46 protein-coding genes, 1 pseudogene and 1 CRISPR repeat array (1 of these 48 running past the window's edge) are annotated in these 57,671 nt (G+C 40.6%); of the genes and pseudogenes, 12 read left to right on the forward strand and 35 right to left on the reverse strand.

Annotated features, from left to right (window positions below; genetic code table 11):
- Positions 1-892, forward strand: a pseudogene (locus E3K36_06465) (IS4 family transposase).
- A gap of 195 nt (positions 893-1,087) precedes the next feature.
- Positions 1,088-3,188: a CRISPR direct-repeat array (repeat unit 29 nt; unit sequence GTTTCAATTCCTTATAGGTTCAATGAAAG).
- 316 nt (positions 3,189-3,504) lie between these two features.
- On the opposite strand, the gene cas2 reads toward E3K36_06465, so the two are convergent.
- The 13 genes from cas2 to cas6 form a co-directional block, all read right to left on the reverse strand.
- Positions 3,505-3,771 (reverse strand): CRISPR-associated endonuclease Cas2, encoded by a 267-nt coding sequence (gene cas2, locus E3K36_06470; protein ID MCF6154886.1) that lies wholly within the window; start codon positions 3,769-3,771, stop codon positions 3,505-3,507.
- A 150-nt stretch (positions 3,772-3,921) separates the two neighbouring features.
- Positions 3,922-4,914 (reverse strand): type I-B CRISPR-associated endonuclease Cas1, encoded by a 993-nt coding sequence (gene cas1b, locus E3K36_06475; protein MCF6154887.1) that lies wholly within the window; start codon positions 4,912-4,914, stop codon positions 3,922-3,924.
- A gap of 130 nt (positions 4,915-5,044) precedes the next feature.
- Positions 5,045-5,407, reverse strand: coding sequence for a GxxExxY protein (locus E3K36_06480; protein ID MCF6154888.1), 363 nt, complete (start codon positions 5,405-5,407; stop codon positions 5,045-5,047).
- A gap of 126 nt (positions 5,408-5,533) precedes the next feature.
- On the reverse strand, positions 5,534-6,043 hold the full coding sequence (gene cas4, locus E3K36_06485) for a CRISPR-associated protein Cas4 (protein ID MCF6154889.1): 510 nt from the start codon (positions 6,041-6,043) through the stop codon (positions 5,534-5,536).
- Positions 6,044-6,257: 214 nt separating this feature from the next.
- The gene (locus tag E3K36_06490) at positions 6,258-7,556 is read right to left on the reverse strand and encodes a hypothetical protein (GenBank protein MCF6154890.1); all 1,299 of its coding nucleotides are present in this window, start codon (positions 7,554-7,556) and stop codon (positions 6,258-6,260) included.
- A 400-nt stretch (positions 7,557-7,956) separates the two neighbouring features.
- Entirely contained in the window at positions 7,957-8,724 is a 768-nt protein-coding gene (locus tag E3K36_06495) for a hypothetical protein (GenBank protein MCF6154891.1), read from the reverse strand.
- Positions 8,725-8,729: 5 nt separating this feature from the next.
- Complete coding sequence (locus E3K36_06500; GenBank protein MCF6154892.1) at positions 8,730-9,761, reverse strand: DevR family CRISPR-associated autoregulator; 1,032 nt, start codon at positions 9,759-9,761, stop codon at positions 8,730-8,732.
- Entirely contained in the window at positions 9,758-11,203 is a 1,446-nt protein-coding gene (locus E3K36_06505) for a hypothetical protein (protein ID MCF6154893.1), read from the reverse strand. The genes E3K36_06500 and E3K36_06505 overlap by 4 nt, the downstream gene beginning before the upstream one ends.
- Positions 11,200-13,608, reverse strand: coding sequence for a CRISPR-associated helicase Cas3' (cas3, locus tag E3K36_06510; GenBank protein MCF6154894.1), 2,409 nt, complete (start codon positions 13,606-13,608; stop codon positions 11,200-11,202). The genes E3K36_06505 and cas3 overlap by 4 nt, the downstream gene beginning before the upstream one ends.
- Before the next feature lie 152 nt (positions 13,609-13,760).
- Entirely contained in the window at positions 13,761-14,216 is a 456-nt protein-coding gene (locus E3K36_06515) for a four helix bundle protein (protein MCF6154895.1), read from the reverse strand.
- A gap of 706 nt (positions 14,217-14,922) precedes the next feature.
- Entirely contained in the window at positions 14,923-15,486 is a 564-nt protein-coding gene (locus E3K36_06520; protein MCF6154896.1) for a hypothetical protein, read from the reverse strand.
- A complete protein-coding gene (locus E3K36_06525; protein ID MCF6154897.1) occupies positions 15,473-15,730 on the reverse strand; it encodes a hypothetical protein in 258 nt (85 codons plus the stop codon). Before E3K36_06525 ends, E3K36_06520 begins: the two co-directional genes overlap by 14 nt.
- A 132-nt stretch (positions 15,731-15,862) precedes the next feature.
- Positions 15,863-16,894: a CRISPR-associated endoribonuclease Cas6 gene (gene cas6, locus E3K36_06530; protein ID MCF6154898.1), complete on the reverse strand. Its 1,032-nt coding sequence runs from the start codon at positions 16,892-16,894 to the stop codon at positions 15,863-15,865.
- Positions 16,895-17,213: 319 nt separating this feature from the next.
- Here cas6 and E3K36_06535 point away from each other — a divergent pair, with 319 nt between their 5' ends.
- The 6 genes from E3K36_06535 to E3K36_06560 all read left to right on the forward strand — a co-directional run bounded on the left by E3K36_06535 (position 17,214) and on the right by E3K36_06560 (position 22,511).
- Positions 17,214-18,500 carry a phosphopyruvate hydratase gene (locus E3K36_06535; protein ID MCF6154899.1) on the forward strand — a complete coding sequence of 429 codons (1,287 nt, stop codon included), beginning with the start codon at positions 17,214-17,216 and terminating at the stop codon, positions 18,498-18,500.
- A complete protein-coding gene (locus E3K36_06540; GenBank protein ID MCF6154900.1) occupies positions 18,482-19,054 on the forward strand; it encodes a septum formation initiator family protein in 573 nt (190 codons plus the stop codon). Before E3K36_06535 ends, E3K36_06540 begins: the two co-directional genes overlap by 19 nt.
- Positions 19,020-20,276 (forward strand): glutamate-5-semialdehyde dehydrogenase, encoded by a 1,257-nt coding sequence (locus tag E3K36_06545; GenBank protein ID MCF6154901.1) that lies wholly within the window; start codon positions 19,020-19,022, stop codon positions 20,274-20,276. The genes E3K36_06540 and E3K36_06545 overlap by 35 nt, the downstream gene beginning before the upstream one ends.
- 351 nt (positions 20,277-20,627) lie before the next feature.
- Positions 20,628-21,674: an aldo/keto reductase gene (locus E3K36_06550; protein ID MCF6154902.1), complete on the forward strand. Its 1,047-nt coding sequence runs from the start codon at positions 20,628-20,630 to the stop codon at positions 21,672-21,674.
- 9 nt (positions 21,675-21,683) lie between these two features.
- Complete coding sequence (locus tag E3K36_06555; GenBank protein ID MCF6154903.1) at positions 21,684-21,911, forward strand: hypothetical protein; 228 nt, start codon at positions 21,684-21,686, stop codon at positions 21,909-21,911.
- Positions 21,912-22,052: 141 nt separating this feature from the next.
- Positions 22,053-22,511, forward strand: a complete 459-nt coding sequence (locus E3K36_06560; GenBank protein ID MCF6154904.1) for a YbhB/YbcL family Raf kinase inhibitor-like protein — start codon at positions 22,053-22,055, stop codon at positions 22,509-22,511.
- Positions 22,512-22,619: 108 nt separating this feature from the next.
- On the opposite strand, the gene E3K36_06565 is transcribed toward E3K36_06560, so the two are convergent.
- The 9 genes from E3K36_06565 to E3K36_06605 all read right to left on the reverse strand — a co-directional run bounded on the left by E3K36_06565 (position 22,620) and on the right by E3K36_06605 (position 34,921).
- Positions 22,620-22,832, reverse strand: coding sequence for a hypothetical protein (locus E3K36_06565; GenBank protein ID MCF6154905.1), 213 nt, complete (start codon positions 22,830-22,832; stop codon positions 22,620-22,622).
- Between the two features lie 140 nt (positions 22,833-22,972).
- A complete protein-coding gene (locus tag E3K36_06570) occupies positions 22,973-25,573 on the reverse strand; it encodes a PAS domain-containing protein (protein MCF6154906.1) in 2,601 nt (866 codons plus the stop codon).
- Between the two features lie 12 nt (positions 25,574-25,585).
- Entirely contained in the window at positions 25,586-26,830 is a 1,245-nt protein-coding gene (locus tag E3K36_06575) for a beta-ketoacyl-ACP synthase II (GenBank protein MCF6154907.1), read from the reverse strand.
- A complete protein-coding gene (locus E3K36_06580; protein MCF6154908.1) occupies positions 26,827-28,650 on the reverse strand; it encodes a radical SAM protein in 1,824 nt (607 codons plus the stop codon). The genes E3K36_06575 and E3K36_06580 overlap by 4 nt, the downstream gene beginning before the upstream one ends.
- Before the next feature lie 52 nt (positions 28,651-28,702).
- Positions 28,703-29,056: an acyl carrier protein gene (locus E3K36_06585; GenBank protein MCF6154909.1), complete on the reverse strand. Its 354-nt coding sequence runs from the start codon at positions 29,054-29,056 to the stop codon at positions 28,703-28,705.
- 159 nt (positions 29,057-29,215) lie between these two features.
- On the reverse strand, positions 29,216-30,454 hold the full coding sequence (fabF, locus tag E3K36_06590) for a beta-ketoacyl-[acyl-carrier-protein] synthase II (protein ID MCF6154910.1): 1,239 nt from the start codon (positions 30,452-30,454) through the stop codon (positions 29,216-29,218).
- Positions 30,455-30,563: 109 nt separating this feature from the next.
- The gene (locus E3K36_06595) at positions 30,564-31,826 is read right to left on the reverse strand and encodes a beta-ketoacyl-[acyl-carrier-protein] synthase family protein (protein ID MCF6154911.1); all 1,263 of its coding nucleotides are present in this window, start codon (positions 31,824-31,826) and stop codon (positions 30,564-30,566) included.
- Positions 31,801-33,177, reverse strand: a complete 1,377-nt coding sequence (locus E3K36_06600) for a sigma-54-dependent Fis family transcriptional regulator (protein MCF6154912.1) — start codon at positions 33,175-33,177, stop codon at positions 31,801-31,803. Before E3K36_06600 ends, E3K36_06595 begins: the two co-directional genes overlap by 26 nt.
- Positions 33,178-33,466: 289 nt before the next feature.
- The gene (locus E3K36_06605) at positions 33,467-34,921 is read right to left on the reverse strand and encodes a response regulator (GenBank protein MCF6154913.1); all 1,455 of its coding nucleotides are present in this window, start codon (positions 34,919-34,921) and stop codon (positions 33,467-33,469) included.
- 576 nt (positions 34,922-35,497) lie between these two features.
- Here E3K36_06605 and E3K36_06610 point away from each other — a divergent pair.
- Together E3K36_06610 and E3K36_06615 are read left to right on the forward strand one after the other, a co-directional pair.
- Complete coding sequence (locus tag E3K36_06610) at positions 35,498-36,523, forward strand: response regulator (GenBank protein MCF6154914.1); 1,026 nt, start codon at positions 35,498-35,500, stop codon at positions 36,521-36,523.
- 54 nt (positions 36,524-36,577) lie between these two features.
- Complete coding sequence (locus tag E3K36_06615; protein ID MCF6154915.1) at positions 36,578-37,843, forward strand: transporter; 1,266 nt, start codon at positions 36,578-36,580, stop codon at positions 37,841-37,843.
- Here the strand turns inward: E3K36_06615 and E3K36_06620 are convergent.
- Both E3K36_06620 and uvrC read right to left on the reverse strand, forming a co-directional pair.
- Positions 37,840-39,132, reverse strand: a complete 1,293-nt coding sequence (locus E3K36_06620; GenBank protein ID MCF6154916.1) for a competence/damage-inducible protein A — start codon at positions 39,130-39,132, stop codon at positions 37,840-37,842. The genes E3K36_06615 and E3K36_06620 overlap by 4 nt on opposite strands.
- 8 nt (positions 39,133-39,140) lie before the next feature.
- On the reverse strand, positions 39,141-41,000 hold the full coding sequence (uvrC, locus tag E3K36_06625) for an excinuclease ABC subunit UvrC (GenBank protein MCF6154917.1): 1,860 nt from the start codon (positions 40,998-41,000) through the stop codon (positions 39,141-39,143).
- 80 nt (positions 41,001-41,080) lie between these two features.
- Here uvrC and murQ point away from each other — a divergent pair, with 80 nt between their 5' ends.
- Positions 41,081-41,980 carry an N-acetylmuramic acid 6-phosphate etherase gene (gene murQ, locus E3K36_06630; protein MCF6154918.1) on the forward strand — a complete coding sequence of 300 codons (900 nt, stop codon included), beginning with the start codon at positions 41,081-41,083 and terminating at the stop codon, positions 41,978-41,980.
- Positions 41,981-42,435: 455 nt separating this feature from the next.
- Here the strand turns inward: murQ and E3K36_06635 are convergent, their stop codons facing one another.
- The 3 genes from E3K36_06635 to E3K36_06645 all read right to left on the reverse strand — a co-directional run bounded on the left by E3K36_06635 (position 42,436) and on the right by E3K36_06645 (position 44,105).
- Positions 42,436-42,819: a DUF393 domain-containing protein gene (locus E3K36_06635; protein MCF6154919.1), complete on the reverse strand. Its 384-nt coding sequence runs from the start codon at positions 42,817-42,819 to the stop codon at positions 42,436-42,438.
- Between the two features lie 124 nt (positions 42,820-42,943).
- On the reverse strand, positions 42,944-43,459 hold the full coding sequence (locus tag E3K36_06640; GenBank protein ID MCF6154920.1) for a hypothetical protein: 516 nt from the start codon (positions 43,457-43,459) through the stop codon (positions 42,944-42,946).
- A 4-nt stretch (positions 43,460-43,463) separates the two neighbouring features.
- Complete coding sequence (locus tag E3K36_06645) at positions 43,464-44,105, reverse strand: nicotinate-nucleotide adenylyltransferase (protein MCF6154921.1); 642 nt, start codon at positions 44,103-44,105, stop codon at positions 43,464-43,466.
- Between the two features lie 205 nt (positions 44,106-44,310).
- Between E3K36_06645 and larC the strand changes: the two genes are divergently transcribed.
- Complete coding sequence (larC, locus tag E3K36_06650) at positions 44,311-45,513, forward strand: nickel pincer cofactor biosynthesis protein LarC (protein ID MCF6154922.1); 1,203 nt, start codon at positions 44,311-44,313, stop codon at positions 45,511-45,513.
- Positions 45,514-45,605: 92 nt separating this feature from the next.
- Positions 45,606-47,558 (forward strand): tetratricopeptide repeat protein, encoded by a 1,953-nt coding sequence (locus E3K36_06655; protein ID MCF6154923.1) that lies wholly within the window; start codon positions 45,606-45,608, stop codon positions 47,556-47,558.
- 23 nt (positions 47,559-47,581) lie between these two features.
- Here the strand turns inward: E3K36_06655 and E3K36_06660 are convergent, their stop codons facing one another.
- From E3K36_06660 to E3K36_06695, 8 genes are all read right to left on the reverse strand, one after another.
- Positions 47,582-48,067: a YajQ family cyclic di-GMP-binding protein gene (locus E3K36_06660; protein ID MCF6154924.1), complete on the reverse strand. Its 486-nt coding sequence runs from the start codon at positions 48,065-48,067 to the stop codon at positions 47,582-47,584.
- A 105-nt stretch (positions 48,068-48,172) separates the two neighbouring features.
- Entirely contained in the window at positions 48,173-48,904 is a 732-nt protein-coding gene (locus E3K36_06665; protein ID MCF6154925.1) for a metallopeptidase family protein, read from the reverse strand.
- A 17-nt stretch (positions 48,905-48,921) separates the two neighbouring features.
- Entirely contained in the window at positions 48,922-50,100 is a 1,179-nt protein-coding gene (locus tag E3K36_06670; protein ID MCF6154926.1) for a DUF481 domain-containing protein, read from the reverse strand.
- Complete coding sequence (locus E3K36_06675; GenBank protein ID MCF6154927.1) at positions 50,088-53,819, reverse strand: mechanosensitive ion channel; 3,732 nt, start codon at positions 53,817-53,819, stop codon at positions 50,088-50,090. The genes E3K36_06670 and E3K36_06675 overlap by 13 nt, the downstream gene beginning before the upstream one ends.
- 66 nt (positions 53,820-53,885) lie before the next feature.
- Positions 53,886-54,476 carry a TetR/AcrR family transcriptional regulator gene (locus E3K36_06680; protein MCF6154928.1) on the reverse strand — a complete coding sequence of 197 codons (591 nt, stop codon included), beginning with the start codon at positions 54,474-54,476 and terminating at the stop codon, positions 53,886-53,888.
- 757 nt (positions 54,477-55,233) lie between these two features.
- Positions 55,234-56,448, reverse strand: coding sequence for a NarK/NasA family nitrate transporter (locus E3K36_06685; GenBank protein MCF6154929.1), 1,215 nt, complete (start codon positions 56,446-56,448; stop codon positions 55,234-55,236).
- 93 nt (positions 56,449-56,541) lie between these two features.
- A complete protein-coding gene (locus tag E3K36_06690) occupies positions 56,542-56,934 on the reverse strand; it encodes a PAS domain-containing protein (protein MCF6154930.1) in 393 nt (130 codons plus the stop codon).
- Positions 56,935-56,962: 28 nt separating this feature from the next.
- A protein-coding gene (locus E3K36_06695; GenBank protein ID MCF6154931.1) for a hypothetical protein crosses the window boundary here: on the reverse strand, positions 56,963-57,671 show its 3' portion. 704 nt of this gene lie beyond the right edge of the window; only the last 709 of its 1,413 coding nucleotides appear in the window; its start codon lies off the right edge, out of view; the stop codon is at positions 56,963-56,965.

A 57,671-nucleotide genomic window follows, 5' to 3' on the forward strand; every position in this document is an offset into this window, starting at 1 on the left:
GATTAAAAAAGAGCAAAGAATGGTTATATAAATTGTGTTTATCTTTATTCCGTGAGCGTGGCCTCCAAATTGATGAACGGAAAAATTTCCATCTTCGCTTATTTGATGCAACAACAGTAAAGGAACCAGGGAAAACAGGAAGTCTTTGGCGCATTCATTATAGTATTGTGATTCCTTCGTTATCTTGCGATTTCTTTAAACTTACGGAAACTGAAGGAGAAGGTACAGGAGAATCTTTTTTTCAGTTTCCGATAAAAAAAGATGATTATATTATAGCTGACAGAGGCTACTGTACTGGTCAAGGAATTCATTATGCCACAAGGAAAGGCGCTTATCTTAGTGTTAGAGTTAATTCGCAGTCTATACGAATACTCGACGAAAAAAAAATCCCTTTCCTTTATTGAAAGAAATTCACCATCTAAAAAGACCCCTTGCTATAAAATCATGGAACGTTTTTATTCCAAACCTCGATAATACCGAATATGTCAAAGGTCGACTTTGTGTAATACGCAAAACAGAAGAAGCCATTAAAATAGCCTATAAAAAACTTAAAAGGCATGCAAGCAAAAAGGGCATTGAACTGAAACCAGAGACCCTTATTTATGCCAAGTATGTAATTGTATTCACAACGTTTCCTGAAAATCAATTTACCGCTTTTGATATCTTAGAATGGTATCGAATTCGATGGCAAATTGAACTGGTCTTTAAAAGATTTAAACAAATAGCACAATTTGGACACTTACCTAAATACGATGATGATAGTTCAAAAGCTTGGCTTTATGGCAAATTATTCGTTGTTCTTTTAACAGAAAAACTAATAGATTTTGCCAAGTCTTTTTCCCCCTGGGGATACAGCATGTTCCAGCCAGAAGACTCAAAGCCAATGGCGTAAATTTGCTTTTATGCTTCATCAAGTAAAACGGGCTATAGAACCAGCGTTATTATTACAGGAAGTTCTTAAGTACTGGAACGATATTGCTTGCTCTTTAGCGGAAAACCCAAGAACCCGAAAGATGCAAATCTCAAAATACTTCGAGTCCACTTAAAACAAGTTAGCGCTTATGGGGCTTGCCCCATTCCATTGTAAGTTTCAATTCCTTATAGGTTCAATGAAAGTTCTTAAACGGCATGTGAAATTTCTTGGGAAAAAAGTTTCAATTCCTTATAGGTTCAATGAAAGCCATCGTTTGACGCCGATTTTCTTGAGCACAAAAGGGTTTCAATTCCTTATAGGTTCAATGAAAGTTTTTCCCACTCCTTTCAGCCCGGATTACCGGCACCGTTTCAATTCCTTATAGGTTCAATGAAAGGAAGCAGATATATTGTTGTCGGCAGATATTTTCAGGTTTCAATTCCTTATAGGTTCAATGAAAGCACGCAGGTCAGCACAATACTTAACGACATTGCATTAGTTTCAATTCCTTATAGGTTCAATGAAAGTATTGCACGAATAACCATAAAAGGATAATCCTGTCGTTTCAATTCCTTATAGGTTCAATGAAAGGACGCCGCTGGATGATCTCATAAATGCCCTGGAAAAGTTTCAATTCCTTATAGGTTCAATGAAAGTTGCTATTTTGCGAGGAAAAAATAAGATAAATATCAGTTTCAATTCCTTATAGGTTCAATGAAAGCCCTCCTGGGATGCGCCATCGGAAACCAGATGATACCGTTTCAATTCCTTATAGGTTCAATGAAAGTTCACCCAGAAGGCGCCGCTGCAATGGTCGGTCATCGTTTCAATTCCTTATAGGTTCAATGAAAGCTTTTCTCCCCGAATCGAATCCATATGCCTTTGCCAGTTTCAATTCCTTATAGGTTCAATGAAAGCGCCAACGGTCTTATGACGCAGACAGCTCCATCGTCGTTTCAATTCCTTATAGGTTCAATGAAAGCGCAAAATGCGGGTAGCTGCGCTCAAGGAACTCAAAGTTTCAATTCCTTATAGGTTCAATGAAAGGGGAGTTGCCAGGGTATTTGAGATATCTCAAAAGGCGTTTCAATTCCTTATAGGTTCAATGAAAGACTATGACTACGCCGCAGGCACACGGAAAAAGATCAGTTTCAATTCCTTATAGGTTCAATGAAAGGCTGTACTGAAAGATGCCGAGGGCGATCTTTCGCGTTTCAATTCCTTATAGGTTCAATGAAAGTCCGAAATCCAAAACTTGTCCCCGAATGTTTTGGTGTTTCAATTCCTTATAGGTTCAATGAAAGCGTCTCGTATCTGCCATAGACCTTCCAACCACCCACGTTTCAATTCCTTATAGGTTCAATGAAAGAGTACAATACCGCAGGTGTTGGCATCGCCCTTTCGCGTTTCAATTCCTTATAGGTTCAATGAAAGGAGCGGCAAACGGGTGCTGGACAAGAGGCTGGTCAGTTTCAATTCCTTATAGGTTCAATGAAAGTTTTCACCTCATGCCGTGTCATTAATTCTCCCTCACAGTTTCAATTCCTTATAGGTTCAATGAAAGGGGATGATGGCGCCGCTGATGACCGTTGCGCCCGGGTTTCAATTCCTTATAGGTTCAATGAAAGGCGGCATTTGTCGGACTGCGCAAGCAGGAAAGTTCCGTTTCAATTCCTTATAGGTTCAATGAAAGTTATCTTTATTGGCGAGCTTCTTATTCCAGGTTTCAGTTTCAATTCCTTATAGGTTCAATGAAAGAGTGCAAGGGTATGGAAACAATGTGCGCAAAACCAGTTTCAATTCCTTATAGGTTCAATGAAAGCCTGTCGCAGGATGATATTGAGAGTGAGGGGTTGAGTTTCAATTCCTTATAGGTTCAATGAAAGGAAACCCGGCGGGGGTAATATCAGGAGAAAAGAGAGTTTCAATTCCTTATAGGTTCAATGAAAGACGGGCAATATGTCAGCTGCCGGTGGTTGGGTAGTAGTTTCAATTCCTTATAGGTTCAATGAAAGGAAAATACCAATTCAGACGGCCAATGGTTTAGATCCCGTTTCAATTCCTTATAGGTTCAATGAAAGATTATTGATCAAGGATATGGATCGTTTACTCTCCCGTTTCAATTCCTTATAGGTTCAATGAAAGCGCATACCGGAGGTAAGCACGCGTGGTTGTGGTACCGTTTCAATTCCTTATAGGTTCAATGAAAGATTTCAGGGCATCGCCCATATCGCGTAATTCCTTCAGTTTCAATTCCTTATAGGTTCAATGAAAGCCGTTTTACCGATACAGTAAATACAAGGGTTTTCGGGCCTGTTTGAGGTTAAAAACGACCACTTTTCTCGTCGACCTTCAGTTATGTAAAAAAACCGATAGGTTGACATGATGAATACAAATTGTTGTTTCTTAATGGGTTAATCCTCATACTACACCTGCCGATTAAATCTGGCATGGGTTATATTACCCTATTTGTCGTGGGTTGACAAATTCACTTGGAATACTTTTGCCGCGAATGAATGCCAATTGCTCAAATGATCAGGGCCATTTTACAGGGACACGGCACACCGTGTCCCTACGATAACATTCCGTAATCACAGTATGTTATCCACTGGCCTTTTTTCTGCCCCGACAATTTCCTTATCCAGCCATTTTTCATTCCTTGATTTGAATATAATAAGCGAATCCTCATCCTCTTCGTTCATTATTTTTTTCGCCCTGATCTTCAACTCTTCCAGTCGTGCCTCCGTAATCTCCCCTTCAAAAACCGAATTCTGGATATGATGGAGATAACTCCTGCAAAGTTTCAGCATCTTCCCGCATCTTTTCTGATCCACATCATACACAACAATAACGTACATAGTAATTCAAACAGGGATATACAAGATGAACTGGATATTTTTTTAATATCTTTTTATCCTGCATATTCTGTTTATCCCTTTAAAAAAATAAACTGTCTTTATCCTGTCTATCCTGTCTATCCTGTCTATCCTGTCAATCCCTGTTTAAAGTCACCACCATATCTTAAACCCTTCGTACTCCTGCTCGCCGATCAGGTGCTTCACCAATTTGTAACATTCTAATCGAATAAGATACCGGTAAGAAACCTGTCTTTCAAGTTTTTTATGGGTAATAATGGTCTTTAGCCTATCGTCATATTCCTGGGTAACAGTCTTTCTGCCCTTTTCGTTGAGGTAACAGAGGTTTACCTCCGTCATGAAATCATTTTCAGTGATCTGCTGGCGATTGAGCAGGGTAAATATGGTCCTGTCACTGAAGATGGGCTTAAATATCTCTGCCATGTCCAGGCTCAGGGAAAACCGCCGTTCCCCTGGCTCATGGAGATACGAGATAAGCGGGTTTAGCTGTGTATGGTATATCTCGCCAAGGCAGGTTGTATAGACCATAGAATTGAGATAGGAAATCAGGGCATTGACCATATTGTCTGGCGGCTGCTTGACCCTGCGTTCAAATTCTATCTCCTGGTCGATAATGGCGGGCCATGCCTTGTAATAGGTATTCCGGATATTCCCTTCGAGCCCCATCAACTCCTCTACGGCATCAATTTTTCCTATCTGTGCCCTGAATCCTTCGATAGTATTGATAAACTCGTCCAACCCTTTGCCTCTGTTGCTGTAATATCTCAGATTCTTCAGGATGTTGAAACTGGCCGCATCGACAAACGCCCTTGCCAGTGCAATCCTCTTCTGGCGGTTCGTATAGTGGTTTACCTGTTTCACGAGGAGCTGCCCTGAGTTTAAGTATTCTCTTGGATAATAAGTGCCTGAATAATAACCATAGTAATTGAAGACATGAACAGGTATGCCCTTCTGTGCCAGGTAATTAAAGAGTTTGGTATTGAAATCGATCTCCCCGAAGGCATACAGGGCCTCGGTGTTCTCAATAGGTATAATGGACCTGGTGCCATCCTCCTTTTCCAGGAAGATGGTGTTTTCCTGCCTTTTCAGGCGGCCGTTTTTAAAGATGTAATAATTCTGTTTCATAGGAATAAACAGGGATATACAGGATAAACAGGATTCTTCTGCCTCATGAACAGGGATACACAGGATGGACAAGATATGTATCTTTTTTTATAATTACCTTTTTTATCCTGTCCATCACTGTTTATTCTCTCTATTTATGCAATCGCCTGTATTCGAGTTTGGGATTCCCAAAATTAATCAACAGACCAACTTCTACCCCCGTTGCCTTAAGATAATTGATCACTTGTGCCTTATGCTCTGGCGCTAATTTCGTAACTGCTTTCAGTTCTAAAATAACCGTATTCTCAACCAATATATCAGCAAAATACTCTCCTACTTCCACCCCACGAAATTCAACATTAAGAGGAAATTGAGATTTTGTATTCAATCCCTTATCTTTTAAAGCAATAAGCAACGCCTTCTCATATACAGATTCTAAGAACCCAGCGCCAAGTTCATTACTCACTTCAAAACATGCCTCAAGTATCTTTGCTGTTAATTCCTCATGAATCATGGCCATTATTACACCTCCTTAATTGTAATCATTTCCATATCCCGTTCATCCTGTCCATCCCTGTCAATTTTTCAGAGAATCTTTCCATGACTTTATCCTGTTTATCCTGTGAATCCCTGTTTTAAATTAAACCCAGCAAATATCCCCATAACTGCACTTTTTGCACATCTTCATCCTTTGTATAGGGGGAGGCAATTCAGCTTCCACAATTCCTTTGATATCGTTTAATATTGCCTGAACCTTCTCATCATCTCCCGGTTCTAAAAACACGTCCAGGGTCTTTCTGAGCTTTGGGTAATTAATTTTACCCGTAATTCCTTCTACGCCTTTCTGTTTCAGATACCAGAGGTAATACTTCAGTTGCCAGATATGTGGTTCTTCAACCTTGTCTGACTTCTTTACCTCGTGGATGACCCTGTCCTTCCCGATGAAGTCTATCTTAATCGTGCCGTCAATTTCGATCTCCTTCTTTTCCCGTTCATAGGACGTCTCATGGATCAGTTTGCCGAGGTAAACTGCATCGCTCGTCTGCTCCATCTCAATATTTTTGGTAAAATACCAGAGCTTCTTTTTACAGAGGAAGTAGTAGTTTATCTGGGTGCCGGTGAAGCGAATGCTATTTAGAGCACTATTCATATTCTGCATCCGCTACGAATTTTCACAAACTCCCTCGAATTACCTTCGAAGAGGATGGGAAAAAGCAAGAATCCAGAAGTCAGAAGACAGAATAAAAACATTTTTTTCCCTTTTTGAAGATAGAAGGAAAAGTCTCGAAAACCCAATCTACATAAGTTATACTTTATAGCCGTTTTAAACTGCTCAAACCGTTTAATCAGTTCCATGAGTGGATTTAAGCTATCTTCTCAATCTGCTTTTTGATACTTCTTGCTTCTGCAGCAAGATGATAAAGATGTTCCGGGGAGAATCTTTCTACGGCTTCAGCAATCCGTTCCAGGCATTCCATGGCGAACAGATAAACACCTTTCCTCGGCGCTTCGTGTCCGACGTTTTCAACCCATACTCCACACGAGGATATTCGTACCTGTGCCTTGAGGGCAAGAATTATTACATAATGCTCCAGAGGCGAACGCATCTCAGTTTCTTCGCTTTTGCTTTTTTTATCCCGACGGAGATTGTCCTGTTTCAGACTTTCAAAAAGGTTAAGCACAAAAGGATTAAGCAGAAGGTATACCGGATCATCTTCAAAATCCTGACGGAATAATTCCGAATCGTCAAAGGATGATTTTTGGGTAATTTTATTCCAATCGCTAAGTTCTGGCAGGGAACTTGCCCAGGGTTCAGGTGGTTCTTCTTCCTCTTCCTCGTAATGGAGGTCTATAGCCCTGACTTCATAATCATCATCGTCCTCGTCTTTTATATCCGGAATCTCTGAAAGGTCTAAGAACCCTTCCGGATATTCCGCGCTAAAGGCTGCATCCCTGTTTCTCATCAGTTTATACGTGATTAACTGTCTTTCCATCATCTTATCCCTTTGTGCGCTTTCTTCCATCATCCGCTTCATACCTTTTTCAAGGCTTGCCACAGAGAGTCCTTCGGCATCAACCATGGCGATGAGGGGTTCTTCAAGTCGGGCTTGTTCCCTGTAATAATCCAACCAGCATTCAGGCGACCACGATGTATTGTCTTCCGGTTCCCTGGGTCTTATTCGTCTGTTTTCCCGGAATCCTTCAAACATATCAAGAATAATCTGAAAGTCCGGCGCAATTCTCGTTATGTCGCGAAGGAAACGGATGCCGGATTGGGATTTTTTACCGGAAAGCTTGTCTACCTTTGACAGGGCATCCCTGAGTAAATTGAGCGCGCCGTCGACATCATCCTGGAGATAATAGACCAATACACTCTTTATGCCTTCTTTTATTGCATGCAGACCTTCTATGATTGATGCAACATTTTCACCTTCTTTATTCTTAGATATATCTTCCTCAAGGCGGTTGATTATACAGGGTATGAGGGACATCAATCGGTCAAGACCGGGGAGGCGGCCGATTCCTTCCCGCGGGTCGTCCGGGTCATGGGAAATATTTTCATCTGACTTGCGGAAAAAATCATCCAGTTCGGCAAAAACATCCCTGGTTTTGGATATCTCCGCGAGAACCTGTTTGTGACCTGCTGTGTTTTGTCTCTTCATTATATCAAAGTCAATAAACTCGTACAACTTTTTAAAGAAGTACAGTCTTTCCTATTTTTAACAGGGATTAAGGGGATAAATAGGATGTTTTCAGGATATTTTCTTATCCTGTTCATCCTGTCCATCCCTGATAATGAAAATCGTCTTCATCGCTGTCCACCTTGCCCTTTTCCCTTCTATTAAGAAGGAATTTCGAACCTCCCCTCTATCAAGAGGGGTTAGGGGTGTGTTCTTCATGCCTGCCTTGAACCATGCTATTTATCATACAGGTTCAATTATAATTTTACTCACGTTTCTGAAATCCTTATCGATGGCATATACCAATTACCCGTATAAAACCAAGGATTCATGTTACAAACCTGATAACTCCATCAAATGATTAAATTGTCGATTTATCCTTTTAATCTTTCCGATAAATTTTACCTCTACTTGTTCCTTCAAATCTTCCCTTGATAAGATATGGAACCTGTTCTGTATTATCTCCGCCAGCCATCCACCAATGCGGCAAAGTCGGTTCAATAGCTGCATTCTTAAACCGTGAAAGAGTCACAGCCGTGCAACCTGATTGTATATTGGTTTTCCACTGTTCCGGCGGCATGTAAACCACATATTTCGGTTCAGAACAGTTTTCTACGCTACCGACCAGTGAACACATGGAATCATGTGTTCCCAAATGCCCCAAATTTGTAAGAGCCAATGTTGCCGCTTCACAATGTTCTTCAGGGATTCCCCCATAAATGGTAGTATGCCCTTCAACCAAGCCGTATTCACGAGTTCCCTGGTTAATGTTGGTCAGACCAATTCTGGCATTTGGCTTAAATTTTTCTTTGCTCGTTTTCATTGCTCCCGTCTCATATCGCCTTAATTGATGGAACGCCCTAAAAAATATGATTCCATCAGGCGCATCCACCACAACACTGCAATGGTGAACAGCACTGAGAAAAGACTTTGCCTCGCTTTCTTTTCCTAATGAAAATAGAGTTGAAGCAATCCCAAGCAAGACGGTTGTTGGAGAAACAACCGGCGAACCCATTGCCGATGCAGAGGCAGAGCGTGGGTCACGATAGGCATAGGTATGGAACTTATATGCTGCCTTTAACCAGACTAACGGGGGGATTGGCGGAGGTATGACTGATTTTGAATCCGCTTTAATCTTTTTTTTCGGCATGGTTACTAACCCTCTAATTTGGCTTTTATCTGTGATATTTTTTCAAGAAGTTCTTTGACATTGTTGAATTTCCATACCCATGTATCAGTATTATTATTAAGGTCTTCCATTGTCTTTGCATAACTTGAATCTGCCTGCACCGGTGTATCTTTTTTAGTTAAATCCACTTTTATTGGAGAAGCAAACGGCGCTGTTCTGGCTGATGTGAGGAGAATTGCGCCTTCTGTTAGAAATACATGGGGTGCCCATCCTGCCGTCTTTGCTCCAGTCGGTGAAGCAATGAAATTTATTATCGCCTCAATAAGGGCTACTTGGCGTTTTTTTTGCTCCTCAGGGGTAATAGCCAACCGATTTTGTCCATTCTGCAAATACCAGTAATCATCAGTTCCAATACGGTGCAGATCAGCCCGAATGACGCCACCATAGGTGTTGGAGCGCATAGACTGAGCATATCTGCTGTTCATTGAAGCGGTGTCACGAAATGCCGAATGCTGTGTAACTGTCAAATCTTGAGGATTTTCGCTAATTAACCATGCCACATCAAAACAAGATTCTCTTTTTACAGGATCAACACCTCCGATCGTGGCGCAACACCGGTTGATGTAATCGCTTTCTGCAATATAATTGCCTGCATTGGCGCCACCTTGCGCATCTTTCCATGCGGCAAGAAATCCACCAGCGTCAAGGACTGCACATTTTTCAATTGCCGCTCGAACGCTTGGAAAAAGATTGCTTGCGTCGAGCGTGACAGCACTGGCGTCATTATTTCTTGCAGCCGCACGAATTCCAATTGGTCCTCTATCTGGATGCAAACCTTCGCTTAATGGCAGCATTGCAATTGTTTGGCTCCGGCAAACATCAACAAAATTTTCCAAAATATGCCGCCTGACAATTTCTCCACTTATTCCATCATAAGTTACACTGCCAACATCAATACGGCGTGGCTGCATTAAATTACTTCCGTCAGACCCCTCATTATTTAAGGCATGAAAACCAAGACCCAAACGATAGGCAAATGAAATGCTCCACAGTTTCATTGTAATTCCTCCTCTGTATTTGAATTATTAACCTCAGAAATATCTCTATCAGGCACATCTACCGTCTCTTTTGCTTTATAAGTACTTTCCTGAATCAGATACATCCTGAACAGATCACGGAAAGTCTCAAAGTCACGTCCCTCTCCAATGCTTGCCAATAACGCCGAAGGATTGTAGTCTTCGTTTCTGTGAACTGTTCCGATTTGTCCGTGCTCACGATGCCCCTGTTCAAGAAGGATTAAAGCCCTTTCCCGGAAGGCTCTTGCGGAAGGTGCAGAACGAAGCATAACGACTTCGTCATACCACGCCTTCCCCTTTTCACCTTCACCAGCTTTGCTCTGTCGGGCAAAATAGATGGCTGATGCCACGGCTTTTGCAAACTTGCGTACTGCCTCATGATCCCCTTTCCAATCCCCATAGCTCATGCTAAACACCTCCTTTACATATACCTGTTTTATAAAAATGTGTGAATATCCTTTAGCCTTCATTCGTTCCTGTGATGTAATCATTGACGATAGATGCTTCCCTACCGGTTGCATGAGCCAATAAGCCATTGCAAGGGTATCAGAAGCAAATTCTGTAGCCTTATAATCTCTTCCCTTCTTGCTCCACCCCTTGCTCACTAAATTTCTGAAGATGCGATATACATGAGATGTGAAATCAGCAGTCCCAATTTTATCTATGGCTGTTGATTTTATTGAAATCAGGCCAGAATAGTTGTCGCTTCGCTGACTTCCCAAGTTAGTGTTAAAAACGACCGCAGATAACTTTTTTTCGTAGCCCTCCGAAAAAAGCGAGGATTTAAGGGACAACAAAGCTAATGCCTGCGAGCAGATGACATTTGGCAATCCAAGCCAGGCACGCAAAGGGCTTACAACTTTGGATAGATCAATCCGTCCTTCAAACACGGGTAAAAATAAAATATTTCCTAAACTTTCCGTTCTCTTCCTCCCTGCATAGGCGAGCAATCCTTGCCCTAATGGAATGTCAGCTTTGCACTCCGCTTTGGATGTTTGACCCGTTTGCAAGGTTTCGTAACTGCAAGCTGATATACCCCTGATTCCAGTCTGTAATGCTGCATCGTATTTCTTTTCTCCTTCTACGGAATAACTCTCGGAAATGATTTGTCCCTTGAATAAATATGGTTGCAGGTGGTTACTGCAATACTCATTTGCTTCCGGTCGTCTCTTGCCCCACACTTGTTTAAAGGCAGCCTCATCACGACCGTCCAAATAGGCTCGTCTCCTTCCAGTTATTTCCCACTCATTCCCCTTATCACAGATTTCTACATCTTCCCGTAGTCCAATATATAAATCAATCGCTCCATAAAGCTGCAACACATCAAAAAATAGCAAACCGGTTTTTGGGACAAATAATGTAACCGCTTCTCCTCCAAAGTCCTTCAGCGTTGACGACGCCTTTGACCAGTCAAAAGTCATCATTGTTCTGTCCTCCACATCTCCAATTCCTCCCCTGCTGCGTCCTCCCTGTCTGCCATTAGAATCGCACGACCAACAAGGGCATAGATGGGGAAGAGGTCTACATTCGGCAATAACAACGGCACATCTTCCTTTGAAGGCGTTTTCTTGGCTGCTTCAAGGATTTCACCGGATTGATTTAATATTGCTTCAGGGGCGGAAATGTTTTTTAAGACTGCTTTTATAAAGTCATCTGTTAGCGGATGAGGTTCAAAATGATGCTTTACCAGAGACGGATTCAAAAAGCTTGAATGGTGGCGGGCTGCTGACAAAGCAACGGAACGGATTAGATATTCGGATGAACCAAGAGAGCCGATCAATAAAACAGAGGCTTTTATCATGGCGTTATATCCAGGCGGTGTATGCGGAACACCTATAGAATCTCCTGTTTTTGAAGTGCGACCAATAAATTCCGAAATGGGTTCACCCTGAATTTTTGCAGCTTTCTCCTGCCATCTCTTGTCCGCCTTTCCCAAGTCGTGAAAGCCGGCAGCAAGCATACTCAACATTGCAACGAGATCCATAAGGCTGTCAGCATCTTTATCAGGCTCAAGAAATTGAAGAATCTTTTTAAGTGTTTTACGATACATGCCATCTTCCGTAAAACGCTGATGAACTTTTTCCATAACACCTGATGTGTGGCCCCAAAGGGTTTGCAGCTTTCTGCCTTCTTTCTTAAAAGATTCTTCTGATCTTCCTTTCTTTTCCAGCCAGTTGCTGTTCAGAATTGCGTCTTGTATTTCAATTCCATCTTTGGCAAAGCACAGTCCTTTAGTTCTGTGCAGATAGGCTACAGATGATGGAACAATCAAGATATCACTGGGTCTGACAGAATCTGTCGGTGTGATAATCAATTCCCCATCTTCGTTATACTGGACTACAGCGCACTTGCCCGGCGCTTTCTTTATTAACCCCCATGCGCTGCCAAGAGAAATAGAAGATGTCTCAGGGTATTGACCTTGCATAAGCATGTTTTGCAGGTCTCGCTGCGCCAAGTCGTCTATGTGAACCGAATCGCCCTCTTCGACAGCAACTTCCACAGATAAAATCTCCCTGAATACGCTTGCAATCTCGCCGGGTTTCTGCTCTTGTGCGGCACGGTCGAAAAGGTTTAAGGCAAAGGTTGTTTCATTCAGCGATTTTTCTACTGATTCAACAGCTTTTTTAGAATCGCCGCCCCAAGCTTGATTTATCCATGATTGCTCAGTTGTCCAAGTAAGTAGTTGATCTGCGGGAAGAGATTCTAAAGCGGCCATGACTAACGCTAATGGCTTATAAGGCAAGGATAATTTTTCTATTTCCGTTTTAGGCGCCTTTAAAACAATGAATTGTCCCTTGGCTTCACCGTTCCTGAACCATCTGCCACATCGTCCAGCCCTTTGCACCAGTGTATCCACAGGCGCGGGATCAGAGATGACTAATGGAGCAGAAATATCAAGACCTGCTTCCGCAACCTGATTTGTCAGTAAAATCCAATCACCATTCAGCGATTCTTTCCCAAAACAAGCATAGGCCTTCTGCTCTGCATCAGCCCTCCATGAACGAGGCATACGGTTGTGGAGAACGATGATTTTGTCAGCGCTTACATTGGCCTTTATCAATCGGTCATAGGTTTCTTGTAGTCGTTCAACAGTATTAGCAAAGTATATCCGCTTGTCCTGAGTATTTTTCAATCTATCATCAAGTTGCTGCCAGTCAAGCTTCTTATCCTCACCCTTTCCCTTGTTTTTCAGTTCAAGCATTGAGATAGTCACTTTTCTGTTTTTTTCTCGGAGTTGCAGCCCTTTATCCTCTGCAACCTCTTCTTCACCCACGATAACCAATTCCAAGCCCAATCGGCCGGAAATGATCTCTGCTACTTTTTTTGGCAGGGTGGCTGTCAGCACAACGGTTTGCAAACCAAGTTTTTGTCTAAAATCTATAATTGCCAGCAAAATTGACAATGCCTTTTCAGAGATACTCCAAGCCAAATGAGTTTCATCTAGGATCAGACGCGACATCAGCAATGCCCCTGCTATGGCATGCCCTGCCTTGAGAGGCAGACTGAGCGGCAAGCCGGGGACAGCACAGACAACCTGGTCATAGGTTGTTATAACAACTTCTTCACCGAACAACTTGCTTTCTTGAACATCCCCATGATGGATAACGGCTGGTATTTGCTTACCATTTCGGTTCAGGGTGGAAATCTCTTTTTGAATTCCATTGCCAAGCGACCTTAACGGGACGGCATAAACCATTTTACAAAACCTATCCTGAATATCTCCCGTGACGGCAAGAGTTTTCCCTAAGCCAGTTGGAGCAACAAGAAGCAGCGACTTACCATCTTTCAATTTGTTAATTACATGCTTCTGAAATTGCGTAAATTCCATATCTTATTCCCCCTCGCATCCACCACCCACGGATTCCCGTCCGATTGAATAATGGCATGGTCAATTCCTTATAAAAGTGTTCAAGCAGTTTAAACCGTACAAGCTGTTCAAGCCGAATAAACTGTTTAAACCGTTTAAACGGCTTAAGCGGATTAATCGGTTTTATCGTTCTTTACATTTATTTTCCTCATCATTTCATCTAACGTTTCTTTCATACTCTTTCGCTTTGGCATCTTGTACTTTGAGCCTTTGTAACCGCTACCTTTTAGATGCTCCATAAAGTTGTTAATCATTATTGACAGTTTTTTAAAGGCATCGAGTAATCGCTTACATTCATTCTCATCAACATAGCCTTGATCCAAAGCAACGTATATCTGACTGCGGACTTCTCCGCTTGACCCTTTTGCTATTGACAAAAACTGGATAAGTTCCTGATTGCCTCCTCTTTCGTATCCTTCGGCTATGTTTGACATGACAGAGACCGAGGCACGTCTTATTTGGCTTCTAAGATCAAAGTCTTTTGAAAAAGAACCATTACTTGTAATTTTGTAAATTTTGTTTGTTAATTCTCTTGCTGCCTTCCACACTTCTAAATCTTCGAAGTACATGGTTATCTCCTTTATAAAAAAACTGTTCAGGCAGATTAAGCCGTTTAAACAGTTCAAGCTGATTAAGCGGTTTAAGCCGTGAATAAAATGGTCAAAGCCTATACAACGCTAATTTTTTCATAACCGTTTTATAGACTTTGCTTGGGCTAAGTTTTGTTGTATCAATTCTAATATCTGCGGGTATCTTCCTGAATTCTTTGAATAACTTTCTTACGAACTCGTATTTATCCCGGTAATTTTTGCTAAACAACCACTCGCCGCCTTGCTCGTCTTTCTTTTTCTTCTGAATCCTTTCATAGACTCTTTTACCGTATTACCTTTTGTGTAAATATTCCATATACAAAAACATACTTTGAATTACATAAAAGGGTATCATATTTCAACGACCTTTTCGCTATTGCTAAAAGATCCAAAATAATCCAAATTCATTATCCTTGGTCGCCTGGAGACATAGGCCAAGCGGGCCAGACATGAAGTCATGCCATTTGCCCGTGTGTCGAAAGTAGGCGAGGCTGTAGTCGTCTCCTCCAATTCTTCCAAATATGCCTGAAGGCCATCCCCTTTTAGTTTACAGTTATCTTTAGCCCACCCCCCTTTTATCCTTGCTTCAACGCTGTCTCTGCAGAATTATCCTGTTTATCCTGTGCATCCCTGTTCCCAATTACGTCGTTTAAAAAATTCACTCGTATTTGTAACACTAGCTACCTTATTCCTCCAACCGCCTTAATACTGCATCCCAGATTTCACGAGTGCCCAATCTGTCTGCCCATTGGGTGACGTAGTCTCTGTCGATGATGTCACCTGATATTTTGAGGATTCCGGTAATATCTCTCAGGTGTTTTTCAGAAGCACCTTCTTTATACAATTCCATCTTCTTTATGATAACGTCTTCCGGGGATGAGAAGTTTGCCTGGTATGTTTCAGCTGGATAGATGCGATGTATCCGTTTAAACCGGCACTCGTCAAATGGTGTATTTTTCTTTATGATTACATCTATCTTAAAACCTGATACCGGATGTATTATGTTGAACTGTCCTTTACAACGAATTGCATTCCTTATCATTTCTTCACTAATATAGAATTCCTGAATAGGAAAGGCATTGAGCAAGCCGGGAATATGTTCTTCTTTTATATCTGCTATAATGTCAATGTCATTCGTTAATCGTGACTCTCCATATGCCATAGCAGCGACAGACCCGGTTACCAGATAAGGAATCCGAAGTCGTTCAAGGATTTCAACAATCTTTTGTAGCAGTTCAAACGGCCCCATGCGTAAGCCTCCTGGCCACTTCCTGGGCAAGTCTTTTGGCATCCCATTCAGGATGAGTTTTTTTCAGGTAAGTCATGAGCATATTACGCGCTGATATCCACATGTTAAAACCAATGCGGATCCTTTCTGCCGGTGTTTTGTGGCATAGCACTTCCGCCATAGCATCGTCCACAACTTCAATCTGCCCTTTATCCAGTCTCATAATATCTAACCCGAACATGTCGGAAGAGATTATCAATACCATGAACTTTTATCGTCTTATAATAAATCAACTTTCCGGCATTTAAAAAAAATACGAACTTCTATGAATTGGCTTGGAAGTCTTGTATTATTTGACAACAATTCTGACTCCCATTCATTATCATTCCTACCCCGCCTATCTCTGTTTCAAAGATGCAAGATATTGCGTCTCTACAAATTTATCCTGCCTATCCTGTCCATCCCTGTTCATTTCCACATATCCGCATCCCATGCTGTTGTTTTGCCCAAAGCCGCACTCAAGGCCGATCCTGATCAATTCTTCCGCCCCCGTTACGGTGAACGGCTGCAGTGTTCCTTTTATGTTAACGGGCTTTTTGCTGCCGTCTGATCCCTTTTTAAATATAGTAAACTGCTTCACAGACTTTCCATTGATTGTGTGAAAATCAAATTTCAGAGGTTCGCCACCAAAAAGCTTACCATGAAGGGTCTCGTATTTGTGCAAAAGATTCTGATTGAGGAATTCTGCATACCCTTCGTCCCCTGGGAATAAGAAGATGTCCTGCCGGCCGGGCGGCATGGGCTTTTTGATGAAGATGGGAGATTCAAGCGGTTTCAGTAAGATTTCGGATTTTGGATTTTGGATTTCGGAATTAAAAGCAACAGGATCCGGAAGGGTTTCTATTCTATAAATTGTTATTTTTTGTCGTCCCAGGGTTATTTCATTCCCTTCCCGGAATATGCCATCTATGAGGTGTTGAATGAATTTATCAACCGGCGATGCGATCTGAAAGGAGAAGGTGAAGGGATGGGTTTGAGAAGCTTTGAATGAAAAGCCAGTAGATATGGTTAAACTGTTTGGTGGTTGCTTAACGCCCAGAGTGATACCAAGGGATTTTGACCACCCCCTATCCCCCTCCTTCGCAAGGCGGGGAGATTCTTCCATGTTATATTGGTTAGCTACATTATTTGAATGGTTTGTGTTATTTAAACGGATTATTTTGATCGGGCCGTCGAATATTATGCCGGAAAAGACAAAGAGCTTGAACCGCTTGTCTTTTTTGTAAATAAAACCCTGCTGGTGAAGCCATTGGGCATAGTCGGGATTTGACCTGGACAGGAAACCATAGATGATGGCCTGGATCTGGTGCTGGTAGTTGAAGACGATGACACCGGATCTATCTGCCGAGAGGGTTATTCTTATTCTCATTTTTGTGGTCTTTCCACAATTTTATTGGCAAATAACCATTGAGGTACAGAGGCACGGAATAATTGATGTGTTCATTTCGGATTGCGGATTTTGGATTTTATAGCGAAAAATCAAAATTCCTGCACCTGTGTTTTCTTGTGACTTTTGGCTCCTGTCTGCACCTTATTTTTCAACACAATAGCAAATTAGAAAGAGATGTCAATTGTTTTTTCAAGAATCTGTTTGACAAGTTCCGGGAAATTTACTATAAAACGGATACTTTTGTTTTTTATAACCTACCTTGTATCATAAGCATACATTAATATATCAGGAGCAACCAGTGACTACCATATGTTGTATCAAATCACGAGAGATTTTGGATTCCAGGGGAAATCCTACCGTAGAAGTAGACGTGATCTTACAGGACGGGGCGATGGGTCGCGCCGCCGTCCCATCCGGCGCATCCACGGGAAAGCGGGAGGCGCTGGAACTTCGGGATGGCGATAAGCCGTCACGCTATATGGGTAAAGGTGTGCAGACTGCCGTTAAAAACGTAAATGAAATTATTGCACATAAACTTGAAGGAATGGATGCTACCAGACAAGTCGAGATTGACAATCTTTTGATCTCTTTAGATGGAACAAAAAACAAGGAAAAACTGGGCGCTAATGCTATTTTGGGTGTTTCTTTAGCTGTGGCCAAGGCAGCAGCAAACGCCCTGTGTCTTCCACTCTACCGGTATATTGGCGGAACGAATGCCAAGGTACTGCCTGTGCCCATGATGAATATCTTAAACGGAGGCAAGCATGCAGATAACAACCTGGATATCCAGGAGTTTATGATTATGCCCATCCATGCGGACAGCTTTGCAGAGGCATTACGTATGGGTACCGAGGTCTTTCACAACCTTCGTTCTGTATTGAAATCGAAGGGACACAATACCAACGTGGGTGACGAAGGTGGCTTCGCTCCAAATCTTAAGACCAATGAAGAGGCCTTCGACCTGATTCTTGAAGCAATTAAAAAAGCCGGTTATACGGCAGGTAAGGATATCTACCTGGCGCTGGATCCAGCCGCCAGTGAATTCTATAAGGATGGTAAGTATGTGTTACGGGCGGAAGGCGGTGCAAAAAAGACCAGCGATGAAATGATCGATCTCTTTGCGAAATTTTCAAGTAAGTATCCTGTCTGCAGTATAGAAGACGGCCTTGCAGAAGAAGACTGGGATGGCTGGAAAAGGTTAACAGAAAAGCTGGGAGATAAAATCCAGCTTGTTGGCGATGATATCTTTGTAACGAACGCAGAAATCCTGACAAAGGGGATTGAACAAAAAGTAGCGAATTCCATTCTGATCAAGGTCAACCAGATCGGAACCCTTACGGAGACCCTCAATGCCATAGAGCTGGCCAGGATGAATGGATATTCCACTGTTATTTCACACCGTTCAGGTGAAACAGAGGATACGACCATTGCCGACATTGCCGTGGCAACGAATGCAGGTCAGATTAAAACAGGTTCTCTCTGCAGAACCGATCGGATATGTAAATACAATCAACTTTTACGTATTGAAGAAGATCTCTCTGACAATGCAATTTACGGAGGCAAATTATGCAAAATGTCAACGTAGGCGTCCATGGCAGCAATGATTATCACATACCTTCTCCTGACTTATTGGCATTACCTCCCGGTAAACCAGAGAGGGAAAAATTATTTGGGAAAGATTCGTATTGGGGTAAATTTGTCGTGATGGTGTCTATAACGTCCTGCGTGGTAATTTTGTTTTCCTCGATAATCAGCAAGACCAGACAAGAGAGAATCCATATGCTGGAAATAAAAAATGTACTTGAGAAACAGGCGTCACAACTTGAGGCAGCAAATTCCAAGCTTGAAAAGGAGTATTCTGCCCTGAAGAGCGACCCGGTCCGTATCGAAAGAGAAGCCCGCGAGCTTCTTGGGCTTACTGGGGTAGATGAGGTTTTTTATGAAAAATATCGTTTCCGTATTAAAAGCACCGGTAAGAAGGAACCCGTAAAAACAGTTGCGCAAAATCGATGGATAACGTTTCTCTTTGATGGACCATTTCCATGGCAGTTTCCCGCCTTAATTATTCTTGTTACCGCGGCCTGTTATTTAATTTCATACCATTATGAATATAGAAAACTACATCGGTCAAATTGTTAAAAATGCAAAATCGGCATCACGCGTTATTGCCTCTGCCAGCACTGTTACAAAAAATGCAGCACTGAACAATATTGCCGATGGCATTATCTCTTCTGCTGCCACACTCATAACCGAGAATGAAAAAGACCTTATGGCTGCGCAAAAGGCAGGACTTTCCGGAGCCATCCTCGACAGGCTCCGTCTTACCGATGTCCGGATCAAGGGTATGGCCGAAGGGGTCAGGCAGATTGTGAATCTTACCGACCCTGTCGGAGAACTCATACAGGGAAACACCCGCCCAAATGGTCTGCAAATTCAAAAAATACGCGTACCCATTGGCGTCGTCGTTATTATTTATGAATCCCGGCCCAACGTAACTGCTGATGCGGCGGCATTATGCCTGAAGGCAGGTAATGCGGTCATCCTGCGTGGCGGGAAGGAGTCTATCCACTCAAACATTGCTATTTACAGGATACTTACATCCGCACTGGAAAAGGCCGGTTTGGACAAACGATGCATTCAGCTCGTGGAGGTTATCGAACGTGAGGCTATTGACTATTTACTCAAAGCGGATCAATATGTGGACGTCGTTATTCCCAGAGGTGGCGAAGCCCTTATTCGCACGGTAGTGGAAAAATCCACCATCCCTGTCATCAAACATTATAAAGGGGTCTGTCATACCTATGTGGATGAATTTGCAAATCTCAAAATGGCAGAGGAGATTTGCCTTAATGCAAAGGTACAGCGCCCTGCCACCTGTAATGCCATGGAAACCATGCTGGTACACGAAAAGATTGCACCAATACTTTTGCCGGGTATAGCAAAAAAATTGCAGGATGCCGGAGTAGAAATCCGGGGCTGTAACCAGACATGCAGCATTTTAGGCAATATAAAACAAGCCACCGAAGATGATTATTACAATGAATATCTTGACTTGATCCTCAACGTAAAAGTTGTACATACAATAGATGATGCTATTACGCATATTACCAAATATGGGTCGAATCATTCCGATGCGATTGTCACAGATAATGTCTGTAATGCCATGAAATTTACCAGAGAGGTGGATTCGGCCGCTGTGTACGTCAATGCCTCTACGCGATTTACTGACGGCTATGAATTTGGTATGGGAGCAGAGATTGGTATTAGCACCGACAAACTCCACGCCCGGGGCCCCATGGGTCTTGAAGAACTCACGTCGTATAAATTCGTAGTCTTTGGGAATGGGCAATTAAGGAAGTAAAATAGTCAAAGCCATTTTTTTTAAAAATTTCTACTCATTTCCTTACAATTGTTACCTAAATTTTGAAATTCCAATTTGTTTGACTATATCCATAGATTATAACCCTGGATAAATTAAATACAGAACAAACAACAACGAGTCCCAGAGGGGCGAAAGAAAAATCCTTACTGACAAGAGATTGATTTTCCCATCTCATGGGTAAATGACAACAATATTCTTTCACCCCTTGGGGGTTTACATATGTACCATTTTATTTCCAGGTGGCTTCACCCCCTGCTATATACTAACGGCCTTTCAGGCCTAACGATATATAATCAACCAAATTAGATTTCGAAATTTTGGTAAAAATTAATGAGAATTGATAAAATGGCGTTTATGAAAAATAACTTTACCAATCGCAGGAATTTTCTTAAAGGTACTTTCACCGTTGCCCTGGGTCTGGGTTTTACAAAGAATTTGCATCATGGTTTCCCGGTAGACATGGTTTCTTTTGCAACAACAGATGATAAAAACGAAGGGGTGCCTAAACGTCGTCTGGGTAAAACAGAAAAGATGGTTTCCATCCTCTGTGCAGGAGGTTATCACATTGGTCGAATGAGAGATGAACGTTACGCCATCCGGATGATTCACGCTGCCCTCGATGAAGGGGTTAATTTTTTCGATTCAGCCTGGAGTTACAATAATGGTGACAGCGAGAGGCGCCTTGGGACAGCGCTAAAAGACCGGCGGGACAAGGCATTTATCATGACCAAAAGTCGTAGGCGGGACAAGACCGGAGCAATGAATGAATTGCACGAAAGCCTCAAACGGCTGCAAACCGATTACCTTGATTTGTGGCAGTTCCATGATGTGCAAACGGTGGAGGATGCAGATGCCATTTTCAGGAACGGAGGTGCCATTGAGGCGGCCCTTCAGGCAAAGAAAGAAGGAAAGATCCTGCATGTGGGGTTTACCGGGCATCGGAACCCGGCAGTGCTCGCGAAAGCCATTCAAAGGCATCACAACAGTATTGAAACGGTGCAGATTCCCGTGAATCTTGTGGACCCACATTATCTGAGTTTTGTTCGACAGGTCATTCCGGAAGCGGTGAAATACGATATTGGGATTCTTGCAATGAAAACAACAGCAAACGGAACATTACTGGAAGATAAAGTAGCTACGGTAAAAGAATGCTTATATTTTGCCTGGAGTCAGCACGTCAGTACTTTAGTTTCAGGTATGGATAGTATTGAGCAGCTTAAAGAGAATGTAAGTTTTGCACACCAGTTTAAGACCCTCTCAGAGAAAGATCAATCTAAACTGCTCGCCCGAACAGAGCCTTTTGGTGGAATCGAAAGAGAGTTTTACAAACACCCCTCTGATAATTGGCGCGTTTACCCTACCCGCCCTTTACATTAACAATCTTTCATGAAAAAACACATTATGCCTATTGGTGAGCTAAGCCTCAGTGAACAGGAGCGTCAGACCCGCAGGAACTTTTTAGATTTTACAGAACGGGACGTAACTTTGCTAAAAGAATTAAAAGGGCTCATTCACCAACATGCCGATGACATAATTAATAAGTTTTATACTCACCTTCTCCGATTCAAAGAAACGAAGGGTTTTTTATCCGATGAAGAAGGGAACGTATTCTAAAGGGCGATTCCTGAGTGACATCGCCAGTTTGAGGAAATATTGATGATTAAAAATGTGCGCTGTTTACTTATTGCATTCACTTTACTATGCCTTTATCAGAGTACAGGTCAATTTTACACCAATACTGCAGGAGGAAATACTATGGAAATCAAAATGAAAAGCACTGCCTTCGGGGAAGGTGGCATGATACCGAAGAAGTATACCTGTGATGGTCTTGATATCTCTCCTCCCCTTTCATGGACTTCAGTTCCCGAAGGTACAAAGAGTCTTGCCCTTATCTGTGACGATCCAGATGCACCAATGGGTACATGGGTACATTGGGTTCTCTTCAATTTACCTGCAGATGTCCAGGAGTTACCAGAAAATATACCTCCTCAGAAGATACTTGCAAATGGCGCCAGGCAAGGAATAACAGATTTTCGTAAAATCGGCTACGGCGGACCATGCCCACCGGGTGGTACACACAGATATTATTTCAAACTGTATGCGCTGGACACAGAAATTAATCTTGAGGCCGGATCTACGAAAAAGCAATTGCTGGAGGCTATGGAAGGACATATCCTGGCTGAAGGCCAATTGATGGGGAAATATAAAAGATAAGAGATTGCAGATTACAAGAGTTAGAAGCAACTACCTGATGCAGAAATTTCTTTTTATGCGACGTCGTGATGTTTCCAGTAAGGGGACATATCGAAACATCGAAACAGTTTAGTTTTTTGAAAGATGAGTTGTGCTTTTTAAGTCCCTATAGGGACGTGAGGCAATAGGCAGGCAATTTATTGCCTGTATTTTTATCAAAGAGAAATACAGTCCCGTAGGGACGATTGAGACGATTGTGTATCCATAATCTTCATTCGCCCCTACAGGGCTTATTTTTATCTTTCTCTTAACACAGGCAATAAATTGCCTGCCTATGAGCAATTTGCCCCTCCGGGGCGAAATCAGCACAAGGCTTTGCCTTGATAGTTTTTCAAAAAACTAAAGTGTTACGAAACATTTAAAATGTCTTCAAGATTTCAATGTGCCGCTTTCGTGGCATGGCGACTGTGTCAAAAAAACCATTAAATTTTTGTACAGGTTCCCATGCCTTTCGCTATAGGGTTAAAGATGTCTGTGTCTTTTGACCTTGCGTTAATACTGCTATTGGCACCTATACTATTCACTGGCAGGCCAATATAAAAATCTGTTCCAATCCCTTCCTTGCTTTCTACATAAATGCCTCCCTCATGATCCTTTATAATTCTGTACACAACGGCAAGGCCGAGTCCGGTGCCTTTATCTTTATTCGAAAAGAAAGGTTCGAAGATATGTGAAATCTTTTCAGCAGGTATACCCGTACCATTATCTGAGATTTTTATAACAAAATACTGCTTACTCAGATTATTTGAGAGAGACGAGACAAACGAGAAGAATACGCTGCCAGAGTGTTCTTTTGCCATCCTTTTAAACTCCGAAAGATTATCAACCAGGTAAGTGCTTACCTGAATATGTCCCTTGCTTGACAATGCATCAAGGCTGTTTTGCAGAATGTTTAAGAACACTTGTTTTACCTTGTCTTCATCTGCAATGAGTTGGCATCTATTTCCGTCTAACATTGTTGTTATCTCAATATCTTTCTTTGCAGCATCATTCTTTAACAAGTTTATAGTATCCATTATCACACAATGGGGATCTATGTGTTGTATAACGAGCTTTGAAGGTTTTGCCAGATTTAACATATCTTCGATAATTCTGTTAATTCTTCCTATTTCCTTTAAAGCAATTTCCCGAAAATTACTGTGGAATTCCGGATCGTCTTTCTTGTATGGAAGCAGTTGAAAATAAGTGTTTATGGCCACAAGGGGATTTTTTATCTCGTGGGCAATATTAGAAGCAAGGGAGCCCAAATGGGCAAGTCGGTCGGCATGTTGCTTTTCCACCTGAAGTAATTTTAATTCGGTTTGGTCTGTCAGAATTATCAATGCCCCAAGCTTCTCTCCGGATTCGGTTTTGAGCTGTGTTATGGTTACACTGCACGGGACCCTGGTACTACCTCTTTCAATAAAAGTTTCAATGTCAGTATGATCTCTATTATTTTTAAGCGTATATTTCAATAGTTTGTAAATATCGTTATTAAGGGCATTCAGTATCATTTCAGTTGAACTTGTACTTTCCAGTCCCAGGATATTTCTTGCCTCATTATTTAAAAGGGTAACCTCTTCATGATTATTTATCGTGATAACCCCACACTTGAGACTCTGAAGGATATTCTCCCTGTAGGTCTTGGCTTCTTTCAACCCTGAGTAGAGGCAAGCATTATTAGCTGCCATAGCCAATTGACCCGAAAAGGCGAGGAACATCTGGATATCTTCTTGTGTAAATACCTTTTTATCAACCTTTTTACCCAATAGAATTATGCCAAAGAGATCTTTCCCGTGAAGGATAGGGATACAACTATCTACATCCATTGATATTAATGTTTTTTCTAACAGACGGTCAAGCTTATCATGCGAAAAGCGATTTAACTGTTCCCGTGAGAGAACAGTTTTATTTTGGCAAAGCCACGTAACAACAGCAGCATCGCCGGGAAGGAATAAATCTTCTTTGGATGAAAAATTTATAGCTGCCTTTAAACTGTATTGTTTGATTTTTTCATCCTTTATTAGTATTGCTATCTTCTCGATACCTACGGAATCATATAAATATTGAATTGCAAAACGGAGAAGTCTATCCAAATCATGAATAGATGAAAACATTACTGTAGAGTTACTGAGTATTTTTGGATAACTATACTTGGTATGGAACAGATGATTCTCGATAAAGTGGTGAATTGATTCCCGGGCAGGCACAAAGATTAAGACCATTATTATGATTGAAATTACATTACTAACCGTCTCTGTATACTCTGATACAGGAAGTATATTACTCACAACGAGCCCAACGGCAAAATAGATTAAGCTGAGGATAATAGAGAGAATAGCGTAAACCGTGCTTTTCTTGATTACTACACTAATATCCATAAGGTGATACTTTACAATAGCGTAAGCCACTGCTGTCGGGATAGGGATAGTAACCAGGGGCACAAAGCTCTCAACTTGCCATATTCCCATTGCCGGCAAGAGGAAATTCGTGATGGCCCCCAGGAGCACAGACACTGCTACTCCAAAGTATAAGTATTGAATCTGTAATCTTTTTATTCCATAAAAGCGTATGCTTTTTTTATAAAGAACATACAAAGAATACACCATACATACTATGAAGTAAGACCAGAATACAGGAAATAATGGACCATACTTTGCTTGTGGTAATCGATTGATGAAGGACAAAGTCTCGACAATAGAAGAAGAAGAGAACGCCAAAACGATACTTACGATGAAGAAAATTATGCTAAAGTATCGGTCGATAGGTCTTTCCACGCGATCGGGAAAGACGGAAATAAAAAAGAAAAAAGCAGAAGGAATAAAGGCGGCCGCACAAAAAACCAATTTCAGCCTGAAGGCAGCCAACACAGGGTCTGCAGCCTGAAGTGTAAAAAAAACAAGGAATGACCAAACACAGAAAACATTCGCAACGATACAAAATCTTTTGTTAATGACGCTGGAAGGATTTCTCAAGAATACAAAAAATCCAAGCCCTGCGTATAGCAAAGATATGAAAATGTTCACGATGTGGGTTGCAAGCATAGCCGAACTTACCTACGAGTATTTTTTTAGCACGAGAACAGCGTGTGTTCCACCCACGCTATGAGTATTTATAAGCGCAGTTTCCCCACTGAAATACCTTGCGGTGTGCGGAACATAGTCAAGATTGCAAAGCGGATCGGGTACATCAAGATTAATTGTTGGAGGAATAATACCGTTCTTTAAACTAAGGCTTGTTGCCACTACCTGGAAACCGCCTGCTGCAGCGAAGGCATGACCTGTCATGGACTTAATTGAGCTTATGGGGATGTTGTATACATGATTACCAAAGAAAGTTTTAAAGGCATTTGTTTCTGCCAAGTCATAACTAGGGATGGCGTTTCCGTGAGCACAAATATAGTCTATTTCATCTCCTCTGATTTTTCCTGTGATTAATGCCTGTTTCAGTGCAAAGAGCAACGTCTGCCCGCTTAATTCCACATGAAAAACATCTTGCGCCTCGCATGCAGTGGCATAAGATACGATCTCAGCATATATATTTGCATCTCTATTCAAGGCATGATTCAATTCCTCAACCACGATTGATACCCCACCTTCACTTGCTACGAGACCATCCCGATTCTTATCATACGGCCTCGATGCCTTCTCAGGTTCTTTATTTCTTTTTGAGAGTATTCCCAGGGAACAAAAAGTTGACAGTGCAAAGGGAAAAATCATGGCATCTGCACAACCCACAACTGCCACATCCACATCTCCGCGCTTTACCATACTATATCCCCAGTTTACAACGTCAAGCCCGCTTGAACATCCCGAGGACAAAGTCGAATTTGGCCCATTAATCTTTAGTTCTGCACATATATAACCTGTTGCCACATGCGGTGTAACCTCTGGTGCAGTATAGCGGCCAACTGCCGTTGGGCCAGACTCCAAGAATTTCCTGTGCTGGTGTTCGTATATATCATTTTCAGCACCTATCGTAGTTCCAAAACAAACGCCACATCTGTTACTATCCTCCTTGCTGAGATCAATACCTGAGTCCGCTACTGCCATTTTTGCCGTAGCAACACCAAAATGGCAGAACTTTGCGCTTCTTTTGACCAATTTCGGGTCAAAGTAATCACACGGGTTAAAGTTTTTCACTTCACCAGCAATCTGAGTACTGAAAGGAGTAGGATCGAAAGAGGTGATCCTCTTTATACCTGATCGTCCGTTAATAAGTGCATCCCAATATGCATCTTTTCCGTTACCATTAGGAGCTAATATTCCCAGACCCGTAATAACGACACGTCTTTTTATCAAGGGACTTCCCCCCCAGAAGAAATTTCTTTCTTTTTTGAAGTGAAGTTTTTTTCTGCCAGTAAACGGCTGTGTGTGTTTATTTTCTGATAGACATCATTAAGGAAGCCATAGTCTGTTGTTAAGAGAGATAAATCACTTCTCATCTTGAATTCCTCTAAACCTCTCTGCCCCAGGAATCCTGCGCTCCTCGCTGCGAGACAATGTTCGTCGGAGACGTTTACTACGTAACCCATTTCTCTGACCTTTTTCTCCATGAGTCCGGACATCTTAAGCATATCCACGAACTTTATTCCATGTAAGGAGATATTCAACTCAGGCCACGTGCTTGGATCCTTCGTCAGTTCATACTCATAACGGAGGACAGTCTGGTAATAATTATCAGGCAGATCGAATCCGAATTTTTCAGGCTCTTTTTGCCATGCAGTACCAGGAAGAGGCGCAGCCGGAGTTACAAGGACTGAATCCGGTTTGAAATTCTCATTTTTTAACTTTTGAAGTAAATACAGATTTTCTTCTAAAATTTGTTCATGGGTAATCGTGCTACCCGAAGGTATTGGGCAAGGATAAATAAAACTTACACCTACATCAAGATGTGTTCTTTGCTTGTAAGATGCCTGCTTTAGGGCTTTAACGGTATAATATATATCTTCCACAGAATTACCTTTGTCCATAACCCTTGAAAGGATATCATTGTTCGCCGTTTCAACACCAAGGAAAACAGCTTTAAGGCCGGAACGTATGATTTTTTCATAAGCATCAGTCAGCTCAGGCATCCGTTCCTTTGCCCTGGTTTCCGCCCGGACGAACATTGAATACTCAATATGTAACCCTTCTGCCAATAAAGCCTCAGCGATCCGGCTGCTGAGAGAAACTGGTGTTGTTGATCCTGCAAATCTGAAGAGTCCGATGCCCATCTCCATGATAGTTTCCCTGATCTCTTGCATGGTTATATTGATATCTCTGGTTTGGTATTTTCCGGTAATATTTGGATGTGTACAAAAATTACATTTCCCATAATAGCAACCAGACGATTCATTTATTACTGCAATATTTACTTTTCCATCATCTTTTTCATAGAGAGGGAAAGGTTTTGAGTTCAAAGAAAGCCTTTGAATGAATGTTTCTTTTACCTCACCGTTGTTGTTTTTATATATCATATTAGAAATTTTACCTGCTTCTGCAAGGTCAGTAATTCTTTTTATAACATCAGATTTAGACCCTCCCTGGGAATATAGTTCTTTTACAATATTCACAATCTGTATAAGGGTTACTTCGCCCTCAACATCGATACAAAACTCAAAAGGGCTATTTTCCAATGTATGTGTCTTAAATTGATTAACCTGAGGGCCACCAGCAATCACCAAGGTGCTTGAACTCAGTTCTTTGACCCTTTGTGCAAGTTTTTCAGAGTAGGCAAATCTATCGCCAAGCCAGGTCTTGATCCCAAGCACTTTTACCCGATTCTCGCATACCTTTTGAGCCAGACCTTCAACATATTTCTCCATTTTTTCTTTGATCGCACTCGCAAGATTATTCTGGAGCAGGTCCCATTCTTGTCTTAAAGATACTGTATCTTCACACTTTTTCGTGTCAAAGACGTTCACAGCGAGTTCAGATAGCCTTGGCATAAAATCGTTTTTTGTGAATGCGGTATAAAATTCGATTCTTGCCGGGTCCTCTATAACAATGTTAAAATCCGCATTCTTACATGCCCTGGCGAGTACTCCAATACCGTTTTCCTTAAAGCAGTCACTAACGGAATAGGCCTTTCCCATGAACGAATTCCATAACATAAGGTCTACACTGCCAGAATCACTCATAAAACCCTCTAAAATGAATGGTTTGTTTGATGCAGCAAGTACGGTGATTTTATTATCTAGATTTTGCGCTAATTTTTTCCTTCACTAGATCGGCCATCTTTTGTATTGTTAAATTTTTGCTTGCTTCTTCATTAGAAATTTCCACGTCAAACTCTGTTTCGATATTATACAATAAATTTATCATTTCAGCTGATTCTACACCAATATCATCCGCAATATGTGAGTCATCGGTAATATCTTCAAGTTCTACTTTCAGTTCCTTTGTTAATATTTTTTTTAGCTTTTCTTTAATCAAATTTTCTGCCACATTCTCCATTGTCCTAACCTCCTGGTTCGAAAATAAGGCCTGGTAAATAAGTGTAAACATAAATATACCAACACTATAGGACAGAAATCGCATTTTCATCGTTTCAGGGTGTTGCTAGTGCAACATGATGACTAACCCGAAAAAGTCAGAAAAAGACAAAATCCGAAGTACGAAATTCGTGAGTCAACCCTGTCAGGGTTCATTGTTTTGTTTCTGCCAGATAAATTATTGATCAGATACATCATCTCTGCGATAGATTCAGGCATTAAACCTTTTTATTATTATGGTTGAATTATTTCCTCCAAAGCCAAAAGAGTTCGAAAGAGCGGTATTAATTTCTTTCCTTCTTGCTCTATTTGCAACATAATCCAGATCGCATTCAGGGTCAGCATTTTCTAAATTTATGGTAGGAGGGATCATACCTTTTTTGATTGCTAAAATACAGGTTATGAGTTCAACCGCGCCAGCAGCACCCATTAAATGTCCCGTCATTGACTTTGTTGAGCTTACTGGTATACTGTAAGCGTTGTTTCCGAAAACAGTTTTTATCGCCTTTGTTTCTCCCCGATCATTTGCTAATGTAGATGTCCCATGTGCATTAATATAATCGATGTCGGTAATATTCAGTTCGGCATCTTCTATTGCCAAACTCATTGCCTTACATATTTGCATCCTGTCCGGTGATGGCATGGTCATATGAAAGGCATCACTGGTTGCTCCATAACCGGCGATTTCACCATAAATATGTGCTCCCCTTTCGCAAGCCTTTTCTTCCTTTTCAAGAATCAATATACCGGCGCCCTCACCCATTACAAACCCATCCCTGTCCTTATCAAAAGGCCTGCTGGCCTTTGTCGGTTGGTCATTTCTTTTCGACATTATTCTCAATGAACAAAAAGCCGCGAGATTAAGCGGAAAAATAGGCGCCTCAACTCCTCCGGCAAAAACGGTATCAACCTGACCTGATTGAATCATATCTCTTGCAATACCAATAGATTGATTTCCACTTGAACAAGCTGTAGCTACAACTAAGTTTTGACCTGTAAAGTGAAAAAAATCTGAAATTACACTTGCAATGTTCTTGTTTTCTGCGGGAGGTTTCGTTCGTAAAATATAATTGTTATTCTCAATTGCAGTTTTTTCATCGTAGTATAATAATGTTTCAGCTCCTACTCCGATTGATACCCCGACTTTGTTTAAACTGCTTACTTCTAAATCTGCGTCTTGCACTGCCATTCGGGCTGCTGCTAAACCTAATTGAGAATATCTGCACAAAGTGTCGGCAAAATCATCAGACATGTATTTTTCAGGATTGAAATTCCTTATCTCACCGGCAATCTTTGTTGGATAACCTTCGACATTAAATCTCGAAATTGTTGATATTCCTGATTTCCCATTTATGGCAGATTCCCAATACGCATCTATTCCAATTCCGATTGGTGTAATGATTCCTATTCCCGTTACAACGACTCTGTTTTTTCCAATGTGTCCGCCCATTTTCTCTTAGTACAGTTCCTGTGAGTTTTGTGAATAACTGTTTCTACCGCAGAGCATGCAAAAGATATAAATCTTTTTCACCATTCTCCACACCCTTCTGTCAATGATCTCAAAATCTCTTGAATAGCAGTGATACATTATTACCGTTGTAATCGAAGTTGTTTGACAGTATTGTGTTTACAGGCCTGAAATCCGGTTTTTTAAGTATAAAAATTGAACTGCATTTTGGATCAATATTCTCAAGGTTATTTGTTTGCAGTAAAACCTGTTTTTTTAAAGATAATAACGAAAAGATTGCATCAATTGGTCCCGATGCACCAATTGAAAACCCTAAACTACCCTTCGTTGAACTTACTGGAATCTTATGAACATTTTTGCCAAAAACAGACTTTATCACCTCAGATTCCTCTCTGTCTTCTCTTATTCCCGAAATACCACTTGCATTAATATAATCCACATCTGATGGAACAGTGGACGCAGAATCCAATGCCTGTTTTATACAGGAAACTTTAGAATAAAAACCAGATTTTCTCTGATTTGCGTAATCAGTATTACCATAAGAGACCCCGAATCCAACGAGTTCTCCATAGATATCTGCCCCCCGTTTCTCAGCGCTACTCAGCGTCTCTAAAACAATAATACCTGCTCCCTCACTCAAAACAAAGCCTTTTCTGTCAATATCAAATGGACAGCTAGCTCGATTTAAACCAGGGATATTTGAATGAAACAATCCTTTCTGTCTTAATTCTTCAAAAACTCTTGGACACAGTGGTGCTTCAGTCCCGCCTGCAACCACTGCATCGATATCGTGCTGTTGTATTGTATTAAATGCATGAATTATTGCATAATTCCCTGAACATGCACCGCTTGAAAAGCCTATATTAGGACCTTTAAGAGTAAATTCTATTGCAATTTCACCAGATGGGGCATTCGTAAGATTCTTTTGCATTAAAAGGGGATGAACTCTTCTTGGACCATCTTCGTAAAGCATTTTAATTTGCTCTTCTATGATGTTAAGCCCGCTAAAAGCGCTACCGATAAAGACCCCAATCTTTTCCTTGTCAAATTCGTTACCAATTTTTGCATCGGTTAATGCAATCTTTGCAGCGGCCAAAGCAAAACGGCTAAAAGTATCTGTCTTATCTTTTTTTGCTTCGGGAATACATGTTTCGGATTCAAAATCGGGCACACTGCCAGCATATACTTTTGTGTCTCTACCTTCTGTTTCGATTTGCTTAATCCCCGATATGCCAGACAGATATCTCTCCCAGTTTTCATGTATGCCAATGCCAAGCGGGCTAACAATACCTATACCTGTTACTACTATACGTTTTTTCATCAATACTCTAATTCCCGGAATCTCTGATTCCATACTTTTGCATCTTGTAATTAATAATGCGCCGGGTAGTGCCAAGGAGCTTTGCAGCTTTTGATTTCACACCACCGGATTTTTGAAGCGCCTGTTCAATGAGTTGCTTTTCAACCCGCGCCACTTCATCTTCCAGGGAAATTCTCCAATTTATATTTGCTTTCACTCTTTGAAGATTACCAGAAATACCCGTGATTTCCGAAGGTAGATATTCAGGGAGAAGGGTAGTCTCGTTGCCATAGAGAGCAATAGTTCTTTCCATTATATTTTTTAATTCCCTTACGTTTCCAGGCCAATGATATTTCGACAATGCATCCACAGCTTCTTTAGAAATAAATTCTGTTTTTGCGTGACACTCTTTTCGAAAGATGTTGAAGAAGTGTTCCACTAATTGTGGAATGTCTTCTGTTCTCTCGCGAAGGGGTGGTAGATAAATAGGAACAACGTTGATACGATAGTACAAATCTTCCCGGAAGCGTCCGTCCTTAATCATTGCTTCTAAATCTTTATTCGTTGCGGCAATTATTCGTACATCCGACTTTATAACAGAATGACTACCAACGCGGGAAAACTCTTTTTCTTGTAAAACACGTAAAAGTTTTGCCTGCAAAGGAAGATTTATCTCGCTAATTTCATCAAGGAATATGGTACCACCTTCAGCTATTTCAAACTTCCCCAATCTCCTTTCATATGCACCAGTAAATGACCCCTTCTCATGGCCAAAGAGTTCAGCTTCTAACAAGTCGCCTGCCAGATTTGGACAACTTACAACAATAAACGGATTCTCTCGCCGGTTGCTGTCGAAGTGTATCGCACGCGCCACTAATTCCTTGCCCGTTCCGCTTTCTCCCCTTAAAAGGACCGTTGAATCCACCCGTGATACCCTGGAAACTATATCAATTATATACTCCATCATTCGACTGTGCCCGTGGATTAACCTGTCTATGGAATGGTATCTAAATTCCGAGCGGAGATAACGAACTTCCCTGGTTAAACTTTTAAACTCCAATGCCTTTTCAATAGTTATCTTGATTTCCTCAATTTCAAATGGTTTCACAATATAATCTAAAGCGCCTAGCTTCACAGCCTCAACAACCGATTTGACGTCATTTACAGCAGTCAATACCACTACGCCTGTCTCATGATAAGAGGGTTGCAATCTCCTTAGCAGTTCTATCCCATCCATTTCATGCATCCTCAAATCAAGCAGCACGAGATCTATGCGTTCTTTATCCAGTATCTTTAAGGCCTCTTTTCCACTATTCGTGCTTATAACCTTATAATTGTCTTTTAAGATAAGCCGCAGGGACTCTACAACACTGATTTCGTCATCAACTAACAATATGGTTTTCATAGCAAATTCTCAGTAATCGGCCGGTAAGATATGAAAATTATGACCTCTCCCCTTTATATCATGACACCATAATTCAGCATATTAACTGATTGTTATCTGAACTATTGAAAAAACCAATACGAAATTATATACTTTTTCTAACACAGATGGAAGCGGGATATTTTGCATTCTTCCTGAAGACCTGCCCCATCCGGGACTAATCCTTCGATAATACTTACTATGGATTGTCAAATTTACCTCCTCTTCCCGTATTATAGGCAAAATGTTCCACAAGCTTTTTTCCCAGTAATCAGGCTGGCTGTGTGACAAGCTCATTACTTAACATATGAGAAATACCAGATGAGAATGTTCGGGTTTCTAAATTCTTTATTTTCGTTTCCAGTTTCTCAACATTACTTAAGCTCGATTGCAATTTCTTAATCTCACTTATATCTGAAAATATTATAATCGCTCCTAATTCACCCGCGCTATCTAATAAAGAAGTGCTCACTGCATAGGCAGAACGGGTAATGGGGTGCTCAATCTCAGTCGCCTCATAAGTTTTTTTGTCTTTTAAAGTTCTCAGGATAATATTTGCAAATATAGAGCCAATATGTTTGACATCCTTTCCTATTACATCATCCGGAGAAATTTTGAGCATCTTTGCAGCACTTTTGTTAAAAGTATTAATCTTACCGTTATTGTTTATGGCAATTACACCGCAAGGGATATTTTCTAAGATATTCTCATTTCGAATTTTCCTGAGATTTACCTCCCGGTAAAGAAATGCATTCTCCACTGCCATGCCTATATATCCTGCCAGCATGGATAGCAATTCGATATCCTCATCAAAGAACGTTTTTCCTGTAACCTTGTTCCCCAAAGCGATTACACAACTAAGACTCCCATGAGCAAAGATAGGAACGCACAGTTGCGATTGTAAAAGCTCTATTTCCCTCTGCATGTTTATCGCCTCACGCATAGTTAATTTGTTCGTTGCAACTTCCCTATCGATAACATCCTTATTTAATATCTGATGATTCTTGGCCAACCACTGCATGGTTCCGTGATTAATATCGAAGCACACATTTTTAGCGGCTACCTCATCCAGACCCTGGCAACGGTATAGCCGGCTTAGGCCCTCCTTTCTATATATCAGCATAAAGCCTACCCTGCCCACCCTGAATATCTCTGCCATTGCCTCAACTGTCATATCGGCAAGTTTCCCAAGATCGTGAACACGCGTTAATACCTTCGAGAACTTCTGGAAGACTTCCTTGTAGGTAAGATGCATGTCGCCGGTACTTGTTTGCTTATTACACGCCATTTCGGATAACCCATTCTCTTTCCCCACTGGCATTAAATTTTTTATTTGAGACTGAAGAAAACCCAATTCTCTTCTTATTTCGTGCTTTTCCAGGGCTCTCTGTGAGACATGCTGTATTTCCTCTTTTCGAAGAGGTTTTTCAAGGAGTTCGTACGCTCCCATTCTCAGGGCTTCTTCGGATAGCATCGGCTGCGACTCAGGGACTAACACAACAATTGGCGGGTCAATATTCGTTTGTCTCAATTTCTCCAAGAATTTGTTTGTTCCATCATCATTTAATAAAATATCTAAAAAAATTACATCAATATCTCTTCTGAGGCATATTTGTAACGCTTCTTCAGGTGTCCTGGCAGTATAAACGATATTAACCCCATTTAAAGACTTTTTAAATAACCCACACACCGAACTATCGTTTGAGACCACCAAAAAAGAGTGCATATCGATCTCCTTTCAAACTAGTAAAAGGTCTTTTAAGTCACAGTAGTTCTATTTGAACAATTATGAGCAAGAAGCAACTTTCGTGCCAACAGTAAAATATTTTATTTATCAATAGAAAGTTCTTTTTAATTCTATACTTACAACCATTAAACAATTGGAAGGATGGCTGTACTTAAGGCCTTGAAGTGAAATAGTGTACATTTCCGCAACAGATTTTGTTGAAATATTTTTCCTTTTTAGATAGCTGCTGACAAAATTAGTCATTTATAATTTTTATAATTAACTAATGTAAAATACTACCGCAAATAGGCAAAAATGATCATTTTTGTAAAATATACGCCCTCATCAAGGCAGCAATAGAAACAAATGGACAATTATGGACAAAACGAGCAAGATTGTTTCTAAAAATAGAAAGAATAAACAATGTTGTAAAATAGCGCGCGAGCAGCGGCTTATTTACAGATTCAACAAAATAGTCATTAGTCTTGAAAATTTCACATGTTGCAGTTTTTCATTGAATTTTTCCTGCAGATTTGGTACAAAAAATGTCATAGTCAAATATAAAGGGCTTATGCTATGGAACAAAAAATGAAACCGGCAAGCATACTTGTAATCGATGACGACCTTGGTGTAAGGGAGTCATTAAGAATGATTTTGAAGGAAAAGTATTCCATTTCTGCCACGTCAAGCATTGATGAAGCCCTTAACAGCCTAAACAACATAAAGCCAGAAATGATTTTCCTCGACATAAAAATGCCCAGGGCAAACGGTCTGGATTTTTTGAAGCAGATGCGTTCTGTAAATGCTACAATTCCAATAATCATGATCACGGCATTCCCTTCTACACAAACCACTATTACAGCCTTACGAAATGGTGCGTTTGATTATATAATCAAACCCTTTCAACCTTCTGAAATCCTTGCAGTAACGGAAAAGGCCTTAAGCCATCACATCGAATTATCGGAAAAAGACAGGTTGGTGGAGAATCTGAGAATGGCTGTTCAACAGAATTTTTTTTCAACCGCAGAAGCCCTTTTGCTTGCCATAGATGCCAAAGACTCCTATACAGCGGGTCACTCGAAAAGAGTGTCTCAGCTGTTTGCCTTTGTAGCTGAAGAACTGGGTATTCATAAGTCACGAATTGAAGTGTTGCGATACGGTGCATTCCTTCATGATATAGGAAAGATTGGGGTTGGTGACGTTGTACTGGCAAAACCGAGCTTCCTTACAGAGGAGGAATTTCTTGTCATGAAGCGTCATTCGGAGATAGGTTATAAAATTCTTGAGCCTATAGATTTCTTAAAAGAATGCTTACCCATAGTACGTCACCATCATGAATGGTATAACGGTAATGGCTATCCTGATCGCCTGAAAGGAGATGAAATTCCCTTTGAGGCCAGTATTCTCTCGATAGTAGATGCTTATGATGCGCTAACTACCGACAGACATTACCATAAAAAATATTCCCATCAGAAGGCATTTGAAATTATCCGGGAAGGGATATATATTCAATTTGTGCCTGCCTTAACTGAAAAAATACTTACCATCATCGCCAGATACCGCGAATTATGCACGAGAGATGAACAGGGAGAAGAATCATAAATCTCTTTTATAACCTGCTTAACAAACGCGGGCATCCATTTATTAGGAGATAACATGAAGCGACTTGCTTTCGTTTGCGCCATTTTCCTTTTGTTCTCCTTCAGGTCTGCCTGCGCCACTGCACAGATTGCTTCGGGATTCCACAATCCTGTCTTTAGCGCTCTGGCGCTCGCACAGGGAAACGCTTTTGTAGCCCGTGCAGACGATGCATCTGCAATCGCATTTAATCCAGCTGGGCTAACACAATTAGAAAGACCTCAGATTTCATTGGGTTCTTGTTTTGTCCTCCCTTCAGTAGAATATCACGGCAATGGTATCAGTGAAGATATGGATACAGGTATAAACATCATACCAAATTTATTTTTTGCCACTCCCATCTTAGGAAATAAAGTAGCCGCTGGTTTGGGCATAACAGTTCCTTACGGACTCCAGGGTGAATGGGACGAAGATGGATTTTCACGGTATGTAATAACGGATTTTGAATTGACTATTATTAACATCAACCCCACCATTACTTTTAAACCTTTCTCTTTTCTTTCGATCGGCGCAGGACTTGATTACTATTATGCCGATTCCAATCAGGAAAGTCGCATACCCCCTTTAGTATCAGGCGCTCCTGAGGGATTTCGGGATCTTGAAATGAATGGCGATGCCTTTGGGTATAATGCCGGAATACTCTGTAATATCACGCCACAACACAGTATTGGTATTTCTTTCCGAAGCAAGGCAGATATAGGCTTTGATGGTAATCTGGAACTCAGCGGATTACCCGCTGCAGTAACCGGCTTCGATCGTTTTGATTCAGATACCAGCACAACTGCCACAATACCGGAGATGCTTTCTTTTGGTTATGCGTATAGACAGGGGAATCTTTGGAGTATTGAAGCAGACGTCCAGTGGACCAACTGGTCACGTTTTGACGTTCTCGGAATTGACCTTGATCCGCCAAATCCCCTCCTTGGAACAGAAATTGAGGATGTTCGGAAATGGCATGATACCTGGGGTTTTGCGCTGGGTGGAGAATATAAATTCTCTGAAACACTGAAAGCGAGAGGAGGTTATGCCTTCCATGAGTCCCCCGTTCCGAGTGAAACCTTTGAGCCCTCTGTCCCTCAGAGTAGCCGGCATGCATTGTTTACAGGACTTGGATACGGTTGGGGAAAAAAGGGAAACAAATGGGTAGACCTCGCTTACGGTGTGGTATTTTACGAAAACAGGAAGATAGATAATACCGTTGGAGATGCTCTTGGAGGACCTATAGATGGACGCTACGACCTCATTACCCATCTTATTGCAATAAATTTTAACTACAGATTCTAACAGACGTTCAGCAATTTGATACGTATCATATTCAATGCAGTATTTGCCGAAAAAATTTTAATATCTATCCTGGAACCTCTGAACTGACATTCTTTTACCTCATCAAAACTATCCCCTGCTATGGCAATATAGACTAAACCCACAGGTTTTCCCTTTGTAGCACCAGCAGGTCCCGCAATCCCTGTGATACCGACACCAATGTTTGTCAAAGCCCTCTTTTTTATACCCTCAGCCATGGCTTTTGCCACCTCTGGACTCACCGCACCGTGCTTCAGGATTAACTCCTCTGGAACATCCAACAGATCAATCTTCGCCTTATTACTATAAGCAACAACACCTTCCAAAAAAAATTCAGAAATTCCCGGAATGTTCGTGAGTTTGTCTGAAACCAGTCCCCCAGTACAGGATTCAGCGACGGCAATCGTCTTGTTACATTTTTTCAGGAGCAGGACAACTGCATGTTCTAGTGTCTCGTCACCAACTCCAAATATTGCATGACCAAGTTTCTTTCGAATATCCTGCTCTGCCCTGTCTAAAATTTTTACAGTATTTTCTTTTTCTGTTGCAGTTGCAAGGATATTTATTGTTACAATGCCATCGTGTACCAATGTCATTGCCTTCCTTTGTCCTTCTGTTGCCATGTAATCTTTTACTCTGTCTTCCACAGCACGCTCGGAAATACCAAAGGTATGTACGTTTCTTGTCAATGTACATCCTTCATCTGACTTGCGTTGTTTGTGATAAATCTCCAAATATTTATTCATCATGGACTGCATTTCTCCCGGAACACCTGGTAAACAGACGATTATTTTGTTATCGTACTGAAGGACAAACCCCGTTGCAGTCCCATTGTCATTGCAGATTATAAGGGCGCCTTCAGGGATTAAGGCCTGCTTCATATATCCATCCAGCATATTTCCGTGTTGACTCTCCAGATATTTCCTGATACGAATACTGGCTTCTTTGTCGGATACCAGTGGAACGCCAAAAAGTTCTGATACGGCTTCGCGGGTTATGTCATTTGCCGTGGGGCCTAATCCTCCTGTTGTAATAATCAGGCTTGCCCGATCTCCGGCAATCTTCAAGACAGATTTCAATAATTCTTTATCGTCACGAACGGATGTCTGGAAGAGTACCTGAATTCCTTTTTCAATTAAACTTTTTGCAACATACGGAGCGTTTATATCCACAATCTGCCCCAGTATGATTTCGGTTCCTATAGTAATAATTTCTGCTGTCGTCATAGAGCAGTTCTCAAATTTTATTTTGCCACAAATGGAAACATGCATGCTTGGGTTTATTCGTGATAATTCGTGGCCTGAGTAGCTGCTGTTTCAGACTTATGAAAGTAATTAAAGATCTCATTTGCCTGCCTTGATGGTATTTTACTGATTTCCCTCAATTGTTCAACTGTGGCGTTTCGTATGCCTTCGATGCTACCGAAACACCTCATGAGTTTCTTTTTGCGTGCAATCCCGATTCCGGGAATTTTATCAAGGGGTGATCTGTAATATTCCTTATCACGGAGCTTTCTATGATACGAAATAGCAAATCGGTGGGCCTCATCTCGTATCTTATCGAGGAATAAGAGTTCCGGTGAAGATGGTGCCAGTGCGATAGGTTCTGACATATGCGGTACAAAGATCTGTTCTCCAATCTTTTCGCCCAGCGCATTGCTTTCCTTCCTGCCTTTGGCCAGGGCAATCAAGTCAACATTACCTATTGCCAACTCCTCAAACACCTTCAGGGCCACACCCAATTGACCTTTGCCGCCATCCACCATAATCAAATTTGGTAAATCAGCTTCTTCCACCGCCCGTTTGTATCTCCTGGCTAACACCTCGTGCATCATGGCATAATCATCGATTTGCCCCACGGTTTTAATCTTGAATCTTTTGTATCCGGATTTGTCAGGTTTCCCCTGCTCAAACGTGACCAGGGAGCCCACTGCCTGTTTACCAAAGATATTGGAGATGTCAAAACACTCTATACGTTCGGGCACTTGTCTTAGCATCAGGGCTTCTTTCAGGGTCTTTAATGTTCTCGTAAAATCTTCTTCATGGGTCCGGGATACCTGATAGGCATTCTCAGCATTCTTTTGCGCCATTTCAATAAGCCGCACCTTGTCACCGCGCTGAGGATGTATTACTTCGACCTTCTTGCCTTTCTTTTCCGTGAGCCATTCTTCAAGCAATTTCGCATCTGCAGATTCCACAGGGATAATTACCTCAGAGGGTATAAATCGTGTCTGACTGTAAAACTGGTTTAAAAAAGACCTGAACACTTCTTCGATAGTAGTATGGTTTGTGGAAAGATGGTAGGAAGCTACATCTTCCATATTACCCGATCGGATAAACATGACCTCAATATACACCTCATTCCTTGCCATATAATAACCAAAAACATCGCGGTCTACAAAGGTCATGGAATGGATTCTCTGCTTTTCGACCGTTTCTTCAATAGCCCGAATCCGATCCCGGATCTTTGCCGCCTTTTCATATCTCATTTCCTTTGATTCCTCATACATCTGCTGTTTCAGCATCCCGATGAGATCTTCCTGTTTACCTTTTAAAATCAAGATCACCTGATCTAATAGTCCCTGATACGTGATTTCATCCACGAGGTCACAGCATGGTCCCAGGCATTTATGGATTTGATAATAGAGGCATGGTTTTACCCTTGTTTTAAATACATTATCCGGACATTTTCGGATGGGGATAGTGTCATGAATGTACCGTAATGTCTCTCTTACAGCCCTTGCAGAGGCATAAGGTCCAAAATACATTGCGCCGTCGTCATCGATCTGTCGAACCACCTTTGGATACGGGAATTTCTTGCTGATTTCGAGTTTGATGCTGATAAAGGTCTTGTCATCACGGAGGTTAATATTAAATTTGGGCTTAAATTGTTTGATCAGATTGTTTTCGAGAATGAGCGCTTCTTTCTCTGTTTCGGTGAGTACAAAGTCAATATCGGCAACCCGTCGTACCAGATATTCTGTGTATAACCTGTAATCTATGTTCTTTTGGAAATAGCTCTTCACACGGTTTTTCAGATTTTTTGCCTTACCCACATAAATTACCTTATGTTTGACATCTTTCATGAGGTAGACGCCCGGTGAAGCGGGGAGATTTTTTAGTTTATTTTCCAAGTTCATAAAGTAATTTATAACATGCCCCCCTTCTTTTGTAAATATTCTTTGACAATCATCAGAAGCGATGTTACCATGCAGGCGTTATGGAAATTAAAGACCGTTCCCAACTGCTAACCGAACAGCGCAATCCCCGCACTACCAATATTGACTGCAAAACCACCCTGGAGATTATTGATGGTATTAATGCTGAGGATGCGAGGGTTTTTACCGCTGTTCATAGAGAAAGAGAACCCATAGCAAAGGCGGTTGATATGATCGTCGATGCTTTTAAGGAAGGTGGCCGTCTTATCTATGTGGGTGCAGGAACCAGTGGAAGACTGGGCATACTGGATGCCGCAGAATGCCCCCCTACTTTTGGTACCGATCCCAACATGATTGTGGGTATTATTGCAGGCGGTGAGAAGGCGATGTTTCAGTCGATTGAGGGTGCCGAGGACTTTCCCGAAGATGGCGCAAGAGATATCCAACAAAAAGAGGTAAATCATCGGGACGTCGTTGTGGGTATTACCACAGGTGGTACGACCCCGTATGTAATGGGTGCCCTTTTTGAGGCAAAAAAGCGCAATGCAAGGACAATCTTTTTATGCTGTAACATAGAGACCACGCCAAGTTTTGATGTCGATATCACCATCCGGCCAATCGTTGGACCAGAGATCATAACCGGATCTACCCGGATGAAGGCTGGCACAGCTACCAAGCTCATACTAAACATGTTAACCACAACAACGATGATCAAGATAGGGAAGGTTTATGAAAATCTTATGGTAGACTTACGTGCAGTAAATGCAAAACTCTCCGATCGTGCCGAACGTATTATTATGACCGTTACAGGTATCAACCGGGAAGATGCCAAGATGTTATTAGCCTCTGCGTTTGGTAATGCAAAGGCTGCCATTGTTATGCAAAAATTGGGTCTTGATTATGAAGAAGCCAAAAAAAGGCTTGATGCGCAGGGCGGATTTGTAAGAAGGGTCTTGTCGTAATATTCAACACAGCGCAACAAGTATGTACAAAATTTAAACATCGGTTCTTTTTTGGCACAATAAATACAATAAACTATATCAATTTCGTGCATTAATGCCCGGAATTGATACCCTCATCAAAAAGTCATCCCGAAAATAAACAAATCAAAAATAGAGAACGTTAGCCTGCTGTATATTGTTGCAACACCTGATGTTTGCATAATATATAGCATAACGCATATACTCGCAATGAAGTGCCGGAAGAATTATTTTGTTAGTGCTTATCAGAATCGTTGTATTTGGCATAATTTATGCGAAATTTACTACCGTGAGTCGGTATTGGGGTACCTAAAAGACCCATACTCCGGCCACGAATTCATATCCTCCTTCTCATCTTCCTTCTTACGGGGATGTCGTCAATAATGACGGCATCCCTGTAAAAGGGGGTACAATCAATTCACTGAAATTTCACCTCTTTATTCCTGGATAAGTGGTTTTATGAAACGCGAAATACTATACCTGTTCTTCGCAATCCTGTGATAGACAGCATACAAAAGTGATCTGATTATGGGCACCTTGAATAGCGGGTGCAACCACCTGAAACCCTTCAATCGGTTCAGTATCTCCGGCAATGCCTTATCGCCTGCTAAAATTTGTTTATGAGAAAGCACCAATTGAATGGACTGTAAACAAGCTGCATCTGTTATATCCGGGAATCGGGTGCGGCACTCATCTGATTGGCAGGGGATAAACTCAAAGGCGTCTTTTCGGATAGAATGGAGTTCGATCCATTTCATACATCCACGACATAAACTGCACCTGGCATCATAAATAAGTACCGCAGTTCCCATCTTATTCATATCTGCAGGAAATGGAGTATTCCAATGATTTTTAAAATATCATAAGAAGAGTGGTCAGCAATCAGCCTTCAGCGGTCAGCTTTAGCTGATTGCTGACAACTGAAAACTGATGGCTCTAAATTAATTAGCGAATTTCAACCTCGCAGAGTTCAATTCCAGATAGATTGGAGATGTCTTTTACTGGCAGACTGCCGTCGTATCTACTTTCCAGAATGGCATTGCCATTATTGTAAACGGTAATAGGTACGTTATTGATATTCCTTTGAAGCATGAATTTATAGTGAAATCGGGTGCGGTCTCCTGAATTTCGAGTAATAACGGCCACAACCCTATTTTTCCCGGGTAATAGTTTGTCTCCCGCATTACAAAACCCTTTCCCCTTCAATTTTTCAGCATTTTGAGTTTCTATAAAAATCAAAGCTACCTCATCCCCCTCCGTTAATTCAGTAAGGTCGAATCCCAACCCCTCCAATCCATCTGTAATGATAACATTTATTGGTCTCTTGTGGATAATTTTTTTTGTGTCATCCCAGGCCTTCGGGTTTTTTAAAAAATAATCAACAATATTTCCATGAGCAAAACTGATATTATGTATTATGAAAAGAAGAAGTATTACAAATACAGAGTGAATATATTTCATTTTACTACCTCACGTATAAATTATGAGCTTTGATATAATTTTCCACACAGCGTGGGACCAGGTATCTTATGTTTCGCCCACTTTTTAATCTTGCTCTGATTTCAGTTGAGGAGATACCGATGGGTGGAATTACAACTTTTAATCGTTCGATCTCTGCCTTTTTTTCATCTGAAAATACCTTCATCCCACTTACTTCCCCTTTTGGAAAAAGGGATTTATGGAGATTTCCATTGGTTGAAACCGGAAAACGATTGACAACAACAAAGTGGCACATCCTAGAAAGTCTGTCAATGTCTTTCCAGGTGCCTATTTCATTTATCATATCAGTTCCTACAATCAAAAACAAATGGTGATTTTCTCCGTATATCTCTTTTAGCTGTCCAATGGTATCAATCGTATATGATTTTCCGGCACGTTTTATTTCCAAATCAGAAACCTCAAAATGTTCGTTGTCGTGTATTGCCTCTTTTACCATTTGGTACCGATGAAATGATGCTAACAAGTCGCTGGATTCCTTGTGGGGAGATATTCCTGTCGGCATAAAGAGTACTTTTGCTAATGCGCGCTGTTGGCAAACTTCTTCAGCCACAATTAAATGACCTATATGAATTGGATTAAATGACCCACCAAATATACCGATGTCCATTTTATTTTCTAATTATTTTTCATCGCGAAGACTCAAAATACACGAAAAAAACGAGACCTTTTGAAAAGTTGCATTATATAAATGGATATCTATAAGTCAATAAAAATGGGATCGTTTTTCATTGACTCATGGGAAAACGTGTGCTAGCATCTGATATACATTACATAACGATTCCGAGTATTCTCTACAAGCAGAAAGGGTTTAATTGAAGATAGCATATTTTGACTGTTTTTCCGGGATTAGCGGTGATATGACCCTTGGTGCCCTTGTAGATGCAGGACTTGATATTAACCTGCTAAGGGATGAGCTTGCGCAACTCCACCTCCATGGGTACGAAATATCCGCAGAAAAGGTAAAACGTACCGGGATAAGTGGAACAAAGGTTCATGTAACAATCTCCCCAAAGGATAACCATGTCCGCGGATTCCATCATGGTCACCATCACAATTCACACTTAAAACTTTCTGATATACAGGCCATTATAGAAAAAAGCCCCCTTCGCCACGACATTAAGGATGATAGTATCAGGATTTTTCAAAGGCTCGCAATGGCCGAGGCAAAAATCCATGATACCCCAATAGACAATATCCATTTCCACGAAGTTGGCGCAATCGACTCAATAATCGACATCGTTGGCTCTGTAATTGCCATAAAGCGTTTAGGGATTGAAAAGATATATTTTTCTCCTATTCCCACAGGATGCGGATTCACAACCTGTGAACACGGCACATTCCCAGTTCCAGCTCCTGCAACAGCGGAACTTCTGAAGAATCAATTGCTAAAATCTGTCAATATAGAAAAGGAATTAACCACACCCACCGGGGCTGCCATAGTAACCACGCTGGGCGAGGGCCTGTTCACAAATCCGGAAATGAAAACCCTTCAGATTGGTTATGGCGCCGGCAGTAATGATAATCCTAACATCCCTAATTTATTACGTATTTTTATTGGAGAAACGTCAGACCAGAAATCCGATGAAATGTGGGTTGTCGAGACAAACATAGACAATATGCCGGGTGAGATCCTGGGCTATGTTATGGATAAATTATTTCAAGCCGGTGCCGTGGATGTTTATTTCACATCAATTCAGATGAAAAAGGAACGGCCTGGAATAATCATTGGCATTATAGTATCTGAATTGAATCTGCTCTCGGTTGAATCAGTCTTGTTCAATCAAACAACCACCTTTGGCATAAGGAAATATAAAGTAATCCGTAAAGTACTCACACGGGAATTCAAAGAATTGGATAGCCCGTTAGGGAAAATAAAAATCAAGATCGGGACATTTGATGGCGATATCAAAAACATTTCTCCTGAATATGAAGATTGCAAGAGAATTGCGGAGGAAAAAGGCATCCCTCTCAAACAAGTTTATAACATCGTTTCAAAAGAATTTGGCAAATTCTGATTTCTTGAAACAAGACCCTGCCAGGCCATCTGGCATAATTTTTTGATAACTACTCAGCCATCAAACCGTTCCCAGGTTCAGGGTGATAACACATGAAAATAATGAAAACCCCAAACCTCCCTATTCTTATTTTAATCCTTGTGGCTTCATCACAACTCATCTACCTAAACTCTTTATCAAATCAATTTGTTTACGATGATGAATTTACCATCGTAAATAATCATTTTATAAAAACATGGAGCAATTTACCGTTACTTTTTAATCAGGAATATTTCAGGTTTTCTGGAGAATTGAGTTATCGTCCGGTAGTCACCCTGACATATTTTTTCGATTTTGCTTTGTGGAAACTGAACCCTTTTGGGTTCCACTTCAGTAACTTACTTTTACATACCATCAATTCTGTTTTACTTTTTTTCTTGTTTATGCAGGTATTTAAAAACCGGATGACTTCCTTTACAGCAGTTCTTCTATTCCTAAGCCATCCAGTCCTTTCTGAAACGGTGAATGCAGTAAGTTATCGTGAAGATCTCCTTGGAGCCACATTTTTTATAGCAGCTTTCTTGCTGTACCTTACATCATGTAAGGATGAACGACGGTTTAGCCCCCTTTCTTTTGCCTCTCTGGCATGCTATTTTTTCGGTGTATTCTCCAAGGAAATGGCGGTTACATTGCCATTCTTTATCTTTTTGTATGATATTATATTTACAAAAAAACCAAACCTCCGCTACAAATTTATCCATTATTACCCAGGCTATATTTTTGTGGCTGCTTTTTATCTCGTGATACGATTTGTAATTTTGCACAACCCGGTAGAATCACATGTCGCATATCCTGGCGATAGCATTTTTGTTAACTTTCTGACGATGTCCAAGGTACTCGCCTCTTATATTGTACTCTTCCTCTCCCCTTTTAATCTTTGCGCAGATTATGTTGTACCCAGTTCTAGCTCTCTCTTGGATATATCCTTCATTCTGTCGTTCTTGCTCCTTTTTACCACTGCTGTTATTGCCTATAGAATGTTTTTTTACTCAAAAATAGCGTTCTTTGCTATTCTGTGGTTTTTTATCAGTTTGTTACCGGTATTAAACATAGTACCTATTGAGAACATTATGGCTGAGAGATATCTCTATCTGCCTATCCTGGGTTTTTGTATGCTGGGTGGAAACCTCTTCATGCTTCATGATAACAAATTTGGATCTTTCGATAAACCCCGCAGGGTACACGATGGTTGCAACCAGGCACAAAATAAGGATCAGGTGTCTGGAGTCAGAAATCCGGCTCCTTACGTATACCCGCCGTACTTTGCAAAAAACCTTGTTCAAAAAAAGGGACTTTTAGCGTGGAATGCTATAGCTTTCTCGGTGTTGATTTTTGTATTGATATCTTTTTCAATTACGACAATACGAAGAAACAATATCTGGATAAATCAAATGGTCTTGTGGACGGATACAGCGAAAAGATCCCCCAATAGTTTCAAGACTCACAATAATTTGGGGAACATGTATCGGGATACCGGCAGATTAGATGAGGCAGTAGCAGAGTTTAAACATGCGCTAACATTGTATGATGGCTCTATGGATGCACATAATAACCTCGGAGTTACTTACCGGAAAAAAGGTATGCTTGATGAGGCCATGCTTGAATATCAAAAGGTGTTGAGGTTAAATCCACGGTATCCCTATGCCCACAATAATCTTGGAGTCCTGTATGCCAAATCCAATCTTCTCGATTTAGCCATCGATGAATTTCATAATGCTATTGCAAGTAAGCCTGATTACTCTGATGCTCATAACAATCTTGGAGCCACTTATATAAGAAAAGGGCTTCATGAAAAGGCTATACAAGCATGTTTAGAGGCCATCAAATATAATGATCGTTATAAAGACGCATATTACAACTTAAGCGCGGCCTACTTTAACACGAAACAACTCGATAAAGCACTCGAAGCATCCAGAATGGCTTTATCAATAGACCCAAACCATTGGAATGCACAAGAAATATTTCATTTAATTTGTGAACAAAAAGGTTTGGCAGAGAAAAAATGATATACAGAAAATGGCTGTTGCGGTTATTTAAAATTTATAAATTGCACGGCAAAATCATAATTCTGATCTTTAATCGTCTTTATTATTGTTTGTAAATCATCTATCTTTTGTCCCGATACCCGAACCTTATCTTCCTGAATCTGTGCCTGTACTTTGAGTTTTAGACCTTTTATAAATTTGACGAGTTCTCTGGCCTTTTCCATAGGGATGCCAGATTGAAAGGTAAGAACCTGCCGGACAGTACCCCCTAATGCCTTCTCTGCCTTGCCAAAATTAAGTGCTTTCAGGGGGATTCCTCTTTTTTCGAACTTCTCTTTTAAAATATCTGTCAGGCATCCCATTTTATAATCATCATCAGCAATTAATGTTATCGAGTTATCACTGTTAAACGTAATGGACGATTTGCTTCCCTTAAAGTCATATCGTACTGCTATCTGTTTTCTGGCCTGATCAACTGCATTATTAACCTCGTGCATTTCTACCTTACATACGATGTCAAATGAATGCATTTCTGCCATGCTGTTATCTCCTTAAAATCTATGTTCAAAACGGGATATCAAATTTTATTTTTCAATTGCTTTTCACTATTTCGAAGCTGCACCTTAATCTTGTTATTAATAGCCCAATTTTCTTATTTCTTCCTCAGTAAAACCAACAAAATGTGCCACTTCGTGGCGTATTACTTCTTTTATTCTTTGCTTAATCTCCTCATCAGAACAGCAGATTTTTTCAATATTTTTTTGAAACAGGGTAATCCTTTCCGGCATGGTACCGGATTGCCAAACACTTTTCTTGCTGAGCGGCACACCCTGAAATAAACCAAGTAATGTTGTATTTGACATCAACCTCAATTTTTCCAACACATACCTGTTTGGTTTGTCCTCTACAACAACAGATACATTTGATAGTCGATCCTTCAATTTTTGCGGCAAATCATTAATAGCATCAATCACAAATTGGTCGAAAACTGCCCCATGCTGTATGCCATGATCTTTCGGAACTGTTTCACTAGATAAGTACTCACCAATTTCACTAATCTTATATTTACTCATAAATATTTTACTTATGAAAAAGATTATTCCGCCTACCATGGCAAACGTGACCCAGAAGTTCCAGCCATGCACCAGCATAACACCCCCTATTGCTCCCAAAAGGGCAATAATCGTGAAAAATCCTAATAGCACATAAAACCCTTTTGTATTCCTGAAGATTATTTTACCGGCAATAAGAGGAACCAACTCCATACCGCAGCCAAAACATTTCATACTCCTGTTCTGACTGTATTCATCGGGATGAAACACTTTACCACAATGAAAGCATTTTAATAACTCCGGGTTTTTCTCCATAAATTTTGCCTATGTAATTAGAAATTATACCCAGCGCTGCCAATGAACACCCTGTCCTCTTTTTCCTTACCCTCACCTGGTGTATTGTCGTACTGATCGAGTAATTCCAGATTTACTAATAAAGACTTTGTAAGGTTTTGCTTTATTCCCACACCTGAATCCAATCGCCAGTCATTAAGATCTTCAGCACTCTGTACATATTCAGCTTTTGCATAAAATGCAGTAGTAGGAAGGATTTTCCAATCGAAATATTGTCCTACCCTTATACCCAATGTTTCCTCTACACCCCCCTCCTGAAACCTTTCGCGGGTATAAGCTGGTCCTCCTTCAGCTTTATATTTTAGGACATCATTCTTAAGAATAAAACGATAACCCATACCAGGCGATGAAATAAGGCGATAATTTAAATTCTCAATCTCATCATGCTCAAAGTACTGATTGAAAAAGGAATATAACCTGAGGGTGTGCTTATATTCGTATTTCGCAGTAGCACGTTGTTCATTAACAGTTTCTACATCTTCATCTGTATCTTTGTTAGTTACTACTTCATAAAGGGCGAGCGCATCAAAAAACATATTATCTCGTTTTCTTTCATTAGTGAAACTTCCCTTTACATTCGTTGATGTTGACTCTGTATTTCCATCTTTAATATTAATACCGGCACCAACATTTCCTTTCCACGTCTTAGGCGGGGTAGAAGGACTCTGTCCAGGCATAACTTTTGTTTCGAAAGTACCGGGAGAAGTACCTTGCGGTTCTGATTTCCCTACTTTTTTTATGTCAGAAACAGTGGGACTAACAGCGTCTGTTTGTGCCAATTGTTTCAGTCCTTGCTCAAATAAAGGACGACGTGTTATCTTCTCTTCGGGATAAATATCCGATATCTTATCCGTTGTCGTAAGATTTATGCCTTTAACAGATAAACTATTCTCAGTTTTAAGAATAGAAAATTTTTTCTGTGTTTCACCATGATGTACTATAATGATCTCCTTGTCTCTTGAAATAAGACTGATAATGCGCCATTGAAGAAAGCTAATGCTGTCACCACTGTGTCTGATAGAAAGATAGTCCTTATCGACGTCCACCACTTCTCCTTCTATAATATCGCCGTCGATTGTTTTGATCTCATCAGGAAATACCCTATCCATAAGACATAAATATACAAATAAAAAAAATAAAAATCCTAACTTACGCATCCGCCTTCTTTATCCTGATTGCCATCTTGTTTAACATGTTCCTGTATATCTTGGAAAGGAAAAGGTACTACTGAACGTATATGAATATCCCTTTGGGGGAAGGCAATTTGGATTTGATTCCTTTGAAATACTTCATCGATAGCAAAATTGAGCTCGCTCATGGTAAACCAGCGTTTCCCGGGATCATCCGCCCAAAAATACAATTCAAATTTCAGTGCAGAGTCACCAAATTCAGAGAACCGCACAAAAGGTTCCGGATACGATCTTACATTAGGATTCTGTTTGGCAATTTCCAGCAAACACTTTTTCACCAACGCTGTATCGGAACCATACACTACTCCCACCTTTACGGAACCTCTCATACGAGTTGATGGATGAGTCCAGTTGGTGATCCTGCTTTCAATAAACTTTGAATTGGGTACCGTTATAGTAATCTCATCGGGTGTGGTAATCGTTGTGCTCCTTGCACTGATTTTGTCGATTGTGCCTAAGGTGCCGTCCTCCAGTGTAATAACATCTCCAACACGCATGGGACGTTCAAAAAGAAGGATAATTCCGCTTACGAAATTACTGATAATATTTTGCATTCCAAATCCGATTCCTATACCAAAAGCACCTGCAAAGAAAGCCAGGCTCCTTAATGGAATTCCAGCTATACTAAGGCCAATAAGCGCCGAGATACCTATGATGATATAGCGTGTAATGGTAGAGAGTGTTTGCTTCAACCCACGCTCCAGGCGGAGCTTATAAAACACCTTTTGATCAAGCAACTTTTTTATATGCCGTGCAATAAAAAAGGATGCAAATAGTACAACTAATGCTATGATAATCTTTATCGGCGTTGTGTATCTGCCTTCTTCTATGAAGAAACGATACCTTAGTCCGCTACCAATAGCCCCGAAAATCATCCCTATCTGCCCAAATATTTTTTGGATCAGATAAGGGGCAGCAGGAGAACCTATCGCATCACGAAAGGTACTGACCCATACGCGAATAATAATTATTGCAGCAATAATTGAAATAAGATAATTCAATGAAATATGACATATTGCAGTGATGGCATGAAATCTTTTTTCCTCAGGGGTGTCTTTTTTGAGATTTTCCCTCTTAAAACGCATTTCTCTCAGGTGAACCAAACGATGATACAAATATTTCCATATCCAAAAAGCGATACATGCGATAACAAAACTCTTTATGCACGTCTTCAATAATACATAGGAAAGGACTGGATATCCCAGTGTTCTTATCGCGAACAACAATACAACAAAGGAAATAAAAATCGGATAGATTATTGTTATTATGCGATGAATAAGTTTTCCAAATTGTGTTTCTGCACTCGGCAATAATTTGAATATCAGTGTTTTCTGTGTTGCAAGCCACAGCAAAAGGATTAAAATCCCCACACGGTACACAAACCAGAGTAATTCGACTACATCACTCCTGTACCCAAATGTACTGAGAACTACGATTAGTGATAAAGTAATAAAGGAAAACAATACAATGATATTTACTGATTTATAAAGATGTTTGGGAGAGATGTATGCTAAAGAGGTGACTAATTTTTTATCACCCTTTTCCGGGCTGAAGGACTCAACGAGAAAGCATTTGAGAATTCTATATACTGCAAAAAAGGTTAATACATATATCGTTGCTGTTATTACAGGGGTTTTAATACTCAGAATGCCAGGTATAGATACAGAAATGATGGCCAGCCATATGGCATTTATACTCTTCTGAAGCACGATTAAAAGACTGGGAAAAAGCCTCGATTTATAGTAAGATACGCCAGTGGCTTCATACAATGCCTGCGTTTTGAATGTGCTCCATCGGTGAATGTATTTTTTTGAAAAATAAAATCCTGCAATGAGCCCGATTAATCCGCATAATCTTATCCAAAAAGTAACTGTATGTCTTTTATGGGAGATATACGATATAAAATTCTTTGCCTGAGCCGGAATTATGTTATAGAACGAATCCCGCCGGTCATAGCAATCCATTAAATCCTTATACACTGCTGTTACTGTCTGGGAAGAAATGGTACTTTCTATTCTCATCCAAACATTGGCTGCCTTCATAGTAATTAACTTTTCTTTGGTCTTTTCCAGCAGTATCAGTGCATTTTTTTTGATCTCCAATCGTTCCTGCAATCTGTCCAGTCTCGTAGATATAAGTCCAACTTGTTCTTCTATCGCTTTCGCGATATGGTTTGCATACTCTATTGCCTGACGCGCCAATTCTTTATCCGAGAAAGAGGTCGCTTCATTTTCAATTGTTGCTATTTCCTCTTTGGACTTGGCAAAATTGTCAGAAATGAACTTTTTTTCTTCTTTTACCGATGGGATGAGGCTTTCTATAGTTGCAACCGATTCAGTGAACCGCTTTAAATCGGACTCTATTTTTGTTAATGATTCTTCAATCTCTTTTGTTGTTCCTCCCCTGCTCAATAGAAGGCCAATATCCGCCTCTAACTTTTTATATTCTGTAAAATCTTTGTATCTCTGAGCACCTTCCGTAATAAGCTCGTCTTTTCTTTTGGCAATAAGCCCAGCTTGTTTGTGAACCTCAGACTCTAACTCCAATACCCGTTTCTTTTCCGGGGAGGTCGTCACCATTTGCTCCAGTGCAATTTCCTCACTTTTCCTTGCAGCTTCCTGCAAGGTCTTTTCAACTTCGGCCTTAGTCCTTTCCGCAATCTTTCGGCTTTCCTCCTCGGCTCTTTTCGCTGCCTCCAACTCTGCCTGTTTCTTTGCTAATTCTTCCGATCTCAACCTTTCTTCCAAGCGTGTTGCCTTTTCGGCTAAAAACGCAGCGTTGAATTCTGCATTTTTTAATTCCAGCAGGCCTTTATCATAACGAATCCTGGACGTTCCCAACCGGGTCTCAAATATGGCAATCCACTGTGCGCCGATGGCCTTTTTCCATAGTAAAATACTGTCAATTTTTTCCTGTATCGTATTAGTAAGTTCAGTATCTCCGATCTCCGATTTTAAAGTGTCCAGATACTCTGCAAGATTCCTTTCATCTTCAGATACCTTAGCTTTAATCTCTTCCAATCTGTTCGTAAAAAAAGATATCACCGATTCCTTCTCTTTAATACCGGCTTGCACTGCCGTAATGTAACTTTTCGCAATATCAGCCTCTTTTTTTACTATGGGGACTTGTTCATGAGAAGTTAAAAGTGTCTCTTCCAACCCCAGGATTGACTTTAATAATACAACTATTTCATCATGAGCTTTTGACTGATCATGGAGTACTTCAATACGATCCTCATATGTCTCTATTTGCTCATTGTCTATATCTATCTTTTCTTTAACTATGTCAATTTCTTTATCCAGTAATTCTAAAAACTTTTGACTAATTCCCTTACCCAAATAATCCTCTTTTTCCTGCCGGAGTCTTTCCAGGTAAGCATCCATCGCTTTTCTGTCTCTTTCCAAATTAGATATAGAGGATTTTATTTCGTCCATGGATTTTGCAACGTTCGTTTTTACCTCTTCATCTTTTATTCGAGCCTTTTCAATGTCATCTGTTGTTACTTTTACTCCCATCTCAGAGAGTTTTACTTCAACTTCCTTTTTTTCTATAGTTTGTGCCTGAATATCGATACAGCAGCCCAACCAAAAGAAGCAAATACCCAGATACAGCACTAACCCGGTTTTAGAGAAAGGGATGAGCATGAAAATATTTCTTTTTTTTACTCTTGTATACTTCAAAGACATAATCGATTCTCCCGGCACTTCGTACTCATTTTCATTTCTGCGTATTCATTATAGACACCAAGCAAATTAAATGCCTATTCCGCGTTTGTAAACATCCCACAGATCCGCATGAATTTTTTGAGGTACAAATCTGAAATTTTTATATGACCACACAGTTATCGTAGACTGAATAAGTCCCATAAATACGATTGCAGATGTCGTTGGATTAATGTCTTTTTTTATCAATCCTAATTTTAGAGCACTGACAAGTAACTTTTCTATTCTCCGGAGATACTTTTGTATCAATTGCGAAATCTTTCTTCGTATGAAGGGATCACTAAACTGCATAGCCCCCATGATAACAATAAAGGATGTTTTGCGTCGGGTTTTTGCAAGAATAAGTTGGGCAAGCAAGATATTTTTCAGATTTTGTATTGGGTCTTTTTCTGCCATTGCCTTATCTAAGGCCTCCATGAGGGTTTCCTCAACATTATCTATTAACAGACTTAATATATCTCTTTTGCTCTTAAAATGCCGGTAAATAGCCCCCTTGGTCGTTCCTATTTCTCCGGCTATTTCACTTATGGTAACACGTTCAATTCCTTTGGAAGAAATAATAGTTCGAATAATGTCCACAATTTGCTGTCTCCTAATCTCCGTAGATTTTCTGATCTGCACGGTACCTCCTTCTTAAGTATATGGGTTATGATCTAGCTGCATATTTTATTGCCATTATGAGTGTATGCAAAAAATACATACCATTATAAACAGAAAGATGCAAGATTAAAAATAAAACTTAAAAAAAGGCCAGCGTTACAACGCCGGCCTTTTCTGCACTGAGACTTTTCTAGCGCTACTGCCATGGATGAAAGGGGTGCTGGGAAGCCCTTTGTGCACTCAGATTTTCCTAACGATTTCCTGATTATTGCCTCATCTTGGAACTCGTTTCGGATTTATTGTTTCATCTTCACCTTAATATCTTTAATCTCCTCTCCTATTTTTAGTGGTTTTAATGATTCAGATGATAAAATTCCTCCAAACACCTTCTTTCGTTAACTTCTCAACTATTTTTCTTCGGTCATCCAAATCATTCAAAGGTGTTGAAATATTGAGTGTTTATAGAATATGAGGGCAAGTATACCTATGGTTACCAACTGGAATTATGATTGATGATATTTAATGAAGCAGCCTTTTCTACTACGTTCACAAATGACCGGAAAAATGGTGTGAGATACTTATGAGAGAATAATCGGGCCATGATTTTGCAAATTAACCTGAAGGAATTATAACCCAACTATGTAGTGGCAATGAGCATTGCCACTACTGTTACAGAAGTTGCTACAGGCTTAATTTAACGTTTGGGAAGTTTACACAGGCGAATGGTAGGGAGGCTTTCGCCTCCCTACCATTCAAACCAAATGCAAAAAAGCTGACTTCAGTGCATTGCAGGTGCTACATTTCGGTGTGCATTTGTCAGGGTTTTTTCTTCCATAAATGAAAGACACATGAGACAAACGAGGGACACGAAGATATACCCGAGAGAATAATTGTTGGTATAATCTTTAATTGTGCCTAAAATTATAGGGAGAAAGAAACCACCGAGGCCGCCTGCTGCACCTACCAGCCCCCCCACTGCCCCCGTATCTTTTGGAAAGTATTCTGCCACGAGTTTGTAGACAACACCATTGCCAATGCCGAGACAAGTTCCCATAACATAGAACACCACAAGTGAGGTTGCCAGTGATACGTTTAAATTGAGGAATACCGCTATGACAAGCACAATTACCGTAAGAAGCACCATTATTTTTCTTCCATTGAATCTGTCACCGAGATATCCCCCCAGAATTCGGGTAAATGAAGAAAGAAAAACAAATATCGATGTGAACCCCCCGGCCTTTACTGGGGAAATATTATAAAAATCACAAAGATACGATGGCAGCCATATCGAAAAGCACACGAAGAATCCAAAAAACATGAAATAAAACAAGCAAAAGACCCAGGCCAGCCTGGAAGATTTGAAGAGTTTCAGTTTATCGCTTAGGGTAGAAACCTTAACATTTACTGATTTTGGGGCATTGGAAGTAAAAAACCAGTAGACAAATGCCATCAAGAGCAATGGGATTGCATAAATGATAAATGCCTTATTCCATCCCAAAGATTCTGCGATAAAAGGCGCTCCAAAAGCCGAGAGGGCAGTGCCGGCGTTTCCCACGCCATAAACTCCCAATGCAAAGCCTTGTTTCTTCTTTGGATACCATTCTGAAACATGCGGGATTCCAACCGCGAATGAAGAACCTATTAAACCAAAAAATAAGCCACACACTAACAAGAAGCCGTAACTATGCGCAAAACCAGTAAAAAACAGAGATACGGCCCCGAACAGAAGCATAATCGTAAAAACGAGTCTCCCGCCAAACTTGTCTGTCACAATACCCATAGGAATTTTGGCGAGGGAACCAAGTAATACCGGAGTTGCAAGTAATAATCCTACTGATGTGGAAGACAGATTAAATTCTTCCTGAAAATATATTGCCAAAGGGGCAAACAGTGTCCAACCAGCAAAGCATAATGCAAATGCTAAGGTTGCGAGTATCATTACCCTTGTATTGCCATTAGGTGTTTGTATCGATTCATTTGCTAACATATTCATAAAAAAATCTCCTGACAATGAAAGTTTATCATCTCAGTAAAATAATTGTAGTTTTCTGATGATAATAAAAAAATATTCCGTTTCAAACGACTGTTAACTTGAGTGTACATACTGAAAAAGTATAAATTCGGTCTTTACCTTTAATGGACATTTATATAATCCTTCCGTGATTAAAGAACTTGTTTGCTTTATGTAAAACAAGGTATCATTTTTTGTCTTCATTAAAGTAAAATAACCATATACTTGCCCATCCCGAAAGAGCATAGACAATGTCTTTTCATGGTCAAATGGATGCGCATACAATTCTTTGACTTGCTTCCCGATTACATCATCGGCTGAATGAAATCCAAAAAGCCTTGCACCACTGGTATCAATATGAGTAATGACGCCATCGTAAGAAGGCTCATACTCATACCAACCCTTTGCATCCTTTATATCAGGAAGCATTTTTGGTACGCTCTTTGTTGATACCTGCAGATTATCCATACAGATCCTCCTCTTTCATAAACATTTTTTACTGTTTTAATTCCCATGCTATTACTGATTTTTCTGGAGATTGTTTTGCATTACTTCCGGCAATCTCATTTTCCTTGCTACCTTGAAAAATTGTATTTTCAGATTTTAGGACTGGAAGCTCCTTTTTAAACTTGGAAATTTTACTCTTGATAAAATCTTCATCCCTCTTTGCTACAAGAGAGCCCAGTGTATTTAATGGATTGTGTATTTTGTATTTTTGCTCCCGAAGATACCCGCGTTCCTTCCTTAATTCATAACCATCCAGGACTGCTATAATAAATCCGATGGTAACGATAGTTGTTACTCCCAGCAGCGCCTTATGAGGTACCGATAAATTTTTGAGCATATAACCGGTACTTAATTTTCTGTAAGTCAATATTGCCATTGCAAATGCCGGAATGATCATCGCTATCATAAGAGACTTTATCATCGAGCTAATATTATTCAAGGCACCGAAAGCTTCATCGGCATCAATTTCAACAATAAGGCCCATATTGAAATCTTTTAGCCAACTCCATGCACCTACTACTTGTAATCCACCGTAATCCCTGTATCCTTCAAGATCATAGCCGGTTGCTTTTTCCGTAATGCACCTTTTTACCCCTCTTGTAATTATTTTGTTCTCAGGGTCTGCGACAACATGACATGTTTTACAAGTATCACCGGTATTCCGGATGTGTTCTGAAAATCTTGATTGGGTGATCATG

It is taken from the genome of Candidatus Brocadia sp., assembly GCA_021646415.1.
In the GTDB taxonomy this organism is placed as follows: domain Bacteria; phylum Planctomycetota; class Brocadiia; order Brocadiales; family Brocadiaceae; genus Brocadia.

Excerpts from the sequence above, each read along its gene's own strand:
- E3K36_06605 (MCF6154913.1), bottom strand. The coding sequence starts at position 34,921 with ATGCACTCTTTTTTGGTGGTCTCAAACGATAGTTCGGTGTGTGGGTTA.
- E3K36_06615 (MCF6154915.1), top strand. The coding sequence starts at position 36,578 with ATGAAGCGACTTGCTTTCGTTTGCGCCATTTTCCTTTTGTTCTCCTTC.
- cas1b (MCF6154887.1), bottom strand. The coding sequence starts at position 4,914 with ATGAAACAGAATTATTACATCTTTAAAAACGGCCGCCTGAAAAGGCAG.
- murQ (MCF6154918.1), top strand. The coding sequence starts at position 41,081 with ATGGAAATTAAAGACCGTTCCCAACTGCTAACCGAACAGCGCAATCCC.
- E3K36_06525 (MCF6154897.1), bottom strand. The coding sequence starts at position 15,730 with ATGGTATTGATAATCTCTTCCGACATGTTCGGGTTAGATATTATGAGA.
- E3K36_06550 (MCF6154902.1), top strand. The coding sequence starts at position 20,628 with ATGAGAATTGATAAAATGGCGTTTATGAAAAATAACTTTACCAATCGC.
- E3K36_06570 (MCF6154906.1), bottom strand. The coding sequence starts at position 25,573 with ATGCTTGCAACCCACATCGTGAACATTTTCATATCTTTGCTATACGCA.
- E3K36_06560 (MCF6154904.1), top strand. The coding sequence starts at position 22,053 with ATGGAAATCAAAATGAAAAGCACTGCCTTCGGGGAAGGTGGCATGATA.
- E3K36_06490 (MCF6154890.1), bottom strand. The coding sequence starts at position 7,556 with ATGAAGAGACAAAACACAGCAGGTCACAAACAGGTTCTCGCGGAGATA.
- E3K36_06640 (MCF6154920.1), bottom strand. The coding sequence starts at position 43,459 with ATGAAATATATTCACTCTGTATTTGTAATACTTCTTCTTTTCATAATA.
- E3K36_06610 (MCF6154914.1), top strand. The coding sequence starts at position 35,498 with ATGGAACAAAAAATGAAACCGGCAAGCATACTTGTAATCGATGACGAC.
- E3K36_06690 (MCF6154930.1), bottom strand. The coding sequence starts at position 56,934 with ATGGATAATCTGCAGGTATCAACAAAGAGCGTACCAAAAATGCTTCCT.
- cas6 (MCF6154898.1), bottom strand. The coding sequence starts at position 16,894 with ATGAGAATAAGAATAACCCTCTCGGCAGATAGATCCGGTGTCATCGTC.
- E3K36_06505 (MCF6154893.1), bottom strand. The coding sequence starts at position 11,203 with ATGATGACTTTTGACTGGTCAAAGGCGTCGTCAACGCTGAAGGACTTT.
- E3K36_06595 (MCF6154911.1), bottom strand. The coding sequence starts at position 31,826 with ATGGAATCAGAGATTCCGGGAATTAGAGTATTGATGAAAAAACGTATA.
- E3K36_06580 (MCF6154908.1), bottom strand. The coding sequence starts at position 28,650 with ATGAGTGATTCTGGCAGTGTAGACCTTATGTTATGGAATTCGTTCATG.
- E3K36_06675 (MCF6154927.1), bottom strand. The coding sequence starts at position 53,819 with ATGTCTTTGAAGTATACAAGAGTAAAAAAAAGAAATATTTTCATGCTC.
- cas2 (MCF6154886.1), bottom strand. The coding sequence starts at position 3,771 with ATGTACGTTATTGTTGTGTATGATGTGGATCAGAAAAGATGCGGGAAG.
- E3K36_06620 (MCF6154916.1), bottom strand. The coding sequence starts at position 39,132 with ATGCATGTTTCCATTTGTGGCAAAATAAAATTTGAGAACTGCTCTATG.
- cas4 (MCF6154889.1), bottom strand. The coding sequence starts at position 6,043 with ATGAATAGTGCTCTAAATAGCATTCGCTTCACCGGCACCCAGATAAAC.
- E3K36_06520 (MCF6154896.1), bottom strand. The coding sequence starts at position 15,486 with ATGGGGCCGTTTGAACTGCTACAAAAGATTGTTGAAATCCTTGAACGA.
- E3K36_06660 (MCF6154924.1), bottom strand. The coding sequence starts at position 48,067 with ATGCATTCATTTGACATCGTATGTAAGGTAGAAATGCACGAGGTTAAT.
- E3K36_06665 (MCF6154925.1), bottom strand. The coding sequence starts at position 48,904 with ATGGAGAAAAACCCGGAGTTATTAAAATGCTTTCATTGTGGTAAAGTG.
- E3K36_06645 (MCF6154921.1), bottom strand. The coding sequence starts at position 44,105 with ATGGACATCGGTATATTTGGTGGGTCATTTAATCCAATTCATATAGGT.
- E3K36_06500 (MCF6154892.1), bottom strand. The coding sequence starts at position 9,761 with ATGAAACTGTGGAGCATTTCATTTGCCTATCGTTTGGGTCTTGGTTTT.
- E3K36_06545 (MCF6154901.1), top strand. The coding sequence starts at position 19,020 with ATGAATATAGAAAACTACATCGGTCAAATTGTTAAAAATGCAAAATCG.
- E3K36_06555 (MCF6154903.1), top strand. The coding sequence starts at position 21,684 with ATGAAAAAACACATTATGCCTATTGGTGAGCTAAGCCTCAGTGAACAG.
- uvrC (MCF6154917.1), bottom strand. The coding sequence starts at position 41,000 with ATGAACTTGGAAAATAAACTAAAAAATCTCCCCGCTTCACCGGGCGTC.
- E3K36_06585 (MCF6154909.1), bottom strand. The coding sequence starts at position 29,056 with ATGAAAATGCGATTTCTGTCCTATAGTGTTGGTATATTTATGTTTACA.
- E3K36_06655 (MCF6154923.1), top strand. The coding sequence starts at position 45,606 with ATGAAAATAATGAAAACCCCAAACCTCCCTATTCTTATTTTAATCCTT.
- E3K36_06495 (MCF6154891.1), bottom strand. The coding sequence starts at position 8,724 with ATGCCGAAAAAAAAGATTAAAGCGGATTCAAAATCAGTCATACCTCCG.
- E3K36_06635 (MCF6154919.1), bottom strand. The coding sequence starts at position 42,819 with ATGAATAAGATGGGAACTGCGGTACTTATTTATGATGCCAGGTGCAGT.
- fabF (MCF6154910.1), bottom strand. The coding sequence starts at position 30,454 with ATGGGCGGACACATTGGAAAAAACAGAGTCGTTGTAACGGGAATAGGA.
- E3K36_06540 (MCF6154900.1), top strand. The coding sequence starts at position 18,482 with ATGCAAAATGTCAACGTAGGCGTCCATGGCAGCAATGATTATCACATA.
- E3K36_06515 (MCF6154895.1), bottom strand. The coding sequence starts at position 14,216 with ATGTACTTCGAAGATTTAGAAGTGTGGAAGGCAGCAAGAGAATTAACA.
- E3K36_06670 (MCF6154926.1), bottom strand. The coding sequence starts at position 50,100 with ATGCGTAAGTTAGGATTTTTATTTTTTTTATTTGTATATTTATGTCTT.
- E3K36_06480 (MCF6154888.1), bottom strand. The coding sequence starts at position 5,407 with ATGATTCATGAGGAATTAACAGCAAAGATACTTGAGGCATGTTTTGAA.
- E3K36_06600 (MCF6154912.1), bottom strand. The coding sequence starts at position 33,177 with ATGAAAACCATATTGTTAGTTGATGACGAAATCAGTGTTGTAGAGTCC.
- E3K36_06685 (MCF6154929.1), bottom strand. The coding sequence starts at position 56,448 with ATGAATATGTTAGCAAATGAATCGATACAAACACCTAATGGCAATACA.
- cas3 (MCF6154894.1), bottom strand. The coding sequence starts at position 13,608 with ATGGAATTTACGCAATTTCAGAAGCATGTAATTAACAAATTGAAAGAT.